Annotated in this window: 54 protein-coding genes and 2 tRNA genes (2 of these 56 only partly in view); 44 read left to right on the top strand and 12 right to left on the bottom strand. The window is 45.0% G+C overall.

Features of this window, described 5'->3' with window-relative positions; all coding sequences use genetic code 11:
* Positions 1-89: the final stretch of a magnesium transporter gene (locus tag F7Y48_RS07560; protein WP_012841442.1), read on the top strand. Its footprint begins 757 nt before the window's first position; 89 of the gene's 846 nt are visible here — the last part of the coding sequence; its start codon lies beyond the left edge, outside the window; the stop codon is at positions 87-89.
* On the opposite strand, the gene dacB is transcribed toward F7Y48_RS07560, so the two are convergent.
* Positions 68-1489 (bottom strand): serine-type D-Ala-D-Ala carboxypeptidase, encoded by a 1422-nt coding sequence (dacB, locus tag F7Y48_RS07555; protein ID WP_256894547.1) that lies wholly within the window; start codon positions 1487-1489, stop codon positions 68-70. The genes F7Y48_RS07560 and dacB overlap by 22 nt on opposite strands.
* 186 nt (positions 1490-1675) lie before the next feature.
* A complete protein-coding gene (locus F7Y48_RS07550; protein WP_316682996.1) occupies positions 1676-2698 on the bottom strand; it encodes a porin in 1023 nt (340 codons plus the stop codon).
* A gap of 544 nt (positions 2699-3242) precedes the next feature.
* On the opposite strand from F7Y48_RS07550, the gene greA reads away from it, so the two are divergent.
* Positions 3243-3716: a transcription elongation factor GreA gene (gene greA / locus F7Y48_RS07545; RefSeq protein WP_005380065.1), complete on the top strand. Its 474-nt coding sequence runs from the start codon at positions 3243-3245 to the stop codon at positions 3714-3716.
* Positions 3717-3800: 84 nt separating this feature from the next.
* Here the strand turns inward: greA and yhbY are convergent, their stop codons facing one another.
* Positions 3801-4097, bottom strand: a complete 297-nt coding sequence (yhbY, locus tag F7Y48_RS07540) for a ribosome assembly RNA-binding protein YhbY (RefSeq protein WP_005380066.1) — start codon at positions 4095-4097, stop codon at positions 3801-3803.
* Between the two features lie 138 nt (positions 4098-4235).
* On the opposite strand from yhbY, the gene rlmE reads away from it, so the two are divergent.
* From rlmE to F7Y48_RS07455, 17 genes are all read left to right on the top strand, one after another.
* Complete coding sequence (gene rlmE, locus F7Y48_RS07535; RefSeq protein ID WP_005388985.1) at positions 4236-4865, top strand: 23S rRNA (uridine(2552)-2'-O)-methyltransferase RlmE; 630 nt, start codon at positions 4236-4238, stop codon at positions 4863-4865.
* A 108-nt stretch (positions 4866-4973) separates the two neighbouring features.
* Positions 4974-6947 (top strand): ATP-dependent zinc metalloprotease FtsH, encoded by a 1974-nt coding sequence (gene ftsH, locus F7Y48_RS07530; RefSeq protein WP_085342669.1) that lies wholly within the window; start codon positions 4974-4976, stop codon positions 6945-6947.
* A 52-nt stretch (positions 6948-6999) separates the two neighbouring features.
* Positions 7000-7830, top strand: coding sequence for a dihydropteroate synthase (gene folP, locus F7Y48_RS07525; protein ID WP_065645530.1), 831 nt, complete (start codon positions 7000-7002; stop codon positions 7828-7830).
* 19 nt (positions 7831-7849) lie between these two features.
* The gene (gene glmM, locus F7Y48_RS07520; RefSeq protein ID WP_005394663.1) at positions 7850-9190 is read left to right on the top strand and encodes a phosphoglucosamine mutase; all 1341 of its coding nucleotides are present in this window, start codon (positions 7850-7852) and stop codon (positions 9188-9190) included.
* 221 nt (positions 9191-9411) lie between these two features.
* Positions 9412-9750 (top strand): preprotein translocase subunit SecG, encoded by a 339-nt coding sequence (gene secG, locus F7Y48_RS07515; RefSeq protein ID WP_005394661.1) that lies wholly within the window; start codon positions 9412-9414, stop codon positions 9748-9750.
* Positions 9751-9766: 16 nt separating this feature from the next.
* Positions 9767-9850, top strand: a tRNA-Leu gene (locus F7Y48_RS07510).
* A gap of 56 nt (positions 9851-9906) precedes the next feature.
* Positions 9907-9983: transfer RNA gene (locus tag F7Y48_RS07505), tRNA-Met, on the top strand.
* 225 nt (positions 9984-10208) lie between these two features.
* Positions 10209-10664: a ribosome maturation factor RimP gene (rimP, locus tag F7Y48_RS07500; RefSeq protein WP_005394659.1), complete on the top strand. Its 456-nt coding sequence runs from the start codon at positions 10209-10211 to the stop codon at positions 10662-10664.
* Between the two features lie 36 nt (positions 10665-10700).
* Positions 10701-12188, top strand: coding sequence for a transcription termination factor NusA (nusA, locus tag F7Y48_RS07495; protein ID WP_316682995.1), 1488 nt, complete (start codon positions 10701-10703; stop codon positions 12186-12188).
* A gap of 21 nt (positions 12189-12209) precedes the next feature.
* On the top strand, positions 12210-14918 hold the full coding sequence (gene infB, locus F7Y48_RS07490) for a translation initiation factor IF-2 (protein WP_012841448.1): 2709 nt from the start codon (positions 12210-12212) through the stop codon (positions 14916-14918).
* Positions 14919-15032: 114 nt separating this feature from the next.
* Positions 15033-15428, top strand: a complete 396-nt coding sequence (gene rbfA / locus F7Y48_RS07485; RefSeq protein WP_005380087.1) for a 30S ribosome-binding factor RbfA — start codon at positions 15033-15035, stop codon at positions 15426-15428.
* Positions 15428-16381: a tRNA pseudouridine(55) synthase TruB gene (truB, locus tag F7Y48_RS07480; RefSeq protein ID WP_316682994.1), complete on the top strand. Its 954-nt coding sequence runs from the start codon at positions 15428-15430 to the stop codon at positions 16379-16381. Before rbfA ends, truB begins: the two co-directional genes overlap by 1 nt.
* Before the next feature lie 141 nt (positions 16382-16522).
* On the top strand, positions 16523-16792 hold the full coding sequence (rpsO, locus tag F7Y48_RS07475) for a 30S ribosomal protein S15 (protein ID WP_005380094.1): 270 nt from the start codon (positions 16523-16525) through the stop codon (positions 16790-16792).
* 292 nt (positions 16793-17084) lie between these two features.
* The gene (pnp, locus tag F7Y48_RS07470; protein WP_316682993.1) at positions 17085-19220 is read left to right on the top strand and encodes a polyribonucleotide nucleotidyltransferase; all 2136 of its coding nucleotides are present in this window, start codon (positions 17085-17087) and stop codon (positions 19218-19220) included.
* A gap of 179 nt (positions 19221-19399) precedes the next feature.
* Positions 19400-20320: a lipoprotein NlpI gene (gene nlpI, locus F7Y48_RS07465; protein WP_316682992.1), complete on the top strand. Its 921-nt coding sequence runs from the start codon at positions 19400-19402 to the stop codon at positions 20318-20320.
* Positions 20321-20419: 99 nt separating this feature from the next.
* Positions 20420-20842, top strand: coding sequence for a MarR family winged helix-turn-helix transcriptional regulator (locus F7Y48_RS07460; RefSeq protein ID WP_005394653.1), 423 nt, complete (start codon positions 20420-20422; stop codon positions 20840-20842).
* 124 nt (positions 20843-20966) lie between these two features.
* Entirely contained in the window at positions 20967-22313 is a 1347-nt protein-coding gene (locus F7Y48_RS07455) for an MATE family efflux transporter (RefSeq protein WP_046875047.1), read from the top strand.
* 52 nt (positions 22314-22365) lie between these two features.
* Here F7Y48_RS07455 and F7Y48_RS07450 read toward each other — a convergent pair whose 3' ends face one another.
* The 3 genes from F7Y48_RS07450 to F7Y48_RS07440 all read right to left on the bottom strand — a co-directional run bounded on the left by F7Y48_RS07450 (position 22366) and on the right by F7Y48_RS07440 (position 26451).
* The gene (locus tag F7Y48_RS07450; RefSeq protein WP_085342718.1) at positions 22366-23244 is read right to left on the bottom strand and encodes a U32 family peptidase; all 879 of its coding nucleotides are present in this window, start codon (positions 23242-23244) and stop codon (positions 22366-22368) included.
* A 20-nt stretch (positions 23245-23264) separates the two neighbouring features.
* Positions 23265-24278, bottom strand: coding sequence for a peptidase U32 family protein (locus tag F7Y48_RS07445; protein WP_047008948.1), 1014 nt, complete (start codon positions 24276-24278; stop codon positions 23265-23267).
* A gap of 133 nt (positions 24279-24411) precedes the next feature.
* Positions 24412-26451: a bifunctional diguanylate cyclase/phosphodiesterase gene (locus F7Y48_RS07440; protein WP_005394646.1), complete on the bottom strand. Its 2040-nt coding sequence runs from the start codon at positions 26449-26451 to the stop codon at positions 24412-24414.
* A 363-nt stretch (positions 26452-26814) separates the two neighbouring features.
* Here F7Y48_RS07440 and F7Y48_RS07435 point away from each other — a divergent pair, with 363 nt between their 5' ends.
* Positions 26815-27342: an SCP2 domain-containing protein gene (locus tag F7Y48_RS07435; protein WP_005394645.1), complete on the top strand. Its 528-nt coding sequence runs from the start codon at positions 26815-26817 to the stop codon at positions 27340-27342.
* Positions 27326-27829, top strand: a complete 504-nt coding sequence (locus F7Y48_RS07430; RefSeq protein ID WP_316682991.1) for an N-acetyltransferase — start codon at positions 27326-27328, stop codon at positions 27827-27829. The genes F7Y48_RS07435 and F7Y48_RS07430 overlap by 17 nt, the downstream gene beginning before the upstream one ends.
* 64 nt (positions 27830-27893) lie before the next feature.
* On the opposite strand, the gene F7Y48_RS07425 is transcribed toward F7Y48_RS07430, so the two are convergent.
* Complete coding sequence (locus F7Y48_RS07425) at positions 27894-28340, bottom strand: hypothetical protein (RefSeq protein WP_316682990.1); 447 nt, start codon at positions 28338-28340, stop codon at positions 27894-27896.
* A gap of 150 nt (positions 28341-28490) precedes the next feature.
* Here F7Y48_RS07425 and F7Y48_RS07420 point away from each other — a divergent pair, with 150 nt between their 5' ends.
* The 10 genes from F7Y48_RS07420 to deoD all read left to right on the top strand — a co-directional run bounded on the left by F7Y48_RS07420 (position 28491) and on the right by deoD (position 38620).
* The gene (locus F7Y48_RS07420) at positions 28491-28901 is read left to right on the top strand and encodes a DNA polymerase III subunit psi (protein WP_316682989.1); all 411 of its coding nucleotides are present in this window, start codon (positions 28491-28493) and stop codon (positions 28899-28901) included.
* Positions 28902-28956: 55 nt separating this feature from the next.
* Entirely contained in the window at positions 28957-29412 is a 456-nt protein-coding gene (rimI, locus tag F7Y48_RS07415; RefSeq protein ID WP_005394641.1) for a ribosomal protein S18-alanine N-acetyltransferase, read from the top strand.
* A 146-nt stretch (positions 29413-29558) separates the two neighbouring features.
* Positions 29559-31148 (top strand): peptide chain release factor 3, encoded by a 1590-nt coding sequence (gene prfC, locus F7Y48_RS07410; RefSeq protein ID WP_012841453.1) that lies wholly within the window; start codon positions 29559-29561, stop codon positions 31146-31148.
* A 95-nt stretch (positions 31149-31243) separates the two neighbouring features.
* Entirely contained in the window at positions 31244-31441 is a 198-nt protein-coding gene (locus tag F7Y48_RS07405) for a DUF5363 family protein (RefSeq protein WP_046875042.1), read from the top strand.
* Positions 31428-32201 (top strand): TatD family hydrolase, encoded by a 774-nt coding sequence (locus tag F7Y48_RS07400; RefSeq protein ID WP_046875041.1) that lies wholly within the window; start codon positions 31428-31430, stop codon positions 32199-32201. The genes F7Y48_RS07405 and F7Y48_RS07400 overlap by 14 nt, the downstream gene beginning before the upstream one ends.
* Before the next feature lie 204 nt (positions 32202-32405).
* Complete coding sequence (locus F7Y48_RS07395) at positions 32406-33689, top strand: NupC/NupG family nucleoside CNT transporter (RefSeq protein ID WP_006742377.1); 1284 nt, start codon at positions 32406-32408, stop codon at positions 33687-33689.
* A 581-nt stretch (positions 33690-34270) separates the two neighbouring features.
* Complete coding sequence (gene deoC, locus F7Y48_RS07390) at positions 34271-35047, top strand: deoxyribose-phosphate aldolase (RefSeq protein ID WP_006742378.1); 777 nt, start codon at positions 34271-34273, stop codon at positions 35045-35047.
* Between the two features lie 97 nt (positions 35048-35144).
* Positions 35145-36473, top strand: a complete 1329-nt coding sequence (gene deoA / locus F7Y48_RS07385; protein ID WP_316682987.1) for a thymidine phosphorylase — start codon at positions 35145-35147, stop codon at positions 36471-36473.
* A 68-nt stretch (positions 36474-36541) separates the two neighbouring features.
* Positions 36542-37762, top strand: coding sequence for a phosphopentomutase (locus F7Y48_RS07380; protein WP_046875039.1), 1221 nt, complete (start codon positions 36542-36544; stop codon positions 37760-37762).
* A 138-nt stretch (positions 37763-37900) separates the two neighbouring features.
* Positions 37901-38620 (top strand): purine-nucleoside phosphorylase, encoded by a 720-nt coding sequence (gene deoD / locus F7Y48_RS07375; protein WP_005456104.1) that lies wholly within the window; start codon positions 37901-37903, stop codon positions 38618-38620.
* A gap of 96 nt (positions 38621-38716) precedes the next feature.
* Here the strand turns inward: deoD and F7Y48_RS07370 are convergent, their stop codons facing one another.
* Positions 38717-39322, bottom strand: a complete 606-nt coding sequence (locus tag F7Y48_RS07370; RefSeq protein ID WP_041852892.1) for a YtjB family periplasmic protein — start codon at positions 39320-39322, stop codon at positions 38717-38719.
* A gap of 91 nt (positions 39323-39413) precedes the next feature.
* Here F7Y48_RS07370 and serB point away from each other — a divergent pair, with 91 nt between their 5' ends.
* Positions 39414-40394, top strand: a complete 981-nt coding sequence (gene serB, locus F7Y48_RS07365; RefSeq protein ID WP_046875038.1) for a phosphoserine phosphatase — start codon at positions 39414-39416, stop codon at positions 40392-40394.
* A gap of 64 nt (positions 40395-40458) precedes the next feature.
* On the opposite strand, the gene F7Y48_RS07360 is transcribed toward serB, so the two are convergent.
* Positions 40459-42807 (bottom strand): PilZ domain-containing protein, encoded by a 2349-nt coding sequence (locus F7Y48_RS07360; protein ID WP_048625937.1) that lies wholly within the window; start codon positions 42805-42807, stop codon positions 40459-40461.
* A gap of 136 nt (positions 42808-42943) precedes the next feature.
* On the opposite strand from F7Y48_RS07360, the gene radA reads away from it, so the two are divergent.
* Both radA and fusA read left to right on the top strand, forming a co-directional pair.
* A complete protein-coding gene (gene radA / locus F7Y48_RS07355) occupies positions 42944-44323 on the top strand; it encodes a DNA repair protein RadA (protein ID WP_012841458.1) in 1380 nt (459 codons plus the stop codon).
* A gap of 215 nt (positions 44324-44538) precedes the next feature.
* Positions 44539-46629, top strand: a complete 2091-nt coding sequence (gene fusA, locus F7Y48_RS07350) for an elongation factor G (protein ID WP_012841459.1) — start codon at positions 44539-44541, stop codon at positions 46627-46629.
* Between the two features lie 118 nt (positions 46630-46747).
* On the opposite strand, the gene F7Y48_RS07345 is transcribed toward fusA, so the two are convergent.
* Entirely contained in the window at positions 46748-47698 is a 951-nt protein-coding gene (locus F7Y48_RS07345; protein ID WP_316682986.1) for a LysR substrate-binding domain-containing protein, read from the bottom strand.
* Between the two features lie 98 nt (positions 47699-47796).
* Here F7Y48_RS07345 and F7Y48_RS07340 point away from each other — a divergent pair, with 98 nt between their 5' ends.
* A complete protein-coding gene (locus tag F7Y48_RS07340; protein ID WP_041852893.1) occupies positions 47797-48006 on the top strand; it encodes a DUF1127 domain-containing protein in 210 nt (69 codons plus the stop codon).
* Positions 48007-48074: 68 nt separating this feature from the next.
* Here F7Y48_RS07340 and F7Y48_RS07335 read toward each other — a convergent pair whose 3' ends face one another.
* Both F7Y48_RS07335 and F7Y48_RS07330 read right to left on the bottom strand, forming a co-directional pair.
* Positions 48075-49766: an AMP-binding protein gene (locus tag F7Y48_RS07335; protein WP_012841461.1), complete on the bottom strand. Its 1692-nt coding sequence runs from the start codon at positions 49764-49766 to the stop codon at positions 48075-48077.
* A 148-nt stretch (positions 49767-49914) separates the two neighbouring features.
* Positions 49915-50640, bottom strand: a complete 726-nt coding sequence (locus tag F7Y48_RS07330) for a helix-turn-helix domain-containing protein (protein ID WP_006742387.1) — start codon at positions 50638-50640, stop codon at positions 49915-49917.
* 336 nt (positions 50641-50976) lie between these two features.
* Here F7Y48_RS07330 and F7Y48_RS07325 point away from each other — a divergent pair, with 336 nt between their 5' ends.
* The 9 genes from F7Y48_RS07325 to F7Y48_RS07285 all read left to right on the top strand — a co-directional run.
* Positions 50977-51150, top strand: a complete 174-nt coding sequence (locus F7Y48_RS07325; RefSeq protein WP_316682985.1) for a hypothetical protein — start codon at positions 50977-50979, stop codon at positions 51148-51150.
* Entirely contained in the window at positions 51150-51638 is a 489-nt protein-coding gene (locus F7Y48_RS07320; RefSeq protein WP_041852894.1) for a prepilin peptidase, read from the top strand. Before F7Y48_RS07325 ends, F7Y48_RS07320 begins: the two co-directional genes overlap by 1 nt.
* Before the next feature lie 61 nt (positions 51639-51699).
* Positions 51700-53013: a hypothetical protein gene (locus F7Y48_RS07315; protein ID WP_006742388.1), complete on the top strand. Its 1314-nt coding sequence runs from the start codon at positions 51700-51702 to the stop codon at positions 53011-53013.
* Positions 53014-53026: 13 nt separating this feature from the next.
* Positions 53027-53782: a Flp pilus assembly protein CpaB gene (gene cpaB, locus F7Y48_RS07310; RefSeq protein ID WP_006742389.1), complete on the top strand. Its 756-nt coding sequence runs from the start codon at positions 53027-53029 to the stop codon at positions 53780-53782.
* Positions 53783-53789: 7 nt separating this feature from the next.
* The gene (locus F7Y48_RS07305) at positions 53790-55253 is read left to right on the top strand and encodes a type II and III secretion system protein family protein (protein WP_006742390.1); all 1464 of its coding nucleotides are present in this window, start codon (positions 53790-53792) and stop codon (positions 55251-55253) included.
* Positions 55254-55266: 13 nt separating this feature from the next.
* Positions 55267-55491 (top strand): hypothetical protein, encoded by a 225-nt coding sequence (locus F7Y48_RS07300; RefSeq protein ID WP_012841463.1) that lies wholly within the window; start codon positions 55267-55269, stop codon positions 55489-55491.
* Positions 55492-55516: 25 nt separating this feature from the next.
* The gene (locus F7Y48_RS07295) at positions 55517-56785 is read left to right on the top strand and encodes a pilus assembly protein TadG-related protein (RefSeq protein ID WP_048625933.1); all 1269 of its coding nucleotides are present in this window, start codon (positions 55517-55519) and stop codon (positions 56783-56785) included.
* 1 nt (position 56786) lies between these two features.
* On the top strand, positions 56787-57251 hold the full coding sequence (locus F7Y48_RS07290; protein WP_258619613.1) for a TadE/TadG family type IV pilus assembly protein: 465 nt from the start codon (positions 56787-56789) through the stop codon (positions 57249-57251).
* Positions 57248-57671: the 5' portion of a TadE/TadG family type IV pilus assembly protein gene (locus tag F7Y48_RS07285; RefSeq protein ID WP_256935711.1), read on the top strand. 95 nt of this gene lie beyond the right edge of the window; only the first 424 of its 519 coding nucleotides appear in the window; its start codon is at positions 57248-57250; its stop codon lies off the right edge, out of view. Before F7Y48_RS07290 ends, F7Y48_RS07285 begins: the two co-directional genes overlap by 4 nt.

The following is a 57671-nucleotide window of genomic DNA, read 5'->3' as shown; positions in this document are numbered from 1 at the left end:
TGGTGAGTCCAGTGCTTGCATCTATCGTCGATATTTCAGGGATGTGGATATACTTTAATGTGGTGAACTATTTCTTAGGTATCGCCTGACTAAAGTTCACAATATCACTATAAAAAAGCTGCTCAAAATGTGTAATAGGGGCGATGACAGGTTTGTTATCGTCCCTTTTTTCTGGGAAGTAGTCAGAAACAAACTGAACAAAAACGGTATTAGGTTGACCATTTTTATCCAAGCCATATCCGGCCATGTTGTAAGTTCCGTAGAGGGAGCCGCTTTTGGCGATCAATTGTCCTTTAATTGGCAACTTTCGCATACTTTGTCGGTACTTTAGTGTGCCTGACTCACCTGACTTCGGCATGATGGCGATCAGTTTAAGCTCGTCTTCGTGCTTCCAAATATAACGAAGAATTTCCGCCATTTTGGTGGCGGAAATACGGTTGTTTCGCGAAAGTCCTGAGCCGTCTTCCAGGCGCGCATTACGAATATCAATACCAGTGTTGGCGAAAATGATCTGCTTGATCGCCTCTGTACCGTTGGCAAAGCTACCTGACTGAACAAAAAACTTAGCGCCAAGTGTTTTGGTTAATGTATCTGCAATCAAGTTATCAGAGTTTTTAAGCATCTCTTCCAGAATGTCTGGTAATGCCTCTGATTGATGCATGGCGATTAGCTTGCGCTGTTTTTCCGGAGCCGAACCGATCCTAATCTTTCCTGATAACTCAATATTGAGCTGCTTAAGCAAAGCTGCCAATCTATGGCTGGTATAAAGTTCAGGATCTTGAATGGCAAATTTAAGTGGCAATGGTTTCTCCCTCTCAACTAAGCATCCAGTTAGCTTGTAGTTGTTATCAGGGTTTGCGACTAAGCCTAAATCGCAATGACGACTTTTCTTAATCGTTTTAGAAACGGTCTCGACAGTACTTGTTACACGAATAGGTTGATGCTCAGGTACGTAGACTCGAGTCCCACCGTCTTTTTGCGTATAGATAGAAGCCTGCACACAGTTGTTATTGAGTGTGATGGTCGATGCCGGAGCGCTGTAGCAAACTCCCAAGATATCCCACGGCCAGCCCACTGCACGGTTGTAACCAGTGAATGCGCTGTTATCGAGCCATAAGTCACCGTCAATACGTTTTAAGCCATTTTTCTTGGCTAGGGTAAGAAGTGATTTTAAATCGTTGGTTTGGAGCGTTGGATCGCCGACAAAGTAAATCACTGCGTCTGAGCTTGACGCTTCTAGCTTGGTTCGAAAGCGGAAGTTATCACCCAGCTCTAACTTTGCCGCTAATGCTGTGACGATTTTTAATGTACTGGCTGGTGGGAACAGTTGTTCGGTAGGATGAACACCGTCAAGTTCAGCATTCTCACTGAGTTTTTCCGCGACTAAACTGATGCGAGAGCCTTCCGGCAACACTTCTTGATGAGGGTACGCTTGTGAAAAAGCAGAAAGTAATGAAGAGAATATGAGCAAGGGCCAACGTAAACGCATAATGATACTTTCTAAGGTGAGTTATGTGATTGAGTATACGCAAGTCCTTTCAATATGCTAGGTAACTAAAGAAATGCTTTATATGTCATCAGGAATGAGACATGAGAGAAAGGCGCGCGGCTTAAAATGGAGTATAAAAAATGCCCGCTTGAAGCGGGCATTCGATATTCTAGTCAAAGACCGGAATTAGAAGTCGTAACGTAGACCTAGAGCTAGCTCGTCTTCAGCATCGATCTTAGTTGCAACTGTTTTGTTCGTGTCAGTTGAACCAAACTTGTCACCTGCGTCAATCAGGTTGAAGTTGTAAGAAATGTAACCACGGAAGTTAGGCTTGAAGTAGTAAGAAGCATCAACAGCGAAGTTGTTTGCAGAAGTTTCGTTGTTAGTTTCTGCATTGTTGTACGTTGTTGTAAATACCGTTTGGCCTAGAGTGTAAGCACCCGCTAGCTCGTAACCAGTGTAATCAACTGTGTTACGGTTGTTTGAGTCTTCCATTTTCTCGCCGTCAGTGAAGATACCAGCGAAGTAAAGATCAGACATTGTGTAAGATGCAGCTAGCATGTACTCGTTTGCTTCGTCTTGATCTGCGTAACCAGCACCTAGCTCAAGACCAGTGTCAGCTAGAGCGTAGATTGCAGATAGAGAGTAACCGTCTTGTTTGTTGTCGTAGTACTCACCAGTGTTTTTGTTTTCCATACGATCAGCGAAGCGGTAGCTTGCTTTAACACTTAGGTTTTCGAATTGACCTTTGTAAGCCATCATGTTGTCTGTACGGTCTGCTACAGCTAGTTTGTCTGCTGCAGAGTTACCGTGGTAAGCCATGATATCTGTGAAGTCAGTGATAACGCCTAGTGCACCTTCAGTTTTACCGTATGCGAACTCACCGTAAGCACCGCCAAGACCAGCGTAAGCAAGACGAGTTTCTAGATCGCTCTTGTCGTCGCCGTCTACAGTACCGTTTTGAGCAGTCTCAAATTCACCTTCCCAGAAACCAACACCGTATAGGTTGTCATTGATCTCTTGTTTACCAAGGAAGTTTAGACGGATGCGAGATTTGTCTTGAGCGTCGCCATCTTTCATAGATAGACGTGCTTCAGCACGGCCGCCCATTTCTAGAGAAGTGCCGTCTTGGTTGTAAAGTTCAGCTGCGTTTACGCCAGTTGCCATAGCTGCTGCAGATACAGAAAGAGCAATTAGAGTCTTTTTCATCTTATTTGTCCTAGTTAGCTGTCCATAATCATTGTTGTATGGGGGAGAGGTAATCTCTCACAAGTTGTTGGTCTATAATCGGCCAATGAGCGGTATAATTCGCCCTTGTAAGCCTTTGATCTAACAACTCGCTGGACATGTTTTACTGCTAAAGTTTCCGTATGAGTTAGTAAAATGATATAAATCGTATCGATGAACACTGTTCGATTGGTCTGGTTTTTGATTTAACTTTTTGTTTTAAATGGGATTTTGTGGTTATAACATTCGTCTGACATTGATTAGTTTTTATCTTTTTTGATGTTTTTGGTGTAATGAACAGTGTTGTTTTTCAACAAATTGCGACAGTGATGCACTCTAGAATCGTTCTAAAAGTGACTTATATCATTATGCCGAAAGGGCATAGTCTTACAGCGTTTCGAATTAAGATGATTTCGTCCGGGAGTTTGTTTACACTAAATGAAATACATCTTTAAGCGCACTACCCAGCCCTATGGCAGGGTGGGCTTTTTTTGTCCAAAGACCCATTTGGGCTTGAGGTTATAAAATGGAAAAAGTTCCAATGACACTACGTGGCGAGCAAAAGCTACGTGCAGAACTCGATCGTCTACTTAAACTACGTCCTCAAATTTCAGAGGCAATCGCTGAAGCTCGTGAGTTAGGTGATTTAAAAGAGAACGCAGAATATCACGCCGCTCGAGAAGAGCAGGGTATCTGTGAAGCACAAATCCGTGACATTGAATACAAACTGTCAGTTGCTCAAGTAATTGATGTAACGAAGATGGAGAACACGGGTAAAGTTATTTTTGGTTCAACCGTAACCTTGATTGACATCGACACCGAAGAAGAAAAAACATACCAAATTGTTGGTGATGACGAAGCAGACATTAAAGCTGGCCGTATTTCAGTAAGCTCACCAATTGCTCGTGGCTTGATCGGTAAGATGGAAGGCGATGAGGTTGCTATTCAAACTCCGGGTGGCGCGAAAGACTTCGAAATCGATCGAGTAGAATACATCTAAGTCGTTGAGAGTAATTTTGTTACTCCAATAAAACGCAAAAAGGTCGCCAATGGCGACCTTTTTTCTTCAGCAACGTAAGTAGAATTACTTACGAGGGATTTCGATTTTACGCTCTTCAGACTGGCGGTACAGCACAAGCACTTTACCAATAGTCTGAACTTTTTCTGCGCCCGTCTCACGTACGATAGCGTCGATGATTAGCTGTTTTGTTTCACGATCTTCTGAAGCAACTTTTACTTTGATCAGTTCGTGATGGTTAAGAGCGATTTCAATTTCTGCTAGCACGGCTTCTGTAAGTCCATTTGCGCCCATTAGCACGACAGGTTTTAAACTGTGAGCTAGGCCTTTAAGGTGCTGCTTTTGTTTGGTGCTTAGGTTCATTACGCGGCCAATTTTCTTTAAAATAAGGGTTGAAAAAAGCTATTTTAACGCCATCTATTGCTGAAGACTATAATTTATTGAGTAATAGGTAGCGCCTATTAAAACAATAGCTCCAATTTGCGCCTTGTTGGGATTAAAATGAGTAAACAAAAACATTCGGCTAGTTCTGGTCGTTGGTTGAAAGAACACTTTGATGATAAATACGCGAATGAGGCTCGTAAAAAAGGCTATCGCTCACGTGCTTATTTCAAGATCGATGAGATTCAAACGAAAGATAAATTGTTAAAGCCTGGGATGACAGTCGTCGATTTGGGTGCGGCACCGGGCGGGTGGTCTCAATATGCTGCTAAGATAGTAGGAGACAGTGGTCAGATCATTGCGTGTGATTTGCTTCCTATGGACCCGATTGCGGGTGTCAGCTTTTTACAAGGCGACTTTCGCGATGATGCTGTATTGGAAGCTTTGCTAGAAAGAATCCAACCTTCAATGGTAGACGTAGTAATGTCTGACATGGCACCTAATATTGCGGGAAATAACTCTGTTGACCAACCTCGTGCTATGTATTTAGTTGAATTGGCTTTAGATATGTGTCGACAAGTTCTAGCGCCTAATGGTAGCTTTGTCGTAAAGGTTTTCCAGGGGGAAGGCTTCGATCAGTATGTGAAAGAAGTCCGAGACATGTTTAAAGCCGTAAAAATTAGAAAACCAGACTCATCGCGAGCTCGCTCTCGAGAAGTCTTTGTTGTAGCCACTGGTTACAAAGGTTAACCATTTTGCTCTCTTGAGAGCGAGTTAACACTATAGCTACAGTGAATGAACTGTAGTACCCTACCTTTAATTACAATTAGTTATCGAGAGGCTTACACCTTGAGTGACATGGCAAAAAATTTAATTCTGTGGCTTGTTATCGCCGTCGTATTGATGTCGGTATTCCAGAGCTTTGGCCCTGGAGAAAGCAATGGCAGAACCGTGGATTACACCACGTTTGTACAGGAAGTTGGCCAAGGCCAGATTCAAGAAGCAACTTTTAAAGACGGTGAAATTAGCTTTGTTCGTCGTGGCGGCGGTGCCAAAATGGTCACTTACATGCCAGTGTATGACCAAAAGCTTCTAGATGACCTAATTAACCAAAACGTGAAAGTACAGGGCACGCCTCCAGAAGAGCAGAGCTTGCTTGGTACTATTTTCATTTCTTGGTTCCCAATGATCTTACTGATTGGTGTATGGATTTTCTTCATGCGTCAAATGCAGGGCGGCGGCGGTAAAGGCGCCATGTCTTTTGGTAAGAGTAAAGCTCGAATGATGAGCGAAGAGCAAATCAAGACCACCTTTGCTGACGTTGCAGGTTGTGACGAAGCAAAAGAAGACGTGAAAGAGCTGGTGGACTACTTGCGTGATCCAAGCCGCTTCCAAAAACTGGGCGGTAAGATTCCTACTGGTGTGTTAATGGTAGGTCCTCCCGGTACTGGTAAAACGCTTTTAGCGAAAGCCATTGCTGGTGAAGCAAAAGTACCGTTTTTTACCATCTCGGGTTCAGATTTCGTAGAAATGTTTGTGGGTGTCGGTGCATCTCGTGTACGTGACATGTTCGAACAAGCTAAGAAAGCAGCGCCTTGTATTATCTTCATCGATGAAATCGATGCGGTAGGTCGTCAGCGTGGTGCTGGTGTTGGTGGTGGTCACGATGAACGTGAACAAACACTAAACCAAATGCTAGTAGAGATGGATGGTTTCGAAGGTAACGAAGGTATCATCGTAATCGCTGCTACTAACCGTCCAGACGTTCTTGACCCAGCATTGCTACGTCCTGGTCGTTTTGACCGCCAAGTGGTGGTTGGATTGCCAGATGTACGTGGTCGTGAGCAGATTCTAAAAGTACACATGCGTAAAGTTCCTCTAGCAGGTGACGTAGAGCCTTCTCTAATCGCTCGTGGTACACCAGGCTTCTCTGGTGCTGATTTAGCAAACCTAGTCAACGAAGCGGCGCTATTTGCTGCGCGCGGTAACAAGCGTAACGTTTCTATGGTTGAATTCGAATTAGCGAAAGACAAAATCATGATGGGTGCCGAGCGCCGTTCAATGGTGATGTCTGAAGAGACAAAAGAGTCAACGGCTTATCACGAAGCAGGTCACGCAATTGTTGGTCGTTTAGTACCTGAGCACGATCCAGTGTACAAAGTGTCGATCATTCCACGCGGTCGCGCGTTGGGTGTGACTATGTACCTACCGGAGCAAGACCGTGTCAGCATGTCTCGCCAGCATCTAGAGTCTATGATCTCTAGCTTGTACGGTGGTCGTCTAGCGGAAGAACTCATCTACGGTGCTGATAAAGTCTCAACAGGCGCGTCAAACGATATTGAACGTGCAACTGATATTGCTCGTAAGATGGTTACTCAATGGGGTTTCTCTGAAAAGCTTGGTCCTCTACTGTATGCAGAAGATGAAGGTGAGGTGTTCCTTGGTCGTAGCGTGACTCAGACTAAGCATGTATCTGACGATACGGCGAAGTTGATTGATGATGAAGTTCGTCAGATCATTGACCGCAACTATGACCGTGCGAAGAAGATTCTTCAAGAAAACATGGATATCATGCATGCGATGAAAGATGCGCTGATGAAGTATGAAACCATTGATGCTCGTCAAATTGATGATTTAATGGAGCGCAAAGCTGAAATTCGTGAGCCTGCGGGTTGGAGTGATAACTCAACTAGCAAACCTGAAGACAGCGAGAAGCCTCAAGCAAAGCCAGAAGTTAAAGAAGAAGCAACGGACGCTGCGAAAGATGCAGAAAAGTCTAGCTCTTCAGAAGCGACTTCTAGCGAAGCGCCTGAAAAGAAAGACTCTGAATAAAGAGTGTTGATAATAATAAACCCCGAGTTATCTCGGGGTTTTTGTGTTTATGATGATGATTACAGCAAATAACAAATCTTTAGATCTTTCCCGTCCACATGTTATGGCCATTCTAAATGTGACTCCGGATTCCTTTTCGGATGGTGGTAAATACAACTCGATTGAACTCGCCCTTGCTCAAGTTGATAAAATGATAAAGGCTGGTGTAAGCATTGTTGATGTTGGTGGGGAGTCGACAAGGCCTGGCGCGCCAGATGTGTCTTTAGAAGAAGAACTTCGACGTGTTGTCCCAGTAATCAAGGCCATTCGTGAAAAGTACGATGTGTGGATTTCGGTCGATACCAGTAAAGCGGAAGTTATGCGTCAAGCTATTGATGCTGGTGCAGATTTGATCAATGACATTCGATCTTTGCAAGAACCTGGTGCTCTCGAAGTCGCAGCAGAAGCAAAGCTTCCAATTTGTCTGATGCATATGAAAGGTCAACCTAGAACCATGCAAGTTGCACCTCATTATGATGATTTGATGAGCGACGTATCTGCCTTTCTAGAAGAACGTATCGCGGCATGTGAAGCAGCAGGGATTGATAAATCTCAACTGATTCTCGATCCTGGGTTTGGCTTTGGCAAAACGATAGAACACAATTATCATATGCTCGCTCATCTTGAAAAGTTTCATGAATTCGGCCTGCCAATTTTGGCTGGCATGTCTCGTAAGTCAATGATTTTTAAATTGTTGGATAAGCCAGCGGCTGAATGTACAAATGCGAGTGTCGTTTGCGCTACGATTGCAGCAATGAAAGGCGCGCAGATCATTCGTGTGCATGACTTTGAAGAGACAATCGAAGCAATGAAAGTTGTTGAGATGACGAAAAACAATATTTAAAAATAATAAAGGAAAGTTTATGTCGAATAAAAGACGTTACTTTGGTACTGACGGTGTGCGCGGTAAAGTAGGACAATACCCAATCACTCCGGACTTCGTACTTAAGCTTGGCTGGGCTGCTGGTCGTGTACTAGCAAAACAAGGCACAAAGAAAGTTATTATAGGTAAAGATACGCGTATCTCCGGTTATATGCTTGAATCTGCATTAGAAGCAGGCCTTGCGGCAGCGGGACTTAAAGCAACATTTACTGGTCCAATGCCAACTCCAGCAGTGGCATATTTAACTCAAACTTTCCGCGCAGAGGCGGGGATTGTGATTTCTGCATCGCATAACCCATATTACGACAACGGCATTAAATTCTTTTCTTCTGAAGGTACTAAGCTACCTGACGATATAGAGTTGGCGATTGAAGCTGAACTGGATAAAGACATTGAATGTGTTGAGTCTGCAGAACTTGGTAAAGCCACTCGTCTAAATGACGCTGCTGGCCGTTACATCGAATTCTGTAAGAGTACTTTCCCATCTGAATTGAGTCTTGCAAACTTTAAAATCGTGGTAGATTGTGCGCACGGTGCAACGTACCACATTGCTCCAAATGTCTTCAAAGAGCTTGGCGCAGAAGTTATTGCAATGGGCGTAGAGCCTAACGGCATCAACATCAATGAAGAAGTGGGCGCAACAGATGTTCGTGCGCTTCAAAAGCGTGTCGTTGAAGAGCAAGCGCACCTTGGTTTAGCATTTGATGGTGATGGTGACCGTATCATTATGGTCGACCACCTTGGCAACAAAGTCGATGGCGACCAAATTGCTTACATTATTGCTCGTGATGCTCTTCGTCGTGGTGAGCTAAAGGGTGGTGTAGTTGGTACGTTGATGACTAACTTGGGCATGGAAAATGGCTTAAAGCAGCTAGGCATTCCATTCGTACGTGCCGCAGTTGGTGACCGTTATGTCATGGAACAACTGCTAGAAAAAGGCTGGAAAATTGGTGCTGAAAACTCAGGCCATGTGATCTTATTAGATAAAGTCACCACGGGCGATGCGATTGTTGCAGCACTGCAAGTACTTGCTTCTGTAGTTGGCAGTGATATGTCTTTGCATGAGCTATCGCAAGGCATGACGTTGTATCCTCAGGTTCTAGAAAATGTCCGCTTTGCAGGGGAAAGTAATCCTCTTGAAGCTCAAGCAGTACTAAACGCCGTCGCCGAAGTAGAAGCGACGCTGGGTGATAAAGGACGTGTATTGCTGCGTAAATCTGGCACAGAGCCTTTGATTCGCGTTATGGTGGAAGGTGAGGATGGCGAGCTAGTTCAAAGCTCTGCATTGAAAATTGCCGAAGCTGTAAAAGCAAGTTGTTAATCATTGCGTTAAAGTGTGCGGTGAATGAAAAGGGCATCTTTTGCCCTTTTTTTGAGCGCTTAGCGCATTGGCATTGATTTTTTACTAATTTTCCCTTGTCAGCGTTACCGGCTTTCGCTAGTATTGCTCCGCCTCCCGTTAGGAGGTCGCTAGCCTTGTTCAATTATGATTTATTCTCTTGAACGGCGCTGGCTCAACAATTTGGAACATAGGTGGAAAAAATGTTTTCAGTTCTACTTGTGATTTACCTGTTGGCAGCGCTTGGTGTGATTGGCCTTGTGTTGATTCAACAAGGTAAAGGCGCAGATATGGGAGCCTCGTTCGGTGCTGGTGCTTCAAACACAGTGTTTGGTGCTGGCGGCTCAGGTAATTTCTTAACCCGAACAACTGCTATTTTAGCAACCGTATTCTTTATCGTTAGCTTGTTGCTTGGTCGTATGTCTACGCACAAGATTGAATCACAATGGGTAGACCCAACATTAGGTCAACCAGTTGTTGAACAAGTTAAGGATGCAGCGAGTGAAGTTCCAGCCCCTGCGGGTGATGAAATTCCTCAATAAGCTGTAAGGTTTTGATGCCGAGATGGTGAAATTGGTAGACACGCTAGCATGAGGTGCTAGTGCCTTAGGTGTGAGGGTTCGAGTCCCTCTCTCGGCACCATGTATTTACAAACTTGTAAATCACTTGTTTGCGAGTATAATGCTCAGCAAGTCGGACGCGGGGTGGAGCAGCTTGGTAGCTCGTCGGGCTCATAACCCGAAGGTCGTCGGTTCAAATCCGGCCCCCGCAACCAATCTCTTTCTTTAAGAAGAAATCGTAGATTGGCAAGTTTGCGTAGTGCTAACCACACTGCGAGTTAAGAGAAGCATTTGTTGGCTATTCTTAACGTATCAGGGTCCAGCAGCATAAAACCCCGACTATCGGGGTTTTTTGTTATCTGAGCTTTTTGAAATAGCTCAGAGACTGCTTGGTTTTTTGATTGGGCTCTGAGCCCTTTTTTTGTTTCTGGAGTGGTTAAATGACTGGTTTAGAAAGACAACTTACTGAAATGCTTGAAGCACCAGTAGAGGCATCAGGCTATGAGTTGGTTGGATTAGAATTCATTCGTGCAGGCGCGCACTCAACGTTACGCATCTACATTGACCATGAAAATGGTATTAACGTGGACGACTGTGCAGAAGTTAGCCACCAAGTTAGTGCGGTTTTAGACGTTGAAGATCCAATTTCTGTTGCTTACAGCCTAGAAGTGTCTTCTCCAGGTTTAGAAAGACCACTTTTTAAAGCAGCACATTACGAGCAATTTATTGGTCACGAGGTCAGCATCGTATTGAAAATGGCTGTAGCAAACCGTCGTAAGTGGAAAGGTATTATCCACGGCGTTGATGGCGAAACAGTGACAATTACTGTAGACGGTCAGCAAGAAGAGTTTGCTCTAAGTAACATTTCCAAAGCTAACCTGATCCCTAAATTTTAGTTCCCTAAAAAAGTTTAAGCTTAGAGGCTAAATACAATGAGTAAAGAAATTTTAGCGGTAGCAGAAGCGGTATCGAACGAAAAAGCGGTACCTCGTGAGCGTATCTTTGAGGCTCTTGAGATTGCTCTAGCAACTTCTACAAAGAAAAAATACGAAATCGAAATCGACGTACGTGTTGCCATTGACCGTAAAACTGGTGAGTTTGTGACTTACCGTCGTTGGTTAGTTGTTGATGATGTTGAGAACCCTACAAAAGAGATCTCACTAGAAGCAGCACAGTACGAAGATGACTCAATCGAGCTTGGCGACTACGTAGAAGACGAAATCGAATCAGTAACGTTTGACCGTATTACGACTCAAACGGCTAAGCAAGTTATCGTACAAAAAGTTCGTGAAGCTGAACGTGCACAAATCGTTGAGCAGTTCATCGACAATGAAGGTGATCTAATCACTGGCGTTGTGAAAAAAGTAAACCGCGACACAATCGTACTTGACCTTGGTAACAACGCTGAAGCGGTAATCCTACGTGATGACCAACTTCCTCGTGAAAACTTCCGTCCAGGCGACCGCGTTCGTGGTCTTCTTTACAAAGTCGCGCCAGAAGCACGTGGTTTCCAACTGTTCATCACTCGTTCTAAGCCTGAAATGCTGGCAGAACTATTCCGTGTTGAAGTGCCTGAAATCGCTGAAGATATTATCGAGTTGAAAGGCGCGGCACGTGATCCTGGTTCTCGCGCTAAGATCGCTGTCAAAACAAATGACAAACGTATCGACCCTGTAGGTGCGTGTGTTGGTATGCGTGGTGCTCGTGTACAAGCTGTTTCTGGCGAACTTGGTGGTGAGCGTATCGATATTGTGCTTTGGGATGATAACCCAGCTCAATTCGTTATCAACGCAATGGCGCCAGCTGATGTTGCTTCTATCATCGTTGATGAGGATGCACACTCAATGGACATCGCAGTTGAAGCTGACAACCTAGCGCAAGCTATCGGTCGTAACGGTCAAAACGTGCGTCTAGCATCTCAACTAACAGGTTGGGAACTGAATGTTATGACAGTTGCTGATCTTCAGAAGAAACACGCTGAAGAATCACAAGCATCTATTGAAAACTTCATGAAGTACCTAGATATTGAAGAAGACTTCGCTCAACTTCTTGTTGAAGAAGGTTTCTCAACGCTAGAAGAAATCGCATACGTGCCTGTTAACGAGCTACTAGAAATCGATGGTTTGAATGAAGAACTAATCGAAGAGCTTCGTGGACGTGCAAAAGATGCACTAACGACGATCGCACTAGCACAAGAAGAGTCTTTTGAAGGTCTAGAACCAACTGAAGATCTGCTTGCACTTGAAGGTCTTGAGCGTGAGATGGCATTTAAATTGGCAGCGAAAGGTGTAGCGACACTGGAAGATCTTGCTGACCAAGGTATTGACGATTTAGAAGGTATCGAAGGCCTGACCGAAGAACGTGCAGGTGAGCTAATTATGGCCGCACGTAACATCTGTTGGTTCGGCGAAGAAGCATAATTTCGGCAAGGAGGAAGCGGCATGACACAATTAACAGTTAAAGCACTGAGTGATGAGATTGGTACGCCAGTCGACCGCTTGATTGAACAACTTGCTGACGCTGGCATTAAAAAGGCGAGCTCTGACAATGTTACTGATGAAGAGAAGCAGAAGCTTCTCTCTCATTTAAAGAAAGAACACGGTGATAAATCAGGTGATTCAGAGCCGACTCGCCTTACGCTTCAGCGTAAAACTCGTAGTACACTTAGTGTGAACGCGGGTGGTGGCAAGAGTAAGAATGTTCAGGTTGAGGTGCGCAAAAAACGTACATACGTGAAGCGCAGCACAATTGAAGATGAAGCGAAACGTGAAGCTGAAGAAGCAGCACAACGTGAAGCAGAAGAAGCAGCAAAACGTGCAGCAGAAGAAGCTGCAAAACGTGAAGCTGAAGAAGCTGCAAAACGTGAAGCTGAAGAAGCTGCAAAACGTGAAGCGGAAGAAAAAGCGAAACGTGAAGCTGAAGAAAAAGCGAAGCGAGACGTAGATACGAATGCACAACGTAATGCTGAAGAAAAAGCAAAGCGTGATGCTGAAGAGAAAATTAAGCAAGAAGCAGCGCGAAAAGAGGCCGACGAGCTTAAACGTCGTCAGGAAGAAGAAGCTAAGCGTAAGGCTGAAGAGGAAAGTCAGCGCAAGCTTGAAGAAGCTCGCGAATTGGCTGAAAAGAATAAAGAGCGTTGGTCTGCTGCAGAAGAGAAAAAGGGTGATATGGAAGATACAGATTACCATGTAACGACTTCACAATACGCACGTGAAGCCGAAGATGAAGCAGATCGCAAAGTAGAGAGCGGTCGTCGTAAGAAGAAAAAAGCTTCAGGTAAAGACGACCAAGCTCGCGGTGGCCGTAACAACCAACGTGGCGGTAGAGGTCGTAAAGGCAAACTTGCTAAACCGACTTCAATGCAGCATGGCTTTGATAAGTCAGCAACGGTAGCTAAGCAAGACGTTGTAATTGGCGAAACGATCGTTCTATCAGAACTTGCTAACAAGATGTCGGTTAAAGCGACAGAAGTTATCAAAGTAATGATGAAGATGGGCGCTATGGCGACTATCAACCAAGTGATCGACCAAGAAACAGCACAACTTGTTGCTGAAGAAATGGGCCATAAAGTAGTTCTTCGTAAAGAGAACGAACTGGAAGAAGCGGTACTATCTGACCGTGACACTAACGCGGAAGCAGTTCCACGTGCTCCAGTTGTTACTATCATGGGTCACGTTGACCACGGTAAAACGTCAACACTTGACTACATCCGTCGCACACACGTTGCTTCTGGCGAAGCGGGTGGTATTACTCAGCACATTGGTGCGTACCACGTTGAAACAGACAACGGCATGATCACGTTCCTTGATACTCCTGGACACGCAGCGTTTACTGCAATGCGTGCTCGTGGTGCTCAAGCGACAGATATCGTTGTTCTTGTAGTTGCAGCAGACGATGGCGTAATGCCACAAACAGTAGAAGCGATTCAGCACGCGAAAGCGGCAGGCGTTCCTCTAATTGTTGCTGTGAACAAGATCGATAAAGAAGACGCGAACCCTGATAACGTTAAGAACGAGCTTGCTCAATACGACGTTATTCCTGAAGAGTGGGGCGGTGAGAACATGTTCGTTCACATCTCTGCTAAACAGGGTACAAACATCGATGGTCTTCTAGAAGCAATCCTTCTTCAGTCTGAAGTTCTTGAACTTACAGCTGTAGCTGAAGGCATGGCATCTGGTGTTGTTGTTGAATCTCGCCTAGATAAAGGTCGTGGTCCAGTTGCAACAGTACTTGTTCAATCAGGTACACTAAACAAAGGCGACATCGTTCTTTGTGGTCAAGAATACGGCCGTGTTCGTGCAATGCGTGATGAGCTAGGTAAAGAAATCACTTCGGCTGGCCCATCTATCCCTGTAGAGATCCTAGGTCTTTCAGGTGTACCATCTTCAGGTGATGAAGCAACAGTAGTTCGTGACGAGCGTAAAGCGCGTGAAGTAGCTAACTACCGTGCTGGTAAGTTCCGTGAAGTGAAACTTGCTCGTCAGCAGAAATCTAAACTAGAGAACATGTTCTCTAACATGACTGCTGGTGAAGTTGCTGAACTTAACGTTGTACTTAAAGCAGACGTTCAAGGTTCTGTAGAAGCAATCGCAGACTCACTAGTTAAGCTATCTACTGACGAAGTTAAAGTGAACATCGTTGGTTCTGGTGTTGGTGGTATTACGGAAACTGACGTAGTACTAGCGGAAGCTTCAAACGCTATCATCCTTGGCTTTAACGTTCGTGCAGATGCTTCTGCTCGCCGTGCTGTTGAAGCCGCAGCTGTTGACTTACGTTACTACTCAATCATTTACCAATTGATTGACGAAGTGAAACAAGCAATGGGTGGTATGCTTGCTCCAGAATTCAAGCAAGAGATCATTGGTCTTGCTGAAGTTCGTGACGTGTTTAAGTCACCGAAACTGGGTGCTATCGCTGGTTGTATGGTTACAGAAGGTGTGATCAAGCGTAACAACCCAATCCGTGTACTACGTGATAACGTTGTTATTTACGAAGGTGAACTAGAGTCACTACGTCGTTTCAAAGATGACGTTCAAGAAGTTAAGAATGGCTACGAATGTGGTATCGGCGTTAAGAACTACAATGATGTTCGCGTTGGTGACCAAATCGAAGTCTTCGAAATCGTTGAAATTAAACGTACTCTAGACTAATTGACTAAAATTACTAATATTGTCTTTGAAAGATAAGTAGTAATTGGTTGTTGAATACACCATGGGGGGCTGGCTTTGACCAACCCCCCATTCTTTCTATATAAGAGTAAAGATATGTCAAAAGAATTTAGCCGCACGCAGCGCGTTGCACAGCAGCTGCAAAAAGAACTAGCGATGATCCTTCAACGTGAAGTTCGTGACTCTCGCCTTGGCATGGTGACGATCTCAGACGTAGAAGTCTCTCGTGACCTAGCTTACGCAAAAGTATTTGTGACCTTCCTATGTGTGGGCGAGCAAACACCAGAATCATGTCTAGCAGCACTACGCGAGCACGAAGTGCACATTCGCATGATGTTAGGTAAGCGCATTCGTCTACGTTTAACGCCAGAAATCCGCTTCCACTATGACAATACGCTTGTTGAAGGTATGCGTATGTCTAACCTAGTGTCTGAAGTCGTTAGTTCAGACAAACAAAAGCAAAAAGATTCTGGTCGTGAGGACGAAGAATAATGGCTCGTCGTCGTAAAGGTCGTCCAATTAATGGCGTTATACTGTTGGACAAACCAACAGGCATCTCTTCCAATGATGCACTGCAAAAAGTAAAGCGAATCTACTTTGCTGAGAAAGCGGGCCACACTGGCGCCTTGGACCCATTAGCGACAGGCATGCTGCCAATTTGCTTGGGTGAAGCGACGAAGTTTTCTCAGTTTCTTCTAGATTCTGATAAACGTTACCGTGTGATCGCAAAGCTTGGTGAACGTACCAACACGTCTGACTCGGATGGTGAAGTCGTAGAGACACGTCCAATCGATGTTACGTTAGACAAGCTAGAAGCGTGCATTGAGAAGTTCCGTGGCGAATCTGATCAAGTACCTTCCATGTTTTCAGCGTTGAAATATCAAGGGAAACCCTTGTATGAATACGCTCGCAAAGGCATCGAAGTTCCGCGTGAATCTCGTAAGATCACGGTATACGAGATTGTTCTTCACCGTTTTGAAGGCGATGAAGTCGAGATGGAAGTTCATTGCTCAAAAGGCACCTACATTCGTACCATCGTGGATGACCTAGGCGAAATGTTAGGTTGTGGTGCGCACGTAACTATGCTTCGACGCACTGGTGTTGCAAAATACCCTTACGAGAAGATGGTGACACTTGAGCAACTGAATGAGTTACTAGAGCAAGCACACCGTGAAGAACGCGCTCCTCGAGAACTACTGGACCCATTGCTGTTACCAATGGATACAGCGGTAGAAGACTTACCAGAAGTCAACTTCGTGCCTGAACTGGCGGATATGGTTCAGCATGGGCAACCTGTTCAAGTATTTGGTGCGCCTACCGAAGGCTCACTTCGCCTTACCATGGGTGAAGAGCGTTTGTTTATTGGCGTTGGCGAAATGAACGAAGATGGTAAAATCGCTCCTAAGCGATTGGTCGTGTTCCGAGATGACGTCGCATCCAAGTAAATGATTGAAAATACCGACCTGAGTGTCGGTATTTTTATATTGCACGAGATAGGAAATTTCCCTATAATCCGCGCTTCGCGTAGCGGCTGAATCAGAGATTGGCTGCTACAACTTTAAACCTACTCTTATTAGGAGAGAATTATGTCTCTGAATGCAGAAACTAAAGCAGCAATCGTTGCAGAATACGCACAAGGCGAAGGCGACACTGGTTCACCAGAAGTTCAAGTAGCTCTACTTACAGCTTCTATCAACCACCTACAAGGTCACTTCAAAGCGCACAAAGGCGATCACCACAGCCGTCGTGGTCTTCTACGCATGGTTTCTCGTCGTCGTAAGCTTCTAGATTACCTAAAAGGTAAAAACCTAGCTCGCTACCAAGACCTAATCAAACGTCTAGGCCTACGTCGCTAATCAGCGACTGCATAGCAGTTTGTCTAAAAAGGGGCTTTATGCCCCTTTTTTGTTGCCTAAATTTAGCCAAATTAGACTTATGCCGTTATAATACTGGCGGCTAAACCTCGTAAGAGGTTTTCTCAAAAGCTCATAGCATTACAGTCAACCACGTCGACCAAAAGGTCGCGACTATTCAAAAGGAATTTCCGAGTTTCTTTTTACTAGTCGCGATTCGTAATGCCTTGAGTGTCAATTAACACATCTAAGATTTCTTTAAGCACTAAAGGAAGATTAGAAACAAGGAATAACAATGTTCGAAAAACCAGTTGTTAAAACGTTCCAGTACGGTAACCACACAGTTACTTTAGAAACTGGCGTTATTGCACGTCAAGCTACAGCAGCAGTTATGGTCACAATGGATGATACGTCTGTATTCGTATCTGTTGTAGGTAAAAAAGAAGCCGTTGCAGGTCAAGACTTCTTCCCACTAACGGTTAACTACCAAGAGCGTACTTACGCTGCGGGTAAAATCCCAGGCGGTTTCTTCAAGCGTGAAGGTCGTCCTTCTGAAGGCGAAACGCTAACAGCTCGTCTAATCGACCGTCCAATCCGTCCGCTATTCCCAGACGCGTTTAAAAACGAAGTTCAGGTTATCGCGACAGTAATGTCTGTAAACCCAGATGTTCAGCCAGATATCGTTACAATGATCGGTACTTCTGCTGCTCTTGCTATCTCTGGCATTCCATTCAACGGCCCTATCGGTGCGGCGCGTGTTGGTCATATCGATGGTCAGCTTGTACTTAACCCTAGCCAAACTGAACTAGAAACTTCTAAGCTTGACCTTGTTGTTGCAGGTACAGAGTCAGCCGTACTGATGGTTGAATCAGAAGCGGACAACCTAACTGAAGAAGAAATGCTAGCAGCGGTTGTTTACGGTCATGATCAACAACAAGTTGCTATCAAAGCTATCAACGAATTCAAAGCAGAAGTAGCAACTCCTGCTTGGGATTGGGTTGCTCCTGAAGAAAACACAGCACTTAAAGATAAGATTGCTGAGCTAGCAGAAGCGAAGCTTGTTGAGGCTTACAAAATCACTGAGAAGATGGCTCGTTACGACCGTATCAATGGGATCGCTGCGGAAGTAAATGAAGTTCTTCTTGCTGAAGATCCTGAAGCGGATACAAAAGAAATTCACACTATCTTCCATGATCTAGAGAAAACAGTCGTACGTCGTAGCATCATCGCGGGTAACCCTCGTATTGATGGCCGTGAAAAAGACATGGTTCGTGCACTAGATGTACGCACTGGTGTTCTTCCTCGCACACACGGTAGCGCGCTATTCACTCGTGGTGAAACTCAGGCTATCGTGACGGCAACTCTAGGTACTCAGCGTGATGCTCAAATCATTGATGAGTTAACAGGCGAGCGTAAAGATCACTTCCTACTGCACTACAACTTCCCTCCATACTGTGTAGGTGAGACTGGTTTTGTAGGTTCTCCTAAGCGTCGTGAAATCGGCCACGGTAAACTGGCTAAACGTGGTATCGCAGCAGTAATGCCATCAGTAGATGAGTTCCCATACACAGTACGTGTTGTATCGGAAATCACTGAATCTAACGGTTCATCTTCAATGGCTTCTGTATGTGGTACGTCTCTTGCGCTTATGGACGCAGGTGTGCCAATCAAGTCTTCTGTTGCGGGTATCGCAATGGGCCTTGTTAAAGAAGGCGACGACTTCGTTGTTCTTTCTGACATCCTTGGTGACGAAGACCATCTAGGTGATATGGACTTTAAAGTAGCAGGTACTAACACTGGTATCACTGCTCTTCAAATGGACATCAAGATCGAAGGCATCACTAAAGAAATCATGCAAATTGCGCTTAACCAAGCTCAAGGCGCACGTAAGCACATCCTATCTGTAATGGATGAAGCAATCTCTGGTGCTCGTGAAGACATCTCTGAATTTGCTCCTCGTATTCATACGATGAAGATCAGCGCAGAGAAGATCAAAGACGTTATCGGTAAAGGTGGTGCAGTTATCCGTGCTCTAACTGAAGAGACTGGTACAACTATTGAAATCGAAGACGACGGTACTATCAAGATTGCTGCAACTGAAGGCACTGCTGCGAAAGAAGCTATCCGCCGTATCGAAGAGATCACTGCTGAAGTTGAAGTTGGCCGTATCTACACGGGTAAAGTTGCACGTCTAGCTGACTTCGGTGCATTCGTAACGGTTCTTCCAGGCAAAGATGGTCTCGTACACATTTCTCAAATCGCCGAAAAACGTGTTGAGAAAGTGTCTGACTACCTAGCTGAAGGCCAAGAAGTTCAAGTTAAAGTTCTTGAAATCGACCGCCAAGGCCGTGTACGTCTAAGCATGAAAGAAGCGGTAGAAAAGCCAGCTGAAGAAGCTGCTGCTGAAGCACCAGCTGCGAAAGACGAGTAAGACAAAATGAGACTTTCAGCCTTTTATTAGATTAAGGGCCTGAAAGCATGTTATAAAAGGGGAGCATTTTCGCTCCCCTTTTTTTGGTTTATTTCGACGCATTAACCTCAAACAAGGTTATCGCCTATATTGCATTAAGAGAAATAAATTTTGAGCGGTCCAAACAGGAGTATCAATTAGTGAAATGGTTTCAAACCGCAAGTTTATGTGTTGCTATCGCGCTGACCGGTTGTGCAAATACTTCTCAGCAATCAGCACAAAAGTGGCTATATCCACCGATGGCGGTGCCACTTCAGCCTAGCGTTCAACAAGAAGTACAAATCGCGCGTTTATCGCAGTTGCTACAACGTCCTGATCTCAGTGATGAAGTACGCGCTAAAATGCATTATGAGCGCGGTAGCTACTACGATAGCGTTGGTTTGCGTGATCTTGCCCGTTTGGACTTTAACCAGTCTTTGCAGTTGAATCCTGCTCAACCGGATATCTTCAATCTTTTGGGGGTGTATTTCACCCAAGTGGGGGAGTTTGACGCGGCTTATGAAGCGTTTGACTCGACCATAGAGTTGGCTCCGGATAATACCTATGCTGAGCGCAACCGTGCGATTGCACTGTATTATGGTGGCCGAATCGATCTCGCTTTAGAAGATATGACCAAGCACTATCAAGAAATGCCAACGGATCCTTTTCGTTCATTATGGCTGTACATCATCGAAGCTGAGCAAAATCCAGAGCAAGCAAAAGCCAATCTTCAACTGCGTTATTTACGAGATCGTAGTGAAGAGTGGGGATGGGTTCTTGTTGCTATCATGCTACGAGACGTCTCGGACGAAGACGCGCTTAAAGCTATTATGGATGGAACGAGAGAGAACTATCGCCTAGCTGAACGATTGACGGAAACGTATTTCTACCTTGGAAAGCGTAATCAGCTTGAAGGTGACATCGCAAGTGCCATCTCACTTTATAAGCTCGCGATTTCGTTCAATGTTTATGATTATGTTGAGCACCGGTATTCCTTCTTGGAACTGGCACAAATCTACGATCAATTACAGCAAGACAGATTAGCCAAGCTAAAGGCCGCTAAGAAGCAGGAAATTGAATGATTTAGAGCCGCTCGATGAGAGCGGCTTTTTTTATGATTGAACTTGATGAGTGACTCATTTAAAATAGTTAGCCTTGCTAACTAAGTGGTGGTGGATTTTATGGCACTAGAAGAAAGCTTGATTGATTTAGAGCGTTTTTGCGCCAAAGCTTGGCGTGTTTATGCCAAAGAAGATCCGTTATCACATCTAAGCTTTAATGAGTTCGATTATTTACGTGTGATTCAGGTTTACCCTGAGGGTGTACGAATAACCGATCTTGCAGAAGAGTTGCAAGTGACTAAGCCTTCCGCATCGACAATGGTTGTTCGTTTGGAAAAAAAGGGTTTGGTGAAACGCATCGCATGTAATGAGGATGCCCGTGCTAAGCGTGTATTGCTGACAGAAGAAGTCGCAGAAAAAATGTCTTTGGAGCAGGTGGTTTACAAAGATATCTCTGAACAAATGATGCAACAATTAAATCAGCAAGAAGCTGAGCAGTTACAAGCTTTACTGAATAAAGCATTGAGCAATAAGTCATTTTAAACTAAACCAAAGGCCTCCGCTGTACGCATTAGCCTTTGGTGTTTCATTTTTCTTTTATTTAATTTAACCATTTAGTTAGTCTTGCTAATTAAATGGTTAGCTTTGCTAACTACTGGTGGCAGTCATGCAAAACTCAATTTATAGACAGTTTTGGAAATATACGATTCCAACCGTCGCAGCAATGCTCGTGAACGGTTTATATCAAATAGTTGATGGCATTTTTATTGGCCGTTATGTTGGTGCTGACGGATTAGCAGGGATCAATGTGGCGTGGCCGATCATCGGTTCTATCCTCGGTATAGGGATGATGATTGGGGTGGGGACTGGTGCGCTAACGTCGATTAAGCAAGGAGAAAACGATCATGAAGGTGCGAAGCGTATTTTAACGACCGGATTGGGGTTGTTAGCGATATTGATGCCGGTCGTTGCTACCATATTGTTCTATTTTGCCGATGAATTTATTCGCTGGCAGGGGGCGGAAGGGCGAGTGTTTGAACTCGCGCTGCAATATCTGCATATTCTGATTGTCGCGTGCGTATTTACGCTAGGCTCTATCGCGGTTCCATTTCTTTTACGCAATGACGACAGCCCGAACTTAGCAACGATGCTGATGGTCATCGGTGCCGTCATTAATATTGTATTAGACTACGTATTTATTGCTTGGTTGGGGTGGGAGTTAACCGGAGCGGCCATTGCTACAGCGCTGGCACAATTGGTGGTAACCGTGCTTGGTATCGGTTACTTCTTTACTTCAAAAGCGACCTTACGCCTTCGAATCTGTGACTTTAAGGTTCAAGTTGATGTTGCACCAAAGATTATAATGATCGGTACATCTAGCTTCTTTATGTACGCGTACGGCTCTGTGATGGTGGCAATGCACAACGCATTATTTGCTCAGTACGGAAGTGCAATGTTAATAGGGGCGTATGCTATTTTGGGATATATCGTGACGGTTTACTATCTGATTGCAGAGGGAATCGCGAACGGTATGCAACCTCTAGTGAGTTTCAATCACGGGGCGCGCAACCAGGCGAACGTCAGAAAATTACTGCAAGTCGCAATGGGGACATCTGTGCTTGGTGGTGTAGCGTTTGTGGGTTTGATGAACCTTTTCCCGTACGAGTTGGTCTCGGTGTTTAACAATGCTGATCAACAGTTGATTGATAGCACGGTGATAGGGATTCGTTTACACATGTTTGCGTTGTTCCTAGATGGCTTTTTAGTTGTGGCGGCTGCGTACTACCAATCGGTAAACAAAGGCAGCAAAGCCATGTTTGTGACACTAGGCAACATGTTGGTTCAACTGCCGTTTTTGTTCGTTATGCCGAAACTGTTTGGCGTGACAGGCATTTGGCTGGCTTTCCCATTGTCTAATATTGCGCTGAGTTTAGTCGTGGTCAGTATGTTGTGGCGGGACGTGAAAAAGCTGCTAAACGAAACTTCGGCTGAGCCAACAGTGCAAGCCTGTTAACAATGGCTGATAGAGAAAGCGAGGTTGGGCCTCGCTTTTCTTTTTTGGGAAGCTAAATGTTTTTTACTTCTAAGCCAGCTAGCTGATGCCAATAGCCATTGCATTGGCGGCTTTCGAGTTTTTCAGGGTTGTCGCCGTGCTCGTTTGAGCGAAAATGCTCTAACTCAGAAAGTGTACTCACACCGAGAGGGCTTAAGCGGACCACATCAACCAGCCCTTGCATGCTTGGTAAGTCATTGATCAGGTTATAACAATACCCTGATTGCGTTTGAATACCGTTAAGGTTAAAGACTTCTTGCCCTTCTTGGCTACTGACCTGGATTCCTGTTGGGTATTTGATACAGCAGGTTTCGCAATCGTCTTTCGCTCGGTTTTCAGCTCGGGCTGTGAAACAGCGAGCGGAATACGCTAAAGGTAAATAACCGTGGCTAAATACCTCAACTTCAAACTTGTTACGAATACCAAGCTCGTCACACTGAACTAAAGTATCGTTTAACCATTCGCGAGAGAGCTCGACAGGCATGCACCAACGCATCATACCTTGCTTCAAAAATAAGTTGAGCGTGTGTGCGTTATAAGTATTGATTGCAGGACCAACGACGAAAGGCACTTTATGCTCTGATGCTAATTGAACCGCCGATACGTCATTAGCCTCAATGGCGAAGTCACCGTTATTGATGTACTTCTTCATGATGTTTACTTCACTAGGTGCTTCCAGTAGCGCCATCGTAGAGATAACGACTTGCTTGCCAGAGGCAGATAAGTCTTTGGCGATTTCCAACCAGTGGGCTGGTTTCATTTCTCTGCGTTTAGAGCAAACCGATTCACCCAAGTAAATAATGTCTGCAGAGCTTTGTTTTGCTTGTTGGTAGAAGGCTTCTACATCTTGTTTTGGCCAAAAATAGAGTAGTGGGCCAAGTGCGTATTTCATTGAGTTATCCATCTTAACCTCTACTGCCATTTACGGTGGTAAGCACCTAGGGTGGTTTGCGTTCCTTCCGACACATTTGCGAGCGTCGCATCCCATGCGGCTTCAACTTGGTAAGCTTCTGGGTTGGCTTGGTAGCGATCGATCGCGGCTCGCCATGTTCGAGTGACTTGCTCTACGTAAGCTGGGCTGCGTTGGCGCCCTTCAATTTTTACAGATGCGACATTAGCGGCAAACAGTTCTGGCAGCATCGAAAGGGTGTTCAAACTGGTTGGCTCTTCCAGAGCATGATAGCGTTTTTTCTCACCATCAATTTCTGTTTCAAAACGACCTTTACAGAGCGTGGGGTAGCCTGCGTTTTCTCCTGCGCAGTAGCGGTCAATTAGGATGTTGTTCAGACGAGACTCAAGGCCTTGATCAGTTTCTTGCCAACGAACGTATTTGGCAGGAGAACAGGCACCCACAGTGTTTGGTGACTCACCCGTCATGTATGATGACAAATAACAACGGCCTTCGGACATAATACAAAGGCTACCAAAAGCAAAGACTTCTAATTCGACATCGCTAGTGATGTTGCGCGAAAGCTGTTTGACCTGATGAATCGATAAGACGCGAGGTAGTACCACACGTTTTACGTTGAAGTTCTGTTTATAAAAATCAATGGCTGCGACGTTGGTCGCTGATGCTTGCACTGAAAGGTGTAGCTCCAGATCGGGATATTTGCGAGCTGCATACTCCAGCACGGCAATGTCTGCAACAATCAACGCGTCCACACCCAGTGCCGCTGCATTGTCTACCGCGTTCGTCCAGCGCTCGAAGCCATTGGGATGAGCGAAGGTATTCAACGCGACATGAATTTTTTTGTCGCGGTCGTGAACGTATTGCACCGCTTTTTCTAACTTTTTGCCGTTAAAGTTGAGGCCAGCAAAGTGACGGGCGTTGGTATCATCTTTGAAGCCAATGTAGACGGCATCGGCACCGCAATCAATCGCAGTTTTTAACGCAGGCAGGTTACCCGCGGGACACAAGAGTTCCATATGCTCACAATCATTGAGAATAAAAAGGTGTCCGCATTTTATGAAGAATTATGAATAGCGAAATTGACCTAAGTTAGGTTTAGCTCAATAAAGTCGATATTTACCCCTTGAGAGTAAGGGTATCGAGTCGGGGTTAGTTCTTGTGACGACGATTCTGTACAAACAGCTCTTCAATTTCATGTTTTGGCTGTGGGCGATAAAAATGGAATCCTTGAATCGCATTACATTGAAGGTTAGAGAGCAAAGTAGCTTGCTGGTGGGTTTCCACCCCCTCGGCAACGACCGTCAAGTCGAGTGATTTACCCAGATTAATGATGTTTTCAATCACAGTGACCTGTTTGGGTAGCGTGTCGATATCGTTAATAAACGCGCGGTCGATTTTCAGCTCGTCGATAGGGAAGCGCGCTAAGTAGGAAAGGGAAGAGTAACCAGTACCAAAGTCATCGATAGAGAGGGCGAAGCCCAGCTTCTTAATCGCATTCAGCATTTGCAGTGTATGTTCGCTATCACTCATCACGGCACTTTCGGTTAGCTCGAAGGTAATGCAGCTTGGGTCAAGCTCGGTAGTGCGAAGTAACTTTTCCATAAAGTCGATCAGCTGTGGGTTACCAAATTGCTCGGGAGAGAGGTTGATAGCGACACGACCTGGCAGTATGCCTTGTTGTTTCCAACGTTTTACCGTATTGAAAACATCACGCATCACGACGCGTCCAAGGTGTTCGATTAACCCTGCACGCTCGGCGACAGGAATGAATGAACCTGGGCTAATGTAACCTTCGACAGGGTGTTTCCAACGAACGAGCGCTTCGGCACCGTTAATGCTGAAGTCACGCGCGTTAACCTTTGGTTGATACCACACCTCCAAACCGTTCTGCTGCAATGCTTTTTGCAGTTCGATTTCAAGCCACAAACGCATGCGCGCTTCTTTGTTCATCTGGTCGTTAAATTTGATCAGGCGATTTCGGCCACGATCTTTGGCTTCATACATCGCAGTATCGGCATTTTGTAGCAGGATTCGCGCATCTTGCCCGTCTTCAGGGTAACGAACGCTACCAATTGAGCACGCAAGGCGTTTGCTGAAGTGGTGTAAATCGAAAGGCTGGTTGATCAACGAGATAATGCGATCTGACAAAATTTCAGCCATGCGGGTATTTTCTGGTTCTGGCAGAATGACGCCAAACTCATCGCCACCCAAATGACCAATAATCGCTTGATTTGGCAGTAATCGTTTAAGACGGGCCGATACCTCTTGAATCACTTTATCGCCAATGTGGTGACCAAGTGAGTCATTAATATTTTTGAAGTTATCGATATCCAAATAGAACACCAGAAGCGGTGTTTGCTTTTTGATCAGCTGTTCCAAACGTTTGGTGAAGCCAAAGCGGTTGTAGAGTTTGGTGAGCGAATCAATGTGTATGTCTTCATTCGATGCAGAAGACAAATTCTTGGGTGTATCGTCAGCGTCTTGGATCAGGATGATTTGAGACTCGCTACCTAATATCGCCGTGGAATCAGCGTGTAACTGAACTTTTCGTTCAAAGCCACATCTCGCGCTGGTTAAGCAAACAAAAGGCTTGTCAGAAATTAATGCACTCAAACGATGACTAAACACTTTCTTGCTGTTTTCATCGATGAATAGACGGCTGAGCTCCTCGCCTAGCAACTCATGGGGAGAGTTCAGTCCCAGAAGGCGTGCTGATGCAGGGTTGGCAGAGATGATAATGTCATCTTCGATAAGCAGCAGACCGTCAGGCAGTAGTTGTGTCAATTTAGCAAATTTACTTTCGGACTCCTCCAAGGAGCGTACGAGGATCTGCTTTTCTGAAGTATCCACAGCGTGAAAAACGACAAAGCGAATTTCGTTACCTTCAAAAACCGGTGACAGACTAAAGTGCAGGCTGGTTTCAAGGTCGGTTTCATCGAGGGTGATTTCGGCTTCGACATGCGTTCCTTTGAATGCACGCTGATAGTAGGGCGCCAGCTTTTTATAAAACTGCTCGCCCAGTACCTGGCAATCGTTTAAGCCGATGATTTCCTCATGACTTAAACCTGCGATATCGCAGTAACGGTCACTTACCATTCGATAATTGTGTTTTTTATCAAGAATGGCAAAGAAGAAAGGGCTATTTGAGGTTAGCGTGGCAAACCAATGTTTTAATTGCTGGGAAGGCATTAGGGTATTACCGATCTCCAATGAGCCAGATTATTCGTCCGTGTATAAAAAGCGACACCCTGATAAGCCTGCGGCGGTCTACTATCAAGTCACAGTATCGCTTGCCATTAAAGGGCTCGCGGTTTTAACTTTACAGTTGACAATCACATGGATACGCTCAGATAACTATAACTTTGAAAATACGGTTGTAAAAGTGTTTATCCACCTGTTCGCATCAATAATACACGTAACTTCAAAAAAAGAAGCGTTAGTGAACAATAATCCACCAATCTAAAATAAGCACTTTATTGATACATAACAGTAATCTCATTGCCACGATTGCTTAATATAGGCAACCTAATGACAAAGTAACGGATAATGAACGTGTTAAACAAGATTCGCAGTCAACTAGTAAAGAACGCAGCTAACATTTTGCGTTCTCCAGTCCAGTTATTACCACAGCCAATTCAGCAAAAAGCATTGCTGGAGGGGCTAAAAATGGTGTTTAAAGAAGCCTTGGAAGATGGTGACTTTGAGTTCCTTGAAGACAAGTGGTTAAAAGTTGCGATTAAAGACTTGAACTTAGCATGGTACATCAGCTATCAAGACGAAAAATTAGTGGTAGCTGAAAAACCAGTTCAGGAAGATGTGAGTTTTAGTGGTAATCTAAACGACCTAGTACTGATTGCTGGTCGTAAAGAAGACCCTGACACACTGTTCTTCCAACGTCGCCTTTCAATTGAAGGCGATACTGAGCTTGGCTTAGAAGTGAAAAACTTAATGGACAGTGTCGACTTAGAGCAGTTACCGAAAGCAATGCAAGTCGCTTTGAATCAATTGGCTGATTTTGTTCAGAAAGGGGTTCAAGCGCCAGCACAACCAACCGGAGTAGCGAATGCTTATTCGAACTGAAGCCCCTGCGGACATTCTTACCATTGACCGCTTATTGAAACACGCCTTCCCGACGGAAGCTGAAGCTAAGCTTGTGATGCGTTTGCGCGAAAACAGCAAATTCACACTTTCCTTAGTCGCGTGTACAGATGAGGGAGAGGTGATAGGCCATGCTTTATTTAGCCCAGTGACCTTAAATGGTGAAGATTTGTCGTGGCAAGGGCTGGCGCCATTGGCTGTTCATGAAGATTACCGTCGCCAAGGCATCGCTGCAGAGTTGATCAAAGAAGGTTTTGATTCACTGCGTGATTTTGGCTATCCAGTGTGTGTGGTGTTGGGCTATCCTGATTATTACGCGCGCCAGGGCTTTCAATCATGCGACGAGATGGGATTCGAATGCGCTTGGGATGTTCCTAAAGGTGCATTTCGTATCGCAGAGTTGGTCGAAGGTCAATGTGCCGGACGCTCCGGACGCATAGATTACGCGCCAGAGTTCTCTGAACTGTAAATGAAAGAAGCCCACTAACTCAGTGGGCTTCTTTCTTAGTTCATTGAAAACTGAGATAGGGAGATTAAGACGATTGGTCACTTTTCTTCTTACCCCAAACCTCTATTTTTGCTTTCTTACTTAGCCCTAAAACATTGAGTTTTCTGCTGCCCCAACTACTGTAAGTCATTTCAATCTGTTTTAGCTTCGCTTCTCTTGAGTCGGGAAGGCTCCATGCACGAGTCGATAATCCACTTGTTAGCACACCCATAGAGGTTAGCTTTTTCTCACTACCGTCCGTCATCACGACTTTTAAGTCGTTAATGTCTACCGTGCCCTGCACACATTTCAGTTTAATTTTACTGAAGCTGCGATTTCGGAATAGGCTATTTGGTGTCACGGTATCCGTTTCTGTTTGGAATTTGACGGTTTTCGTTGCAAGCAGCTCCCACTCATCGCTGCTATTAGCAAAAATACTCATGCTGGTGGTGGCTACCAGTGCGCAAAGCAGCAGTGTAGGTAAGAATTTCATAATGTACCTCATATGTTATACCTACGGTGTGGCCATTGTCATAGGCAGAACAGTTCAATCATTCCAATGTATTGAGGTGTTCCTTGAAGTCCTTTAGGTATAATCACGATTATTTGTTAGGATTGCCCTCGTTCAAATAGGTGACGGAAAATGTCAATTAACGAGAAACAGTATTTACACGAAATGGGCATCAGCACATGGGAGCTGGTACACCCAGATAGATTGGCAGGTTACCAATCGCCAAAAATCGATTTGCAAAGTTCTTGCAAACTCCTGTTGATCTCTCCGGTATGTCCAGAGAATGAGACGGCGGTTTTGTTTGAAAACATCCTAAAGAGTATGAAGTTAACGCTTGACCAAGCGTTACATATTGAGCCAGAGCGATTTCCATTACTTGGCCAGCACGAGCTTGAGTGGGTTTGGTTTACAGGGTGTGAAGCCGAAGTATTGCCTGACACTAAACAACTGACATCGCCATTGTTGCAAGATGTGGATGGGAATACCCAACAAAAACGTGCACTTTGGCAACAGATTTGTTCTTACAACAATTCGAGCAAATAAGCATTAATCCCCGTTTTACTGCAATTGGTATTGCACATGAACCCCTAGGTAAATAATGACAACTAAAATCTTACCAATGTGCGCTGAGCACTTAGATCAAGTTTGGCAAATTGAGCAGCAAGCACACTCGCATCCGTGGGCAGAGTCTTTGGTACGTGATTTATCCAGCCGTGGAGCATGTCATCATGTGATGCTCGATGGCGAGATGGTGATTGGCTACTTCTATGCGCAGAATATTGTCGGTGAAGTTACGTTGCTGAATATTGCTATCGCGCCGCATCTTCAGGGTAAAGGCTATGGTCAAAAACTGTTGGATGCGTTCTTAGAACATTGTGAGCAATCAAAAGCGGAGAGTGCTTGGCTTGAGGTGCGAGAGAGTAATAAGCCTGCTATTTATATTTATGAACAAGCTGGATTCAATGAAGTTGATCGACGTCATAACTATTACCCTGCTAAAACTGGCACGGGAAAAGAAGATGCGATCATCATGAGTTATCTCTTCTTTCACTAACGTTAACGCATCCCATTAGGGAAGTCGTCCCTAAAGCGATCAGTTGCCCCTGAGGCAATAATAAGCGAGAATACCGCGCAATATTGAATCTAAAAAGCGTGTTTGCTTTTCGAGCAAGCATTCAGACATCAAAGAAGACCAGTTTCATGTCAAATACACCTTTTCTAAGCGAAGTGTCTAAACGTAGAACGTTCGCTATTATTTCTCACCCGGATGCGGGTAAAACCACCATTACTGAAAAAGTCCTTTTATTCGGAAACGCGATTCAAAAAGCAGGTACGGTTAAAGGTCGTGGTAATGCACAGCACGCAAAATCAGACTGGATGGAAATGGAAAAGGAACGTGGTATCTCGGTAACCACGTCTGTGATGCAGTTCCCTTACAATGATTGCCTGGTAAACCTACTTGATACTCCTGGACACGAAGACTTCTCGGAAGATACATATCGTACTCTAACGGCAGTCGACTCGTGTTTGATGGTTATCGATGCTGCGAAAGGTGTCGAGGATCGTACTCGTAAGTTGATGGAAGTAACCCGTCTACGTGATACGCCAATCGTGACCTTTATGAACAAACTTGACCGTGACGTTCGTGATCCAATGGAAGTATTGGACGAAGTAGAAAACGAATTGGGCATGATGTGTGCGCCTATCACGTGGCCAATCGGCTGTGGTAAAGAGTTTAAAGGTGTGTACCACATTCACCGTGATGAAACGATTTTATACGAATCTGGTCACGGTCATGAGATTCAAGAAGTTCGAATCATCAAAGGTCTAGATAACCCAGAGCTTGATGAAAAAGTCGGTGCAGGCCTTGCGGAAAGTGTTCGAGAAGAGCTTGAGCTTGTTATGGGGGCTTGCCCTGAGTTTGATTTGGAAATGTTCTTAACAGGTGACCTGACGCCAGTTTACTTCGGTACCGCATTAGGTAACTTCGGTGTAGACCACATGCTAGACGGTCTAACAGAGTGGGCACCAGCACCGAAAACGCGTCAAGCGGTTGAGCGTGAAGTTGAAGCGACAGAAGAGAAGTTCTCTGGTTTCGTATTCAAGATCCAAGCAAACATGGACCCGAAACACCGTGACCGTATCGCATTCATGCGTATTGTATCGGGTACTTACACGCAGGGTATGAAGATGAACCACGTTCGTCTTGGCAAGCAGGTGAGTATCTCTGATGCAGTAACCTTTATGGCGGGTGACCGTTCACGTGCAGAACACGCTTACGCGGGTGATATCATTGGTCTGCACAACCACGGAACTATCCAGATTGGTGATACCTTTACTCAAGGTGAGTCACTGAAGTTCTCTGGTATTCCGAACTTTGCCCCGGAACTGTTCCGTCGTATTCGCCTGAAAGATCCACTAAAGCAGAAACAGCTACTAAAAGGCTTGGTGCAACTATCAGAAGAAGGTGCGGTACAGGTATTCCGTCCACTACAAAACAACGATCTGATCGTTGGTGCCGTTGGTGTACTTCAGTTCGATGTTGTTGTGGCTCGTTTGAAGTCTGAATATAACGTTGAAGCGATTTATGAAGGCATCAACGTTGCAACTGCGCGTTGGGTTGAGTGTGATGATGCGAAGAAACTGGATGAGTTCCAACGTAAGAACCAAGCAAACTTAGCATTGGATGGTGGTGATAACCTAACGTATATTGCTCCAACAATGGTTAACTTAAACTTGGCGAAAGAGCGTTTCCCTGATATTGATTTCCGTGCGACGCGTGAGCACTAATCAAAAAGCGGTTTGGGTAAGCTTTAACGCAAACTAGATTTTAAAACGCCCTTGGCTATAAACTTAGCCAAGGGCGTTTTTTATAAGGATGAGATATGAACTGGTTTAAACGAGGATTGAAGCGTTACGACGACTGGTGCAAGGAGATGGGGCTAACCCCCGATCAAAAACGCAGCTGCGTTCCGTATCGAAAAGATCCTGCCCATCAAAATGAAGAGAACAGTGAAGCTCTGCTATTTTCTGATTCTCAGTTTGTCGGTACAGATAAAAAGTCTCAAGATGAAGCTCTTTGATACCCATTGTCACTTTGACTTTGATGTATTCCAAGGTGACTTTGCACATCAACTTCAGCTAGCTCAAACGCAAGGTGTGACAAGAATTCTGATTCCTTCAGTGGGACCTCAAAACTGGGCTCGTATTCAAACCTTGGCAGATCAACATGCCAATTTGTATTACGCCCTTGGGTTTCATCCGTATTTTCTTGAAGATAACGTCGAGCAGCACTTTGCTGAATTGGAACATTATCTAAAACAAAATGTTCCCCAGTGCGTGGCAATAGGAGAGTGTGGGCTAGATTTTGCCATTGATGTTGACCCACAGTTGCAAGAAAAGACACTTGAAGTTCAATTTGAACTGGCTAGACGCTTCGAACTCCCAGTTATTTTACATAGCCGAAAAGCGCACAATCGCCTTATTCAAATGGTTAAAGCGGCGAAGCTCCCTCGGGGAGGCGTGCTACATGCTTTCTCTGGGAGTTATCAGCAAGCAATGGAGTGGGTCAAATTAGGTTTTTTTATCGGTGTAGGAGGAACCATCACCTACCCAAGAGCGAAAAAAACGCGCGACGCAATTCAAAAATTACCACTCAAACATCTCGTGATCGAAACAGATGCACCGGATATGCCTATACTTGGATATCAAGGGGAGTCGAATCACCCAGCCAAACTCATTCACGTCTTTAATGAGCTCGTAGAGTTGCATAACGGCTCAAAGCAATCGATTGCCTCTCAGTTATGGAAAAATAGCAATTTTGCTTTCTCGATATGTGAATAAAATCTAAAGATGTGGTTTGAAATAGAAAACGTTTTCCTGTTTATTGTGAATTAACTCACAAAGCTGGCTGAATCAATCATGAATCTTATAGGAAAGTGTGAGGCTGGCATTACTTTAATTGATTCTGCATGAGTATAATTGCTCCCGCTTTATAGCTCCATTTTGTAACACGCCAATAAATAACTTATAAGGAAGTCATAAACTATGAGCCTGTTTATGAGCCTAATCGGTATGGTAGTGCTTCTTGCGATTGCAGTGGCATTTTCTAATAACCGAAAAGCTATCAATCTAAGAACTGTGGGTGGCGCATTCGCTATCCAATTCGCATTAGGTGCATTTGTTCTGTATGTACCTTGGGGCCGTGATCTACTAAACGGTTTCTCTTCAGGTGTTTCTAACGTTATCAACTACGGTAACGATGGTTCATCATTCCTGTTCGGTGGTCTTGTTTCTGACAAGATGTTCGAAGTATTCGGCGGCGGCGGTTTCATCTTCGCATTCCGTGTTCTTCCTACACTGATCTTCTTCTCTGCACTGATTTCAGTTCTTTACTACATTGGCGTTATGCAATGGGTTATCAAGATTCTTGGTGGCGCACTACAAAAAGCGCTGGGCACTTCACGTGCGGAATCAATGTCAGCAGCAGCAAACATTTTCGTAGGTCAAACAGAAGCACCTCTAGTTGTTCGTCCATTCGTTCCAAAAATGACTCAATCAGAGCTATTCGCGGTAATGTGTGGTGGCCTAGCTTCTGTTGCTGGTGGTGTACTAGCGGGCTACGCTTCAATGGGTGTTCCACTAGAGTACCTAGTAGCAGCATCATTCATGGCGGCACCAGGTGGTCTACTATTCGCTAAAATCCTTCACCCAGAGACTGACCAGCCTCACGAAAGTATCGAAGAAGCGATGGACGGCGGCGACGACAAACCAGTAAACGTAATCGACGCAGCAGCGGGCGGTGCGGCTTCTGGTCTACAACTTGCGCTTAACGTAGGTGCAATGCTAATCGCATTCGTTGGTCTAATCGCGCTGATCAACGGTATGCTAGGTGGCATCGGTGGTTGGTTCGGCATGCCAGAACTAACGCTAGAGCTAATCCTAGGTTACGCATTCTCTCCACTAGCATTCCTAATCGGTGTTCCATGGGCTGAAGCAGTAACTGCTGGTTCATTCATTGGTCAGAAAATCGTAGTGAACGAATTCGTTGCTTACTTGAACTTCACACCATACCTAGGTGAAAACGCTCAAGTAATCGCGGCAACTGGTGAAGTAATGTCTGAGAAGACAACAGCTATCATCTCATTCGCACTATGTGGTTTCGCGAACCTTTCTTCTATCGCGATTCTACTTGGTGGTCTAGGTAGCCTTGCACCAAACCGTCGTAGTGACATCGCTCGCATGGGTGTTAAAGCTGTTCTTGCAGGTACGTTGTCTAACCTTATGGCAGCGACAATTGCAGGCTTCTGCTTAAGCCTTGCAGCACTATAATTAGAATCGGTTCTTAATATATAGACGCCGTTTTACATCATGCCCTGTAGCAAGAGATTGCTGCGGGGCATTTTTCGTTTTTCGGGCTCTAAAATTTCACCGGGTGCCGGACTCAGTCTATGAGTTACGCAGCCGATGGAATAGGGGCTAGGAAATTTTGAGATACAAACCGTTTGCGCTCTATTTGGTGCTACAGTTTTGCGGTGAAACTCTATAATGTATTAATCACAGGATAGTGGTTAAGGTTGATACTTAATCACGTAATGAATATTACATAATCGATGGGCAAATGACTTGCCCAGCAATATCAGATCTAATAGGCGTTTTGCTGTGTGATGTGATATTAAAGACACCGCAATCATAGATTGTTGTGCCATAGGCCAAACTGGTACTGTGCGGTGACAAGGATAGCAATTGGCATATGAAATTTTCGCTGTATATGCCGAGTCTTCAGGGAACCAAGTCCGTTCATTAATAGACTGTTTAGCCATTTACTCACATTGTCTCGACTTGTTGATTATAGTTAGAGACGTGATGTAAGGCTGAGTAGTGAATTTTTTGAATATTGATCGGAGATAGAAATGAGCGATTTAAAAGCAGCAGCGCTACGTGCACTTAAACTTATGGACCTAACTACGTTGAATGACGATGACACTGATGCAAAAGTGATTTCATTATGTCATGACGCGAAAACAGCAGTAGGCAACACAGCTGCAATTTGTATTTACCCTCGCTTTATTCCTATTGCTAAGAAGACACTTCGTGAGCAAGGTACACCAGAGGTTCGCATTGCAACAGTAACGAACTTCCCACACGGTAACGACGACATCGAAATCGCTGTTGCTGAAACAAAAGCGGCGGTTGCTTACGGTGCAGACGAAGTTGACGTAGTTTTCCCTTACCGCGCGCTAATGGCAGGTGATGAGAAAGTAGGCTTCGAACTAGTTAAGCAATGTAAAGAGGCTTGTGGTGATATTCTTCTTAAAGTCATCATCGAAACGGGTGAACTAAAAGAAGAAGCACTAATCAAGAAAGCATCTCAAATCTGTATTGAAGCAGGTGCTGACTTCATTAAAACTTCAACTGGTAAAGTGCCAGTAAACGCAACACCAGAATACGCACGCATGATGCTTGAAGTGATTCGCGACATGGGTGTTGCAGAAACTGTTGGTTTCAAACCAGCAGGTGGTGTGCGCACTGCTGAAGACGCAGCTGCATACCTAGCAATGGCTGACGAAATCCTAGGTGACAACTGGGTTGATGCCCGTCACTACCGTTTCGGTGCGTCTAGCCTGCTAACTAACCTACTAAATACATTAGAAGTGACAGACGAAACTGCTGATCCAGCAGCGTACTAATCCCAATAATATGTCTGAACGGTAGCACCTAAACGGGTGCTACCAAACCTCTTCTATCCTACTTAACCATGGCTCACTGAGAGCATGGGAGGCACTAATGTATTTACCACAAGAAATCATTCGTAAAAAACGTGACGGTGAAGTACTTACCGCAGACGAAATCAACTTCTTTATTCAAGGCGTAGCAAATAATACCGTATCTGAAGGTCAGATCGCGGCGTTTGCTATGACGATTTTCTTCAATGAAATGACCATGGATGAGCGCATCGCCCTAACGTGTGCAATGCGTGATTCGGGCATGGTTATCGACTGGAGCCACATGAACTTTGGTGGCCCAATTGTCGACAAACACTCTACTGGCGGTGTGGGTGACGTAACGTCTTTGATGCTTGGCCCTATGGTGGCAGCATGTGGCGGTTTCGTACCAATGATCTCTGGCCGTGGTCTTGGCCACACAGGCGGTACGCTAGATAAGCTTGAGTCTATTCCAGGCTACAACATCATACCAAGCAACGATGTGTTTGGGCAAGTAACTAAAGACGCTGGTGTGGCGATCATCGGTCAAACCGGTGACCTAGCTCCAGCGGATAAGCGTGTTTACGCGACTCGTGATATTACCGCAACCGTAGACAACATTTCTCTGATCACTGCTTCCATTCTTTCTAAGAAATTGGCAGCGGGTCTGGAGTCGCTAGTGATGGACGTTAAAGTCGGCTCTGGTGCATTCATGCCAACTTACGAAGCGTCAGAAGAGCTAGCGAAATCAATCGTTGCAGTAGCAAACGGTGCGGGTACTAAGACCACTGCAATCCTGACAGACATGAACCAAGTATTGGCCTCTTCGGCAGGTAATGCGGTGGAAGTTCGTGAAGCGGTTCGTTTCCTAACGGGTGAATACCGTAACCCACGCCTACTTGAAGTCACTATGGCTTCTTGTGCAGAAATGCTGGTACTTGGCAAACTGGCTGAGAACACAGAAGATGCACGTGCGAAGTTGATGGAAGCACTAGACAACGGTAAAGCAGCAGCATGCTTCGGCAAGATGGTTGCGGGTCTTGGCGGCCCAGCAGACTTCGTAGAAAGCTACGATAACTACCTAGAAAAAGCGGAAATCATCAAGCCTGTTTACGCGACGGAAACGGGCATTGTTTCAGCAATGGACACGCGTGAGATTGGCATGGCTGTCGTTGCTATGGGTGGTGGTCGCCGTGTTGCTACTGATGAAATCGACTATGCCGTAGGTTTCGACGAGTTCATCCGCTTGGGTGAAGTTGCAGATAGCGATAAACCTCTTGCCGTTATCCACGCTCGCAGTGAAGAGCAGTGGGAAGAAGCGGCAAAAGCACTGCGCAGTGCAATCAAAGTAGGTGGTGAGTACACACCAACTCCAGAGGTTTACCGCCAAATTCGTGCAGAAGATATTTAATAGAACAAGTAATTACACAAGGCCTACTCAACCATAATAAAAAGCCGAGTGGGCCTAAGGAACGAGCAATGAAAAGAGCATTTATTTTAGTACTAGACTCATTCGGTATTGGTGCAACCGCTGACGCTGAGAAATTTGGTGATGTAGGTTCAGACACACTAGGCCACATCGCAGAACAATGTGAAAAAGGCTTAGCAGATAACGACCAACGTCAAGGCGCACTTCGCCTGCCAAACCTATCCAAACTTGGTTTGGCAATGGCACATAAAGAGTCAACAGGACGCTTTGCACCTGGCCTAGACGCAGATGCAGAAATCATTGGTGCGTACGGTCACGCAGCAGAGCTTTCTTCTGGTAAAGACACGCCGTCTGGTCACTGGGAAATCGCAGGTGTTCCTGTTCTGTTTGACTGGGGTTACTTCACAGACAAAGCAAACAGCTTCCCTAAAGATCTGACGGATCGCATCCTTGAGCGCGCGGGTCTTGACGGTTTCCTAGGTAACTGCCACGCATCTGGTACTCAAGTTCTTGATGACTTGGGTGAAGAGCATATGAAGACTGGGCAGCCAATCTTCTACACCTCTGCGGACTCTGTATTCCAAATCGCCTGTCACGAAGAGACATTCGGTCTAGACCGTCTACTAGAGCTTTGCCAAATTGCGCGTGAAGAACTAGAAGATTACAACATCGGCCGTGTAATCGCGCGCCCATTCATTGGCCCGGGTAAAGGTCAATTTGAGCGTACGGGTAACCGTCGTGACCTATCTGTAGAGCCACCATCAGCGACTATCTTACAAAAGTTAGTTGATGAGAAGGGCGGTCAGGTTCATTCCATCGGTAAGATTTCAGATATTTATGCAGGTTGTGGGATCACTAAGAAAACCAAAGCAACAGGCATTCCAGCACTATTTGAAGCAACGAAAGAAGCGATAAAAGAAGCGGGTGATAACACCATCGTATTCACTAACTTCGTCGACTTCGATTCTGCTTACGGTCACCGTCGTGATGTGGCGGGTTACGCTGCAGCGCTTGAGTACTTTGATGGTCGCATCAATGAAGTGCTAGAACTGATGGGTGAAGATGACGTGCTTATCCTAACAGCAGATCACGGCTGTGACCCAACATGGCCAGGTACTGACCATACTCGTGAGCACATCCCAGTATTGGTTTACGGTCAAAAAGTGCCAGCAGGCTCTCTTGGCCGCCGCGAAACATTCGCAGACATTGGCCAAACATTGGCGAGCTACTTCGGTACTTCTCCAATGGATTACGGTAAGAATTTCCTATAATTAGGATATTGAAAACTAGGAGCTGAATGCTCCTAGTTTTATGTTTGCAGTATGCAAGTACTGCTTGTCGGAAATGAGAATACTCTGGCTTATATCGCCTTAAGCGCGGAGCGCTAGAGAAAGGTTAAGGAAAAGAAAATGGCAACTCCACATATCAATGCTGAAATGGGCGCATTCGCAGACGTCGTACTGATGCCGGGTGACCCGCTACGTGCAAAATACATCGCAGAAACTTTCCTTGAAGACGTTGTGCAAGTGTGTGATGTGCGTAATATGTTCGGTTACACAGGCACATACAAAGGCCGTAAGATCTCGGTTATGGGCCACGGTATGGGTATCCCATCATGCTCGATTTACGCAACGGAGCTAATTAAAGACTTCGGCGTGAAGAAAATCATCCGTGTTGGTAGCTGTGGCGCAGTAAACGAAGACATCAAAGTGCGTGATGTTGTGATCGGCATGGGCGCGTGTACGGATTCTAAAGTGAACCGTATCCGTTTTAAAGGTCATGACTTTGCAGCAATCGCAGACTATAAAATGGTTCGCGCGGCAGAAGACGCAGCAAAAGCACGTGGCATTGATGTGAAAGTCGGGAACCTATTTTCAGCGGAGCTTTTCTACACGCCAGATCCAGAAATGTTCGACGTAATGGACAAGTACGGCATTGTTGGTGTTGAAATGGAAGCGGCGGGTATTTACGGCGTAGCGGCAGAATACGGTGCAAAAGCTCTGACAATCTGTACAGTATCAGATCACATCAAAACGGGTGAGCAAACAACTTCTGATGAGCGTCAAACAACATTCAACGACATGATGCTAATCGCACTAGATTCAGTATTGCTAGGCGACGCAGAATAAGCGACAAAGAGTCATCTTAGTTTCTTGACATTAAGAACTAAAAGAACAGCCCGCACAATGCGGGCTGTTTTTGTATTAGATGCGATTACCGACTGACTATTTGGTTAGCAGTAGATTTTGCGCTTTTTTACGGCGGATAGGCTGTCTACGTAAAATCATAATGAATAACATGCCGCAAACAAAACTCATTAGCACCATCATGTACATGTAGCGATCACTCTTACGATAGTGGTGGTCAGAAATCGCGGTTACACGACCTGTCTCAAAGGTGACGCGAACAAAACCGATGAGTGCTTCATCGGCAAATACTGGTTCAACCAACTGCTGGCGGCCAATGGAAGCTGTTGCCAAAGGCGTGTCTAAGCCTAAAACTTCGCGTACCGATAGCGCATCTTCACTAGACGCTAAACGTACGCCTTGTGCATCATATATTGTCGCATCAAACACCAAACGGTCTTGTGCTAGCTGGTTTGTCAGCTTAAGTAAGCGTTCTTGATCTTTGGTCAAAATCATTTCACTGGCAGAAAGAGACGCCTGTGAAATCAAAACTTTGGTGAGTGTCTCAAGCTGCTGTGCTTGAATTTTCTCGTTGCCCTTACTGATCACAACACTGTTTTTGATCGTGATAAACAACATCACACACAGTAGGATTAGTGCCAGAATTCTTAGGGCATTCCTTACTGAGAACAAGGATTCACTCATGCTCTTTACTCATCCATTTAAAATAAAACAAAGACTTGCCTTTTTAGTTTGTTGAGGTAACGTTTTAGCAAAGTCATAAGGGATTATATACATGGACGCGTCAAAAAGCTTGCCTATCAGAAAACATACGACACTTTTAAAACGATTACCCGAGACTCGATTTGCCTCCCAACTAGATAAAGCAAAAGCAAACTGGATAGTGTTTGCAGAATACCTTTCGCCACGTCATTTTGAAGACATTGATTTCTTCACAGGTGTCTACAACCCCGTGTTAGAAACGTGGAAAGTTGGCCAATATGAAGTCGCCTTGATGGCAGGAGAGTTGACCCCTCAACACGAAACGATCTTACAAAGCCTCAACTTGGATTACGCCTCGCTTAATGAAGTTCCAGATCTCTCAACCCAAGGTTTGATTGTATTTGACATGGACTCAACGGCAATCCAGATAGAGTGTATTGATGAAATCGCAAAACTGGCCGGAGTCGGGGATGAGGTGGCAGAAGTTACTGAACGTGCGATGCAAGGTGAACTGGATTTTGAGCAAAGCTTGCGTCAACGCGTAGGCAAGCTCAAAGGAGCTGATGAGTCAATTCTTGAACAAGTTCGTTCCCAATTGCCATTTATGCCGGACTTTGAAGCGTTAATCGCAACGTTAAAAGCACTAGGTTGGAAAACAGCGATTGCTTCCGGTGGTTTTACTTACTTCTCGGATTACATCAAAGATAAAGTCGATTTAGATTTTGCTCGCTCTAATCAGTTAGAAATCATTGATGGTAAGCTCACCGGGAACGTACTTGGCGATGTGGTTACCGCGCAGATGAAGTCAGACATCCTGGTGGAATTGGCGGATGAATATGAAATTGAGCAGCACAACACGGTTGCTGTCGGTGATGGCGCTAACGATCTTGTGATGATGTCGGTGGCGGGCTTAGGTATCGCGTACCACGCAAAACCTAAAGTGGAAGCTCAAGCGCAATCTGCGATTCGCTTTGCAGGCTTAGGCGGTGTGCTCTGTATTTTATCTGGTGCACTGGTGAAGCAGCAAAAGGTCAGCTGGAAAGCAAAACCTTAATTTATCCATTCAAAAACACCGCCTTTCTGGCGGTGTTTTTCGTTGACTTAGTATGGCTCTAAACTTACTCGGTTAACTCCAATCTAATTACAACTTCTTCCGTAATGTCTTCAAACTCACTGTAACCGACCAAAGCGGTCAGCTCCTTTTCTAATTTGCTCGCTTGATGTACACCAAATTGGGTTAAGTCACTTAAATCTTGTTGCAGCAACGATGTCATCGGATCGAAAATTGGGGCTGTAGATAAGCGAATCACGTAGAAGTCACCCATCATTCGCGCTTTCTTTATAAATTGAATCCGTTCTTTTACGCTGTTGAACTCTTGATGAAGCTTAGACTCAATGCCTGTAATTTTATTGCCGACTTTGGCTGCGCTAATGTAGATATCCTGATGCCTTGCTTGAGCTCCCTCTACACGCTTTATCGGCTCTGCGATTAATGTGCTTGTTCGACCTTTAAAGATAGGTTCAAGTGACAACAATTGATCGTGCCCAAGGCGTGCAAAAAGCTCAATGTGCTTAGGTAGCGGCAAATTCACCCCAATAACGGGGGTTTTGATTGAAGACGACGTAGTTTTACTGATAAAAATGGGTGTGCTCAGAGTTCGAGAGAGCAACATGCTATGCAGTCTTTCAAGTAACGCATTACTCGGTAGCATCTCTTTTTGCGGGATCAACTTATCTTGATTGTGCTCGATAATGCTGTTGAAAAAGGCGATCACTTTAATGGTGTGGCTGCTTTCATCAATAACTAGCTGTACGCTACAGCCATCTGGGCTAACACGAATTACCCGGTATGGCACCGACGTTAAAGGCAGCTTTTTGTCGTAGAGTTGTAACTCTCGGAAGTTGACCTGAACCTCTTGCCCAGAGCGCAACATGGTAGGTTCGTCCAGTTTAATGCCGAGCCCTCGCTTTGAAATATCGACGGTGCTGCCGCTCGCTGTGACGGGTCCAGAGCGCAGTTCTATTGGGGTCTTAAATCGGTAACGTGGCTCTTTACGACGAGACTTGGCATCAAAATAAATGCCTTTCGGGTTGCCTATAATTCTTCTCGGATGGCGAAATGCATTTAACGTATTCGCGGGTAAGCGCGGCTTTTCAGTGAGCAGATAATCCTGCCCTGATTTTTCGTCAGCAATTTCTTGCAAGATGCCAATATGAGTCAATGATTGGGACGTTTCAGCCAACTCCGGAGAGAAAGCGGCTAAGTCTTCCTGTTCTTGCTCTGACAGTTCAAATATCGAAATTCTAAACGCGCGCCAACTTTCACGTTTAGCACCTAAATGCCAAAATAGCTGGCGTTGTTCACGAGTGGCCTCAGGACGAAGCATCGAATAGAAATAGGTTCGGTTTTCGTGCTCGTGAGTAAATGAATAAAGGACGTTTGTGGTGCCTTTAACGCCAGGTTTAATGAGTGACGCGACTCGCTTCTCATTAAATAAGGATCCAAACATTTGCTGGTTCCTTTCATCATGCCAGTACTGCCAAAGCTTTTGATTGTTTGGCGTCAACATAGCGAGTTTCAGCTCACTGCCATCAAAGAATAGAGGTAAGCTGCTGGTGTGCTTAAGCGCGATGTGCTCATAACCACGAGTTCGAGCTCGAATGATCTTATCTTGATTATCGTGACGAGCTCTTTTAGCTGCGCTGTTGAGCGCTTCATCGATCACTCGAGTAACGACATTGGTTTCAGTTAAACGTATGGTTCTGAGGTATCGAACTGAGTCATTCTCGTAACAGTCATCAACCGCAAGTATGCGGTACGCCAGCGGTTTCTCTATACCGGCAACCTGAGATTTGCTGGCAAATTCAGTAAACGTGACCTGAATAATCTCCCCAAGGTTATATTTAAACGCACTTGGGACTTTGAACTTTGCGCCAGAGCAGGATAAGTCAATGCTTAACCCATGCAGAAGTTGCCCTTTAGAGCGGCAAATCTCGACTTGAGATTGGACTTTCAAGCGCTTTTCTTGGCGCTTTAAGTCATAGCCGAGGTGAACGGGCTCCGCTAAGAAAGGGCTTTTAGGATCCGTTAACGATTGCGTTTTTTGTTGAGTAAGACGTTTGCTCATTACGCGAAAGTTATTCCGTGTGTTGACCAAAGCTTCCCACATTCCCTCAGTGTAGCCGCCAAACTTTTTGATGTTTTTATGGTAAGCGTTGAAAGCAACGTCATCTAACCAATGTGGAATACCATCCAAAATATACTCGCGACATTCACCTTGGACGCGACCGCGCAGATCGATGCTTTTTTTGCACGGAGCCATCAAGCGATTAAGTTCCATCTTCACTAAGATTTTGGCCGAAGGCGGCTCTTCCTCGGTCAATTGGCCAAGGACAAAGTCAAAGTCATCCGAACCGTAAACGGGAATGAGTCGTTCTGCGATCGAGAGAATTTCAGATTGCTGCATTATTTCTGTTAGAGTATGTCGTTACTTTAAATTGTATCGGCTAAGCGAAGTAAAACTTAAGTATATCAATAGTTCATTTCAGTTAAGGTCTGACTTGGCTGTGCTTAGTCACATTTGTAGAAAAAATCGAGGCATCATGGCGAAAGCAAAACGAGCGTATGTTTGTAATGATTGTGGCGCGGACTTTCCCCGTTGGCAGGGGCAGTGTAACGCATGTGGTTCGTGGAATACGATAACAGAAGTCCGTATCGCTGCATCGCCAACGGTTGCTCGTAATGAACGTTTATCCGGCTACGCTGGTTCCGCAACAGAAGCAACAGTTCAAACGTTATCCGAAATTGATCTGCAGGAAGTGCCACGCTTCACCAGTGGGTTTAAAGAACTTGACCGCGTATTAGGTGGGGGCGTTGTACCCGGCGCCGCTATTTTGATTGGTGGTAACCCTGGCGCGGGTAAATCCACCTTGCTGCTGCAAACCATGTGTAGTTTGTCTGCGCAAATGCCAACGCTCTATGTAACAGGTGAAGAATCGTTGCAGCAGGTGGCGATGCGTGCTTCTCGACTAGGCTTGCCGAAAGATCATTTAAAAATGCTATCGGAAACGAACGTCGACAAAATTTGCCAAATCGCCGAAAAAGAGCAACCTCGCATTATGGTGATTGACTCGATTCAGGTAATGCACGTTTCAGATGTTCAATCGTCACCGGGCAGTGTTGCTCAAGTACGTGAATCTGCGACAGCTCTGACACGATACGCAAAACAGAATAACGTCGCGGTATTTATTGTTGGTCACGTAACAAAAGATGGTACCCTTGCGGGCCCTAAAGTTCTTGAGCACATTATAGACTGTTCAGTGCTGCTTGATGGTGGTACTGATAGCCGCTTTCGCACATTGCGTAGTCATAAAAACCGCTTTGGCGCTGTGAATGAGCTCGGTGTTTTTGCAATGACAGGCCAAGGGTTGAAAGAAGTGAGTAACCCATCCGCGATTTTCCTTTCTCGTGGTGAAGAAGAAACATCAGGTTCTTCTGTTATGGTGGTTTGGGAAGGTACGCGTCCTCTATTAGTAGAGATTCAAGCGTTGGTGGATTACTCGCAATTGGCAAACCCTCGCCGTGTTGCGGTCGGTTTGGAGCAGAACCGCTTATCACTTTTGCTCGCTGTGTTGCATAAGCATGGTGGCTTACAAATGGCAGACCAAGATGTCTTTGTTAATGTGGTTGGCGGTGTTAAGGTGACGGAGACGAGTGCCGATCTTGCGTTAGTTATGGCGCTTTTATCGAGTTTTCGTGACCGTCCACTACCCAAAGATGTGGTTATTTTTGGTGAGGTCGGGCTTGCAGGCGAAATCCGTCCTGTGCCAAGTGGGCAAGAACGTTTGAATGAAGCGTTCAAACATGGTTTCAAGAAAGCCATTGTGCCTGCAGCAAACATGCCGAAAGGCGGCATTCCTGGCATGCAAATTCACGGCGTTAAGAAATTGTCGGAAGCTATAGAGGCTTTTGACGAGCTGTAATGCTCATAAGAATGGTATTTGTGTAATCACAAACTGTTCTATCCGTCCTCAATAAAATGCGAATAAAGTACATAAATTGCTGTGTTTGACTATGCTTTGGGGACGGAAATTTCACGTTAAAATTTTTTTTCTTCCATCCGCACGCAAGGGTATCAGTATTGACAGAATGTGATATACTCTGCGCGCACTTTATACCTTATTAACAGAGTAAGACAATGACTGATTTATCAAAATACAGAAACATTGGTATTTTTGCTCACGTAGACGCGGGTAAAACTACCTCTACAGAGCGTATCCTAAAGCTAACTGGTAAGATCCATAAGATCGGTGATACACACGACGGTTCAACTACAACTGACTTCATGGAGCAGGAAGCTGAACGTGGTATCACAATCCAGTCTGCAGCAACAACTTGTTTCTGGAACGATCACCGTCTAAACATCATCGATACTCCTGGACACGTTGACTTCACTATCGAAGTTTACCGTTCTCTAAAAGTACTTGACGGTGGTATCGGTGTATTCTGTGGTTCTGGTGGTGTTGAGCCTCAGTCAGAAACTAACTGGCGTTACGCTGACGAATCACACGTATCACGTCTGATCTTCGTTAACAAACTAGACCGTATGGGCGCAGATTTCTACAAAGTTGTAGATCAAGTACAAAACGTACTAGGTGCTACACCTCTAGTTATGACTCTACCTATCGGTATCGAAGAAGATTTCGTAGGTGTTGTAGACGTACTAAGCCAACAAGCTTACGTATGGGATGAGTCTGGCCAGCCAGAGAACTACGAAGTTCAAGATATTCCAGCAGACATGGTAGAAAAAGCTGCTGAATACCGTGAAATGCTAATCGAAACTGCTCTAGAGCAAGACGAAGATCTAATGATGGCTTACCTAGAAGAAGGCGAAGAGCCATCTCTAGAAGACATCAAACGTTGTATCCGTAAAGGTACTCGTGATCTAGCATTCTTCCCAACTTACTGTGGTTCAGCGTACAAGAACAAAGGTATCCAACTTATTCTTGACGCGGTAATTGATTACCTACCATCTCCAACAGAAGTTGATCCACAGCCTCTAACTGATTCAGAGACTGGTGAGCCAACTGGTGAAGTTGCGACTGTATCTGCAGACGAGCCACTACGTGCGCTTGCATTTAAGATCATGGACGACCGTTTTGGTGCTCTAACCTTTATCCGCATCTACTCTGGTAAGATGAAGAAAGGTGACACAGTACTTAACTCTGCAACTGGTAAAACAGAGCGTATCGGCCGTATGGTTGAGATGCACGCAGACGAGCGTAACGAGATCGATTCAGCACAAGCTGGTGACATCATCGCTGTAGTTGGTATGAAGAACGTTCAAACTGGTCACACTCTATGTGATCCTAAGCACGAATGTACTCTTGAGCCAATGATCTTCCCAGATCCAGTAATCTCTATCGCAGTTAAGCCTAAAGATAAAGGCGGTTCTGAGAAGATGGGTATCGCGATCGGTAAAATGGTTGCAGAAGATCCATCATTCCAAGTTGAGACTGATGAAGATTCAGGCGAAACTATCCTGAAAGGTATGGGTGAACTTCACCTAGACATCAAGGTAGATATCCTTAAGCGTACTTACGGCGTTGAGCTAGAAGTTGGTGCTCCACAGGTTGCTTACCGTGAAACTATCACTCAAGCAATCGAAGACAGCTACACGCACAAGAAACAGTCTGGTGGTTCTGGTCAGTTCGGTAAGATCGATTACCGTATCAAACCAGGTGAGCCAAACTCTGGCTTCACGTTCAAGTCAACAGTTGTTGGTGGTAACGTACCTAAAGAATTCTGGCCTGCAGTTGAGAAAGGCTTTGCGTCAATGATGGAGCACGGTGTTCTAGCTGGCTTCCCTACTCTAGACGTTGAAGTTGAACTATTCGACGGTGGTTTCCACGCAGTTGACTCTTCAGCAATCGCTTACGAAATCGCTGCTAAAGGCGCATTCCGTCAGTCTATGCCTAAAGCTGGCGCGCAACTTCTTGAACCAATCATGAAAGTTGACGTGTTCACTCCAGAAGATCACGTTGGTGACGTAATCGGTGACCTTAACCGTCGTCGTGGTATGATCAAAGACCAACAAGCTGCGTCTACTGGCGTACGTATCAAGGGTGATGTACCTCTATCAGAAATGTTTGGTTACATCGGTACTCTACGTACAATGACTTCTGGTCGTGGTCAGTTCTCTATGGAGTTCTCACACTACGCACCATGTCCAGCAAACGTTGCTGAGCAAGTAATTGCTGACGTTAAAGAGCGTAACGCTAAGAAGTAATTCTTAAGTTAACTCTATAACTTGAAAGCCCCGCCTAGTGCGGGGCTTTTTGTATCTAACCGCTTATACACAGCGCGTTTGTGTTTCGCTGATATACGTCTTTGGTGTTGTTTACCGACTATTCTGAAGCTGAGCCAGTATTACTAACATTGAGGTCGATGGTTTTAAAATCTGGTATCACTGACTTTTCAAATGTTTCTATTTCTTCTCTCAACCATTGTGCGAACAATTGGGCTTTAGGTCGCTTTAAGTAGCCTTTTGGAGCGCACAGGTAATACGCAAATTTGGGTTTAATGGCTATATCACCAATTCGGACCAGTTTGCCTGAACGGAAATATTGATGAGCTAAACTGTGTTTGACGAGCGCTACGCCTTGTAGTGATAACGCAGCTTCTAACACTAAGTGTGAGCCACTGTATTTTAAAGCGGGCTTTGCCGCAGAGTGTCCAAGTCTTGCTAACCACATGTTCCAGTCGAGATCGGGCCACACGTCTTCGATGAGCTCTGCTTTGCTTAAATCTTCGATGCTATAGATGCCATGTTCCTTCTGATACATCGGATGACATGCTGGGTAAAAGGCTTCGTCCATCAGCCACTGCGATTCTAAATTTGGGTATTTTCCTAATCCGTAGCGAACGCACAAATCTATCTGACTATCTTGAAAAGAGACGAGATCATTTGTGGGCTCTAGTAATAGGGCAATATCAGGATGACGCTGACGAAAAGCCGTAATTTTCGGCACCAACCAATGGTGAGCGAAAGAGGGGAGTGTTGATATCGAAAGGTGGTTAGGATTAGGATCTTGATTAACCAATCTAACCCCTTGCTGCAAATGTGCAAACCCTCTTTCTGCCTGAGTAAACAGCAGCTCTCCCTCTGGTGTGAGCACGATTTTTCTGTGCTGGCGAACAAATAAGTCCGTTCCTAAAAACTCTTCAAGATGACGAATTTGCTGACTAATGGCAGCTGGTGTAACAAACAATTCTTTTGCCGCTGTTTTAAAGCTTCCTTCCTTTGCTGCAACGAAGAAGTAATACAAGCCCTGTAAAGGAGGCATTCGATCTTTCACATTAGTTTTCCTTAACTCAATGGCAGATTCTATCGTTTGAGGATATCAGCGTAGTCTCCGATTATTAACTGGTCAACATTGTTATAGGAGTTGGTTACATGGAAAACATGACACACACTTGTGAGCGCACTTTACCAGCTGACCATCAGACCGGATTACAGTTAATTTATTCTAAACTTGCTAGTTGGAGAAGAAACTACAAGACACGTCGTCACTTGAGAGAGTTACCAGAACATCTTTGGGACGATATAGGATTAGATGAAAAGGAGATTAATAGTGAAGTGAGGAAGCCGTTTTGGAGAGAGTAGTTTATGAGTTTGATTCAAGCTCAGAATTAAACTGCACTCCCCAATGATATTGAGGAGTGCAGACAAGGCTATAAGTCTTCTTCCCACACAACCAATTCACCTTTCGGCCAGTTGTGACCAATTTCATGATACTTTTGCTCAAGCACATGACGTTTAATTTTGAGTGTTGGCGTCAATACGCCATTTTCAATGCTCCAAGGCTCTTTAATCATTAATACGCCTTTGATTTGCTCATGAGAGGCGAGTTCTTGATTCATTTTTGCAATGACTTTGCGGGTGGTTCGTGCGTACCGCTCCCGATCAAAGTTAGGAAAATCATGTGGCACAACCAAAAGAATCGGGGCTGGTAGCCCTAAACCGATGAGGCACATCATCTCTACGCGACTGTATTCGAAAAGTTTTTTCTCGATAGGAACTGGAGAGACAAACTTACCTTTGGCGGTTTTAAAGTTATCTTTTTTACGGCCTTGAATGGTTAGGTAACCATCTGAGTCGATAGAGCCGATATCGCCTGTGTGTAGCCAGCCCTCTGAATCAAAAGACTCTTGGGTGGCAATGTCATTTTTGTAGTAGCCAGAAAATAGCCCTTTGCCACGCACCATGATTTCATCATCGTCAGCGATTTTTAACTCAATACCTGGTCCAGCATTACCGACACTACCAATTTTGTCAGCTCTAAATGGGTAGTTGAGCGTGCTATAAGCAAATGATTCTGTCATGCCCCAAGCTTCAGTAATATTGAGCCCTACAGAGTGGTACCATTCCAGCAGTGCTGGTGATACCGGGGCAGAGCCACAGCCTAATACTCGAGCCTGATCCAACCCCAATCCCTCTGCGAGCTTTTTCTTGATCAGAGAATTGACGAATGGGATTTTCAACAGAATGTTGAGCTTCTTCTGTGGAAGTTTGTCTTGAATACGTTGTTGGAATAGCGTCCATAATCGCGGGACTGAGATAAACAGAGTCGGGCGGTGCATTTTTACATCTTCGATAAAGGTATCCAATGATTCTGGAAATGCTGTTGGTACACCACCCATGATGGATGAGCCAAAAATGTAGACGCGCTCTGTAATATGAGCCAAAGGTAAGTAAGAAAATAGACGATCATTTTCTTGAATACCGATATGGTTTATCAGTTGTTGTACTGACCAGTTAAACGCTCCGTAGGTCAGCATCGCACCTTTCGGTAATCCTGACGTACCTGAGGTATACACCAAAGACATTAGCTTATCGTCGTAGTGCTGTGGACGCTCTTCACTTGGCATTGCATCGGCAATGAGTGCTTGGTATTCGTACTGACATTTTGGCGCAGTATCGTAGGGGAGCGCGATACTAATGAGTTCCGGCATTGCATCAATGACTTGCTGGGTTGCTTTAGGATCATCAAGTTTTCCGCCAATGAGCGCTTTACTTTCACTATGAGTCACACAGTATTCGATGGTGTCCGCGCCCGCGGTAGGAAAGATTGGCACACTGACATAATCGCCAAGCATCATCGCAAGATCGCAAATAAACCACTCTGCACAGTTTTTAGACACTAACGCCACTTTGTCGCCAGGCTGTACTCCGAGGTTGCGTAGTGCACTGACGAGTTTTAAGGCTTGATCGGCAACATCAGCGAACGTGTATTCAACAAATTGTCGGTTAATAATTTGTTTTAGATAGACCTCATTTGGACGCTCTTGAGCCCATTTGAGAATCATTTCATTTGGTGGTGGGAGAGCGCAACCAGCAGCGCTGTTTAGATTCGGCTGATTCATTTTTAGTGACTCCATGTCTTCTCGTTGTATTTATAATTGTTAACGCATTGTTAACTTTAGCATGTTAAATAACGACACGGGAATGCATTTTGATGAAATATGTGGGGAGGATAGCGTTAGTTACCCCTAAAGTCGGTACTAATAGCGCCTAAAACTGTTGCCGATAATTCGCTGGGGACAGGCCTGTTTTTTTCTTAAAAATTCGAGAAAAGTAAGAGACATCTCGGTATCCACACTGATAAGCGATGTAGGCAATTTTCATGGATTCATTTTCAACGAGCATTTTCTTTGCTAATGAAATGCGTTTCGCAGTGACATAATCACGAAAGCACATACCAACTTTGCGATGGAATACTTTGGAAAAGTAGTTCGGTGAGTAGTGACAAAGCGCAGCAGCTTCCTCTTCCCTTAGGTCTTTATGGACATTATTGGCGATGTAATGAACCACGTCAGAAAAATTCGACTTTCCGCTTCGAGAAAAGAGTTTATCGACCGAAATTTGTTCTTCGTCGACCTTGCTGTGCAAAAAGTATTTCAATTTTATCTGTGATAGCCAAATCGGGAGGGTGATTTCATTCAACGTATAATATTCCGCACAAATATGCTTTGGCGGTAAGTGAGGCTCGATATCGGTTGGATGTATAACGATCAGTTTTTTGTCGAGATTTTCACAGAGCGTGATGACGCCTTTCAGGTGCTCTCGATGATCGCAAGTCATGTAGTAGAAGAAATAGCTGTGTTCTTTATCGCTAAGCACAGAGATATCTTTGCTACAGTCCATAATCTCAAAGCTCTTATCAAACTCACAGCGAAGTGATTCCGGCAGCGAGCAAAGAGTCTCTCCAATCCAATAAGCTTTGGTCAGTCTATCCATATGAATCCCGCTCAGTACGTACTACACCAACGTTAGTATGTATTGAGGTCAGTCGAGCCTCATTCCTTGAGCTTCAGACCTCACCCTTTCGTTTATTAAGCTTAGGCTTATATAGTCATACTGCAAGTGTGAAGTGTGTCACATAGATCTTAGTAAAGTGTCTCACTATTGATACATTTTAGCTCTGAAGCACAGGTGGGCAAGAAAGTACCAACCTTTGGCAAAAAAGTCCTAACCCCCCTAATTCTCGGTGACTAATGTTTAAGCATGATTCGGGTGTATATGATACCTGCGTCATGGACAAGCGAGATTTGGTTAAATAAAGGGGATAATCTTATGGATAACTTTCGCAATCTAATCAAGGACTTCATGGAAGATGAAGAGGGGCTAACACTTTTGGAGTACATTCTAGGTGCAGCATTGATTGTTACCGCTTTCTTGAGCTCAGGCTTCTGGACGACTTTGTCTGACAAGTTCACTTCAGTAGCTGGTCGTATTAGCACTTCGTAATGGTTAGCGAGTTAGTTATTTGGTCATTGCTTATTGCGATTGGAGTATCAGACGCTCAGAAACACAGAATACCAAACAAAGCGGTGCTTATGCTTTTGGTTGCTGTTACTGCAAACGTAATTTACAACCCAGCAACAAGTGGCTTGGATCATTTATATGGTGGGTTGGTTGCGTTTGCAGTGTGTTTCGCGCTGTATCTGTTCAAAGTAATGGCTGGAGGAGACGTTAAGTTGCTCGCCGTCATAGGGGCATGGCTGGGTCTGAGTAACCTTGGGGAAGCGTCTACTGGAATAATACTTGCTGGAGGCATCGTGGGCATTTTTTATCTAATGTTACACGTGTCATCGACTAGTGTTGCTCTATCACACCAGATAAAAGGGTATTGCTTAGAAAAAGTAACACCAGGCTTTAGGTCTAATAAGCCGCTAGTCATTCCTTTCGCGCCGATAATCGTAATTGGATTAGCTTATTTCTCCTACACCCATTAAATAATAATAAAAAATGGCATGCAGCATCAGTTGACTAGGCAACTTCAAGAGGGGAAGTGTGATGGGCTCTGTGTATTGGGAAAAACTCGTGCCACAAATAAATCCACCAAAGGTGCCTTCGTCTGTCGAGGGTCTTGGCGTGCCGTCTTCAGTTGTTGAAAACCTAGTGTTGAAACATCTGTCTGCCTATCCCAAATGTGACTTAATCGAATTAACGCAACGGCTTTGTATTGTTTCGAATATTGTCGAGCTTGCTTTGGCGCAGTTAAGAAAGCGAAGTTGGGTAGAAGTTTATCAGCCAGCATCAGACAAGTTGAGTACATCGTATTCCAACGTGCGCTACAGTTTAACTGAGCTTGGGCTTGCAGAAGCAGACATTGCGTATAGAAAAGATCCGTATATCGGTCCTGTTCCCGTCTCTTTGGAAGAATATTGGACGGTTGTTGAGGGACAAGATCTTCGCAAGCATCCTATTAATCGCAATGATGTTGAGCGAGCGCTGTCTGACGTGTTTGGTTCGGATCATTTGATACCCGTTTTAGGACCAGCCATTAACTCGGGGCGGGCTTTGTTGCTGTATGGTCATGCGGGTACCGGTAAAAGCTACGTCGCATCAAGAGTGCTCAATGCAATGAACACTTCGGTATTCATTCCTTATGCCGTATATGCCGATGGCAACATCATCAAAGTGTTCTCAGAGCATCATCACCGTCGTTTAGACAACTCCCATTCTCAGGTTTTCGTTAAGTTGGAAACGCATTACGACAAACGCTGGGTTCTTTGTGAAAGACCAAACATTCAAGTGGGCGGTGAGCTGACATTGGATATGCTTGAGGTAAACCACAGCGAGCATAATCGTGTATGGATTGCGCCACTGCAAATGATGGCTAACAACGGAATCTTGGTGATTGATGACCTTGGTCGTCAGTCAATGCCTGTTGATGCCCTGCTAAACAGATGGATCGTTCCAATGGAGTACTTATTTGACCACCTAGCTTTGCCAAATGGTCAACAAGTCACGGTGCCGTTTATGCTCACTCTGGCATTCTCCTCCAACTTTGCACCAAGCAAAATTGCAGACCCCGCTTTTTTACGTCGTTTGGGTTACAAGATCGAGTTTACACCGCTTGGTTTGACAGATTATCAAGCGCTTTGGGTTTCGCTTGCTAAAGATTACCAAATGACGCTTGTGCCTGAGTTTTTCGATACGTTAAGTCAGTTACATCGCGACAATGATGTCGCCAACTACCCTTGTTTACCAAAAGACTTACTCGGTATTAGCCGCGATATTTTGGTGTTCGAAGGGAAAGAGAAGGTCGTCTCATCAGACATTTTAACCCGTGCCTGGGGACTGTACTTCACAGTGGATGAATAGGGAGATCTAAATTATGAGTCGGACTCAAGTCATCATGTTGCTGTTGCTCTCCATTGTTTTCGGCCTTGCCGCCGTGTTGATCGCTAAACAATGGATGGATGGCAGAAACCAACCAACTGTCGAGTTAGAAGAGGTCGAAAGACACCCAGTTTTAGTTGCCGCCATGGAACTAGAGCCAGGGACCATTCTATCTGAGAAACATTTGTCTACTAAGCTCATGGAAGTGGATTGGATAGACGATGAAACGCTAAAAGTACAAGAACAGGCATTGGGAAGAATTGTTGCCAATACCATTTATGCGGGCGAGCTGGTTAATTCGAATCGTCTTGCATTGCCCGGTGAGGGCGCGACACTTGCTGCTTTAATCCCTGAAAACAAACGAGCAATCACCATTCGTGTTAATGACGTTATCGGTGTGGCTGGGTTCTTGTTACCGGGCAATAAGGTCGATGTATTGAATACCGTGAGTTATGGACAAGGTAAAAACGCCACAACAAAAACGGTGCTTAAAAACATCAACGTCCTTGCGGTCGACCAAACAGCCAAAACCAATGATAACAAACCCGTTATTGTGCGTGCGGTGACTTTAGAAGTAACACCGAAAGAGGCAGAAAAGCTCCTATCGGCGAACAGCAAAGGCGACATTCAACTTGCTCTACGCAACCCTCATGAAGTGGATAAACCTGTTGTAGCAAGAAAATACACGCCACGACCTAGTGTGACCATTATTAAGGGATCTCAGGCATCCAGTGTCCGAGTCAGCAATTAGGTGAATTATGAAAACAATAATATTACTCGTTAGCCAGTTACTTTTTGTCAGCTTGTCTGTTAACGCAGCCACGGTGCAGTCAGGAAAAGTCGTGACCGTTGCGCATCACCAATCAACCCAATTGATGATATCCGGCCAAGCGAAGAAAGTGACGTTAGGGGATCCAGAAGTCTTGGATATTTTAGTGCTCAGATCGAACGAGCTGTTTCTTATTGGTAAGAAGTTAGGTACCACGAATGTGTCGGTGTGGGATCGCCGAGGCCGGTTAATTGAGCAGTTTAACGTGGAAGTCACGCATGATCTAAACACGCTTAAGTCGAAGCTTTATCAGTTCTTGCCGGATGAAAATATCGAAGTGCACAGTGCGCAAGAAAAAGTGGTACTTAGAGGCTTGGTCAGCAGTCAGCAAAACATGGACACTGCGGTCAAAATTGCTGAAACCTTCGCTTTAGGTGAAGCGGCAGATGAAGAAGATGACAGCTCTAAAGATGATGACAGCATGGTGATCAATCTACTTTCTATTGGCGGGGCTCAACAGGTGACGCTAGAAGTGACCGTTGCCGAAGTGCAGCGCACACTAGTAAGACGCTTTGACTCAAATTTCCACTTTTTCCAAAGAAGTGGAGACTTTACCTGGGGCGGTACGACTGCTGGTGGCGGTATTGATGGCATTGGACCGATTTTGAACGTCCCAACAGTCGAAGATTTCGGTTTTCTTGGGTCGTTTATCGACAGCAATACCTTGTTTACCTTCGCACTTGATGTGGCGAAACAAAATGGCGTGGCGAAAGTGTTGGCAGAGCCTAGCCTTACCGCATTAAGTGGTACGCAAGCCGAGTTTGTCGCTGGTGGTGAATTCCCAATTCCAGTGCCAAATGAAGATGGTATTACCATCGATTATAAAGAGTACGGTGTTCAACTCGACTTCGTTCCGTTTATTTTGAGTGATAAGAGAATCAACCTCAAATTGAACGTCAATGTGAGTGAAATCTCCAACTCAGGTGTGCTGACGTTTAATCCAAACGAAGTGAATGCCACGTTCTTTATTCCGCCAATCACCAAACGAAGTGCTGGCACCACGATTGAGCTGGCTGATGGCCAAACCATTGGTATTGCAGGCTTATTGAGTGAAAACGCACGCAATGTCGCGGATGGCATACCTGGAGCGAGTGATTTACCTGTTTTGGGGCGCTTGTTCAAGAGTGAAGAGTTTACCTCAGGGGAAACAGAACTTGTCATTCTGGTCACCCCTCGATTAGCAACCCCAATCGATCGACGTCGAATCACACTGCCAACGGATGGCTTTGTGGCTCCGAACGATGTGGAGTTCTATTTGCTTGGTAAAGGTGCTGAGTTGGATTTTGATAGATACCAGCTAAACGACATCAGCGAAGAAGATACTAACAACAACTTTATTCAATACGGTTCGTCAGAAGGTGGCTCTGAGGGCAAGTTTGGGCACAGTCTATAAGTGGGAGAGCAAGATGAAAAGCATAATGATAATGACCATTTGTTTCACATCATTCGGCTTGTTTGGCTGTGCGAATGACCCCGAGCTTGGTATCTCGGTTAGCCAGTTGCGCGCTGAACAAACTCTTAATCCAGAAGCGTGGTATGAGAATTTGGGTTATTTACCGGAAGGTAGTGGTGAGCGTACACAAGTTAGCTTAGAGGTATATAACAACAACGGGGTAGCCAAAGATGAGTAAGTGATATGTTCACTTAGGAGGGGCTATGCGAAGGAATATGCATATAGCACCAAGGCGAACCCAGAAAGGGATTACCTTAGTGTTGATAAGCTTGGTTTTGTTGATTCTGCTAGGCGTTGCGGCGTTTGGTATTGATTTAAACCACCAAGTTCTTAATAAAACACGTTTACAGAATGCGGTCGATACTGCGGCCCTTGCAGGTGCTGTCGTTGCCGATAAGACAGAGGATGTGAATCAGGCTGAAACAGCAGTGAGAACAACGCTTAGTGGAATATCAACCGAGCCTGGAAATTCTGAGCTGACGTTTAGTGACAGTAATACAGCGGTGACATTCTCGCATGATATGCAGACGTTTGTAAGTGCAGCAAGTTTTACACCGCCATTGGGGGAGTACGATATTTATGTCCGCGTAGCGGTCACCGATATTAGCCTAACGCAGTATCTGAGTGGTTTGTTTGGGATTGATAAAGAGGTCTCTGCGAGTGCGGTTGCAGGGCGGAGTGCGGCTATTGCATATACGTGTAATTTAACGCCAATCGCCATGTGTGGTGATCCTGCTGGTGATGTGAGTGATGCATGGGGGTATCGTCCGCCGGGTTACGACCCTAATGTAGATATGGATCCTTCTCTAGTGCATGAGCTGAAAGTCGGGGATCAGAATAACACCGATATGGGGCCCGGGAACTTTCAGTTACTCGATTTTGGGCAAGAAACGGGTAATAGTGGTGCAGCCTTAGTTCGTGATGCATTGTCTGGTGCTTACAACGGTTGCGCCTCAATTGGCGATACCGTTACGACTAAACCAGGTAATAGTGCAGGTCCAGTTGCACAGGGACTGAATGTGAGGCTCAACGACTTTTCGGGACCGATTAAAAATGACGGAACGGTTTTACCAGACAAATACGTGAGAGAGCCCGATGTTTTGGCTGAGACCGATGCGGAGTACGCAGGTGACCTGTATTACGCCAACTATCGTCAGGAGCTAAGCTCTTGTGAAAGCGGTGGTGCTTGTGATGGCAGTAGTTATACCGGTGATGGTGGTCTGAACGGACGCCGGATTTTGCGTATCCCTATCGTAGATTGTACGGCCTCGACAGGTAAGTCTGATTTTGATGTTTTGGGCTTTGGTTGCTTCTTTTTACTACAAAAAGTCAGTAACTCAGGTCAATCATCAGTATTTGGGCAATTTCTTTATGATTGTTTAATTAATAACGGTTCTACTGGCACGGATCCGACAGATAAAGGCTTCTACCGTATCCATCTATACAAAGATCCGTTTAGCGGGGCCTCTTGATATGTTGTATTCAAATAGAAAGCATCAAAGGCCAAATATTTGCAGTCAACAAGGGCTGGCAATCATAGAGTTTATTCTCGCCTTGCCAGTGCTATTGATGCTAACCGTTTTAGTGATCGATGTGAGCCGAGCTTTTATTCAGTATACCGAGGTCAATAAAGCGCTGCAGAATGGGGCAAGGTATGCGGTCGTTGATACGTACGGCACGTTGAACTTTGAGTCAATTGCTGACGAAATCAGTATCAAGAATGTCGTTGTGTATGGAAGCCCAATTGCCTCTACTACACCTGTGATAGACCATATCAGTGTGGATGATATTGTCATTACCCAACCAACGAGTACCAATAAGGTGGTCACTCTATCGGCGACTTACAATTACGTGCCGATATTCTCGACTTTACCTTTTTCGAGCACTTCTTTGCAATTTAGCATTGGGGCGACCACGTCTATGAGGACAGGCCCATGAAACGATTGATAACGAAACAAAAAGGAGTGACTCAGCTTGAGTTCTCGGTCATCGCTTTGGCCGTTATATTAGTCCTGTTTTTGATCATCGAGTTTGCGATCTATTTCTTTTCGGTGCAAATGGTCAATGAGGTAACACGAAGAGCTGCGAGGCTTGCTACCGTGTGCTATATCGCTGATAGGGATGACATTGCTAACTTACCAGCTGTATCAGATCTCTATCCATCAGGCTTTTCTGCGAGTAATTTACAGATAGATTATCTTGATGAAGCTGGTGCAAGTGTTGATGTATCAGGCTTTCTTTCTACCCCTCCAGCGTCTAATGACGTATTAAATGCGCAGTTTTCTCAAATTAAATATGTTCGAGCAAGAGCGGTGAATTATACTTTTCAGTTTTTTGTTTTAGCTGCTTTAATTAATG

The sequence above is a fragment of the Vibrio sp. 2-1-2a genome (assembly GCF_032648565.1).
Classification (GTDB): Bacteria; Pseudomonadota; Gammaproteobacteria; order Enterobacterales; family Vibrionaceae; genus Vibrio; species Vibrio diabolicus.
Note: the sequence above shows the minus strand (reverse complement) of the source record. Positions and strands in the feature narration are given on the sequence as shown.

Coding starts and splice junctions, on each gene's coding strand:
- dacB (WP_256894547.1), bottom strand. CDS start 1,489: ATGCGTTTACGTTGGCCCTTGCTCATATTCTCTTCATTACTTTCTGCT.
- F7Y48_RS07550 (WP_316682996.1), bottom strand. CDS start 2,698: ATGAAAAAGACTCTAATTGCTCTTTCTGTATCTGCAGCAGCTATGGCA.
- greA (WP_005380065.1), top strand. CDS start 3,243: ATGGAAAAAGTTCCAATGACACTACGTGGCGAGCAAAAGCTACGTGCA.
- yhbY (WP_005380066.1), bottom strand. CDS start 4,097: ATGAACCTAAGCACCAAACAAAAGCAGCACCTTAAAGGCCTAGCTCAC.
- rlmE (WP_005388985.1), top strand. CDS start 4,236: ATGAGTAAACAAAAACATTCGGCTAGTTCTGGTCGTTGGTTGAAAGAA.
- ftsH (WP_085342669.1), top strand. CDS start 4,974: ATGGCAAAAAATTTAATTCTGTGGCTTGTTATCGCCGTCGTATTGATG.
- folP (WP_065645530.1), top strand. CDS start 7,000: ATGATGATTACAGCAAATAACAAATCTTTAGATCTTTCCCGTCCACAT.
- glmM (WP_005394663.1), top strand. CDS start 7,850: ATGTCGAATAAAAGACGTTACTTTGGTACTGACGGTGTGCGCGGTAAA.
- secG (WP_005394661.1), top strand. CDS start 9,412: ATGTTTTCAGTTCTACTTGTGATTTACCTGTTGGCAGCGCTTGGTGTG.
- rimP (WP_005394659.1), top strand. CDS start 10,209: ATGACTGGTTTAGAAAGACAACTTACTGAAATGCTTGAAGCACCAGTA.
- nusA (WP_316682995.1), top strand. CDS start 10,701: ATGAGTAAAGAAATTTTAGCGGTAGCAGAAGCGGTATCGAACGAAAAA.
- infB (WP_012841448.1), top strand. CDS start 12,210: ATGACACAATTAACAGTTAAAGCACTGAGTGATGAGATTGGTACGCCA.
- rbfA (WP_005380087.1), top strand. CDS start 15,033: ATGTCAAAAGAATTTAGCCGCACGCAGCGCGTTGCACAGCAGCTGCAA.
- truB (WP_316682994.1), top strand. CDS start 15,428: ATGGCTCGTCGTCGTAAAGGTCGTCCAATTAATGGCGTTATACTGTTG.
- rpsO (WP_005380094.1), top strand. CDS start 16,523: ATGTCTCTGAATGCAGAAACTAAAGCAGCAATCGTTGCAGAATACGCA.
- pnp (WP_316682993.1), top strand. CDS start 17,085: ATGTTCGAAAAACCAGTTGTTAAAACGTTCCAGTACGGTAACCACACA.
- F7Y48_RS07460 (WP_005394653.1), top strand. CDS start 20,420: ATGGCACTAGAAGAAAGCTTGATTGATTTAGAGCGTTTTTGCGCCAAA.
- F7Y48_RS07455 (WP_046875047.1), top strand. CDS start 20,967: ATGCAAAACTCAATTTATAGACAGTTTTGGAAATATACGATTCCAACC.
- F7Y48_RS07450 (WP_085342718.1), bottom strand. CDS start 23,244: ATGAAATACGCACTTGGCCCACTACTCTATTTTTGGCCAAAACAAGAT.
- F7Y48_RS07445 (WP_047008948.1), bottom strand. CDS start 24,278: ATGGAACTCTTGTGTCCCGCGGGTAACCTGCCTGCGTTAAAAACTGCG.
- F7Y48_RS07440 (WP_005394646.1), bottom strand. CDS start 26,451: ATGCCTTCCCAGCAATTAAAACATTGGTTTGCCACGCTAACCTCAAAT.
- F7Y48_RS07430 (WP_316682991.1), top strand. CDS start 27,326: ATGCTTATTCGAACTGAAGCCCCTGCGGACATTCTTACCATTGACCGC.
- F7Y48_RS07425 (WP_316682990.1), bottom strand. CDS start 28,340: ATGAAATTCTTACCTACACTGCTGCTTTGCGCACTGGTAGCCACCACC.
- F7Y48_RS07420 (WP_316682989.1), top strand. CDS start 28,491: ATGTCAATTAACGAGAAACAGTATTTACACGAAATGGGCATCAGCACA.
- rimI (WP_005394641.1), top strand. CDS start 28,957: ATGACAACTAAAATCTTACCAATGTGCGCTGAGCACTTAGATCAAGTT.
- prfC (WP_012841453.1), top strand. CDS start 29,559: ATGTCAAATACACCTTTTCTAAGCGAAGTGTCTAAACGTAGAACGTTC.
- F7Y48_RS07405 (WP_046875042.1), top strand. CDS start 31,244: ATGAACTGGTTTAAACGAGGATTGAAGCGTTACGACGACTGGTGCAAG.
- F7Y48_RS07400 (WP_046875041.1), top strand. CDS start 31,428: ATGAAGCTCTTTGATACCCATTGTCACTTTGACTTTGATGTATTCCAA.
- F7Y48_RS07395 (WP_006742377.1), top strand. CDS start 32,406: ATGAGCCTGTTTATGAGCCTAATCGGTATGGTAGTGCTTCTTGCGATT.
- deoC (WP_006742378.1), top strand. CDS start 34,271: ATGAGCGATTTAAAAGCAGCAGCGCTACGTGCACTTAAACTTATGGAC.
- deoA (WP_316682987.1), top strand. CDS start 35,145: ATGTATTTACCACAAGAAATCATTCGTAAAAAACGTGACGGTGAAGTA.
- F7Y48_RS07380 (WP_046875039.1), top strand. CDS start 36,542: ATGAAAAGAGCATTTATTTTAGTACTAGACTCATTCGGTATTGGTGCA.
- deoD (WP_005456104.1), top strand. CDS start 37,901: ATGGCAACTCCACATATCAATGCTGAAATGGGCGCATTCGCAGACGTC.
- F7Y48_RS07370 (WP_041852892.1), bottom strand. CDS start 39,322: ATGAGTGAATCCTTGTTCTCAGTAAGGAATGCCCTAAGAATTCTGGCA.
- serB (WP_046875038.1), top strand. CDS start 39,414: ATGGACGCGTCAAAAAGCTTGCCTATCAGAAAACATACGACACTTTTA.
- F7Y48_RS07360 (WP_048625937.1), bottom strand. CDS start 42,807: ATGCAGCAATCTGAAATTCTCTCGATCGCAGAACGACTCATTCCCGTT.
- radA (WP_012841458.1), top strand. CDS start 42,944: ATGGCGAAAGCAAAACGAGCGTATGTTTGTAATGATTGTGGCGCGGAC.
- fusA (WP_012841459.1), top strand. CDS start 44,539: ATGACTGATTTATCAAAATACAGAAACATTGGTATTTTTGCTCACGTA.
- F7Y48_RS07340 (WP_041852893.1), top strand. CDS start 47,797: ATGGAAAACATGACACACACTTGTGAGCGCACTTTACCAGCTGACCAT.
- F7Y48_RS07335 (WP_012841461.1), bottom strand. CDS start 49,766: ATGAATCAGCCGAATCTAAACAGCGCTGCTGGTTGCGCTCTCCCACCA.
- F7Y48_RS07330 (WP_006742387.1), bottom strand. CDS start 50,640: ATGGATAGACTGACCAAAGCTTATTGGATTGGAGAGACTCTTTGCTCG.
- F7Y48_RS07325 (WP_316682985.1), top strand. CDS start 50,977: ATGGATAACTTTCGCAATCTAATCAAGGACTTCATGGAAGATGAAGAG.
- F7Y48_RS07320 (WP_041852894.1), top strand. CDS start 51,150: ATGGTTAGCGAGTTAGTTATTTGGTCATTGCTTATTGCGATTGGAGTA.
- F7Y48_RS07315 (WP_006742388.1), top strand. CDS start 51,700: ATGGGCTCTGTGTATTGGGAAAAACTCGTGCCACAAATAAATCCACCA.
- cpaB (WP_006742389.1), top strand. CDS start 53,027: ATGAGTCGGACTCAAGTCATCATGTTGCTGTTGCTCTCCATTGTTTTC.
- F7Y48_RS07305 (WP_006742390.1), top strand. CDS start 53,790: ATGAAAACAATAATATTACTCGTTAGCCAGTTACTTTTTGTCAGCTTG.
- F7Y48_RS07300 (WP_012841463.1), top strand. CDS start 55,267: ATGAAAAGCATAATGATAATGACCATTTGTTTCACATCATTCGGCTTG.
- F7Y48_RS07295 (WP_048625933.1), top strand. CDS start 55,517: ATGCGAAGGAATATGCATATAGCACCAAGGCGAACCCAGAAAGGGATT.
- F7Y48_RS07290 (WP_258619613.1), top strand. CDS start 56,787: ATGTTGTATTCAAATAGAAAGCATCAAAGGCCAAATATTTGCAGTCAA.